General features: G+C 65.5%; 54 protein-coding genes, 3 tRNA genes and 1 riboswitch (1 of these 58 running past the window's edge). Of the genes, 39 read left to right on the plus strand and 18 right to left on the minus strand.

The genetic code is table 11. The annotated features are described in order from the left end of the window. Positions 1–113: 113 nt before the first annotated feature. The 6 genes from C2847_RS07570 to clpX all read left to right on the plus strand — a co-directional run bounded on the left by C2847_RS07570 (position 114) and on the right by clpX (position 3,729). The gene (locus C2847_RS07570; RefSeq protein WP_105317832.1) at positions 114–398 is read left to right on the plus strand and encodes a rhodanese-like domain-containing protein; all 285 of its coding nucleotides are present in this window, start codon (positions 114–116) and stop codon (positions 396–398) included. 28 nt (positions 399–426) lie between these two features. Next, positions 427–503, plus strand: a tRNA-His gene (locus tag C2847_RS07575). A 54-nt stretch (positions 504–557) separates the two neighbouring features. After that, a tRNA-Leu gene (locus C2847_RS07580) sits at positions 558–642 on the plus strand. A gap of 37 nt (positions 643–679) precedes the next feature. Further along, positions 680–1,894 (plus strand): trigger factor, encoded by a 1,215-nt coding sequence (gene tig / locus C2847_RS07585; protein ID WP_105317833.1) that lies wholly within the window; start codon positions 680–682, stop codon positions 1,892–1,894. A gap of 61 nt (positions 1,895–1,955) precedes the next feature. Continuing rightward, positions 1,956–2,540: an ATP-dependent Clp endopeptidase proteolytic subunit ClpP gene (clpP, locus tag C2847_RS07590; RefSeq protein ID WP_038031487.1), complete on the plus strand. Its 585-nt coding sequence runs from the start codon at positions 1,956–1,958 to the stop codon at positions 2,538–2,540. Beyond that, positions 2,527–3,729, plus strand: a complete 1,203-nt coding sequence (clpX, locus tag C2847_RS07595) for an ATP-dependent Clp protease ATP-binding subunit ClpX (protein ID WP_105317834.1) — start codon at positions 2,527–2,529, stop codon at positions 3,727–3,729. Before clpP ends, clpX begins: the two co-directional genes overlap by 14 nt. 4 nt (positions 3,730–3,733) lie before the next feature. On the opposite strand, the gene C2847_RS07600 is transcribed toward clpX, so the two are convergent. After that, entirely contained in the window at positions 3,734–5,257 is a 1,524-nt protein-coding gene (locus tag C2847_RS07600) for a nicotinate phosphoribosyltransferase (protein ID WP_105317835.1), read from the minus strand. A gap of 42 nt (positions 5,258–5,299) precedes the next feature. Here C2847_RS07600 and metH point away from each other — a divergent pair, with 42 nt between their 5' ends. Then, positions 5,300–8,851, plus strand: a complete 3,552-nt coding sequence (gene metH, locus C2847_RS07605; RefSeq protein WP_105317836.1) for a methionine synthase — start codon at positions 5,300–5,302, stop codon at positions 8,849–8,851. On the opposite strand, the gene C2847_RS07610 is transcribed toward metH, so the two are convergent. Next, positions 8,848–10,527 carry a sialidase family protein gene (locus C2847_RS07610; protein WP_105317837.1) on the minus strand — a complete coding sequence of 560 codons (1,680 nt, stop codon included), beginning with the start codon at positions 10,525–10,527 and terminating at the stop codon, positions 8,848–8,850. The genes metH and C2847_RS07610 overlap by 4 nt on opposite strands. Before the next feature lie 139 nt (positions 10,528–10,666). Here C2847_RS07610 and C2847_RS07615 point away from each other — a divergent pair, with 139 nt between their 5' ends. Genes C2847_RS07615 through greA form a run of 3 tightly spaced genes read left to right on the plus strand, consistent with a single transcriptional unit; the run spans position 10,667 to position 13,822 of the window. Next, entirely contained in the window at positions 10,667–12,481 is a 1,815-nt protein-coding gene (locus tag C2847_RS07615) for a chorismate-binding protein (protein WP_208619946.1), read from the plus strand. Next, a complete protein-coding gene (locus C2847_RS07620) occupies positions 12,478–13,296 on the plus strand; it encodes an aminotransferase class IV (protein WP_105317839.1) in 819 nt (272 codons plus the stop codon). The genes C2847_RS07615 and C2847_RS07620 overlap by 4 nt, the downstream gene beginning before the upstream one ends. Before the next feature lie 55 nt (positions 13,297–13,351). Then, the gene (greA, locus tag C2847_RS07625; RefSeq protein ID WP_015717289.1) at positions 13,352–13,822 is read left to right on the plus strand and encodes a transcription elongation factor GreA; all 471 of its coding nucleotides are present in this window, start codon (positions 13,352–13,354) and stop codon (positions 13,820–13,822) included. On the opposite strand, the gene recO is transcribed toward greA, so the two are convergent. After that, entirely contained in the window at positions 13,817–14,488 is a 672-nt protein-coding gene (gene recO, locus C2847_RS07630; protein WP_105317840.1) for a DNA repair protein RecO, read from the minus strand. The two genes, greA and recO, sit on opposite strands and share 6 nt — an antisense overlap. 22 nt (positions 14,489–14,510) lie before the next feature. Between recO and C2847_RS07635 the strand changes: the two genes are divergently transcribed. The 6 genes from C2847_RS07635 to queA all read left to right on the plus strand — a co-directional run bounded on the left by C2847_RS07635 (position 14,511) and on the right by queA (position 20,327). Then, positions 14,511–14,741, plus strand: a complete 231-nt coding sequence (locus C2847_RS07635; RefSeq protein ID WP_105317841.1) for a hypothetical protein — start codon at positions 14,511–14,513, stop codon at positions 14,739–14,741. 126 nt (positions 14,742–14,867) lie between these two features. Continuing rightward, positions 14,868–15,371 (plus strand): DsrE family protein, encoded by a 504-nt coding sequence (locus tag C2847_RS07640; protein WP_105317842.1) that lies wholly within the window; start codon positions 14,868–14,870, stop codon positions 15,369–15,371. Between the two features lie 36 nt (positions 15,372–15,407). Next, on the plus strand, positions 15,408–16,166 hold the full coding sequence (locus C2847_RS07645) for a TIGR00282 family metallophosphoesterase (protein ID WP_105317843.1): 759 nt from the start codon (positions 15,408–15,410) through the stop codon (positions 16,164–16,166). Further along, positions 16,163–18,748 carry a phosphoenolpyruvate carboxylase gene (locus tag C2847_RS07650; protein WP_105317891.1) on the plus strand — a complete coding sequence of 862 codons (2,586 nt, stop codon included), beginning with the start codon at positions 16,163–16,165 and terminating at the stop codon, positions 18,746–18,748. Before C2847_RS07645 ends, C2847_RS07650 begins: the two co-directional genes overlap by 4 nt. 11 nt (positions 18,749–18,759) lie before the next feature. Next, a complete protein-coding gene (locus C2847_RS07655) occupies positions 18,760–19,296 on the plus strand; it encodes a LabA-like NYN domain-containing protein (RefSeq protein ID WP_105317844.1) in 537 nt (178 codons plus the stop codon). Continuing rightward, entirely contained in the window at positions 19,293–20,327 is a 1,035-nt protein-coding gene (gene queA / locus C2847_RS07660) for a tRNA preQ1(34) S-adenosylmethionine ribosyltransferase-isomerase QueA (protein ID WP_105317845.1), read from the plus strand. Before C2847_RS07655 ends, queA begins: the two co-directional genes overlap by 4 nt. Here the strand turns inward: queA and C2847_RS07665 are convergent. Beyond that, positions 20,317–20,706 (minus strand): inorganic diphosphatase, encoded by a 390-nt coding sequence (locus C2847_RS07665; protein WP_244187380.1) that lies wholly within the window; start codon positions 20,704–20,706, stop codon positions 20,317–20,319. The two genes, queA and C2847_RS07665, sit on opposite strands and share 11 nt — an antisense overlap. Beyond that, complete coding sequence (gene mgtE / locus C2847_RS07670) at positions 20,706–22,055, minus strand: magnesium transporter (protein ID WP_105317847.1); 1,350 nt, start codon at positions 22,053–22,055, stop codon at positions 20,706–20,708. Before mgtE ends, C2847_RS07665 begins: the two co-directional genes overlap by 1 nt. 207 nt (positions 22,056–22,262) lie before the next feature. On the opposite strand from mgtE, the gene ffh reads away from it, so the two are divergent. The 6 genes from ffh to rplS all read left to right on the plus strand — a co-directional run bounded on the left by ffh (position 22,263) and on the right by rplS (position 25,866). Then, positions 22,263–23,567 (plus strand): signal recognition particle protein, encoded by a 1,305-nt coding sequence (gene ffh, locus C2847_RS07675; RefSeq protein ID WP_105317848.1) that lies wholly within the window; start codon positions 22,263–22,265, stop codon positions 23,565–23,567. A 6-nt stretch (positions 23,568–23,573) separates the two neighbouring features. Next, the gene (gene rpsP / locus C2847_RS07680) at positions 23,574–23,828 is read left to right on the plus strand and encodes a 30S ribosomal protein S16 (protein ID WP_015717279.1); all 255 of its coding nucleotides are present in this window, start codon (positions 23,574–23,576) and stop codon (positions 23,826–23,828) included. 65 nt (positions 23,829–23,893) lie between these two features. Further along, entirely contained in the window at positions 23,894–24,112 is a 219-nt protein-coding gene (locus tag C2847_RS07685) for a KH domain-containing protein (protein ID WP_038056973.1), read from the plus strand. Positions 24,113–24,140: 28 nt separating this feature from the next. Then, the gene (rimM, locus tag C2847_RS07690; RefSeq protein ID WP_105317849.1) at positions 24,141–24,629 is read left to right on the plus strand and encodes a ribosome maturation factor RimM; all 489 of its coding nucleotides are present in this window, start codon (positions 24,141–24,143) and stop codon (positions 24,627–24,629) included. Then, positions 24,630–25,349 (plus strand): tRNA (guanosine(37)-N1)-methyltransferase TrmD, encoded by a 720-nt coding sequence (trmD, locus tag C2847_RS07695; RefSeq protein ID WP_105317850.1) that lies wholly within the window; start codon positions 24,630–24,632, stop codon positions 25,347–25,349. It abuts the gene before it with no gap. A gap of 55 nt (positions 25,350–25,404) precedes the next feature. Next, a complete protein-coding gene (gene rplS / locus C2847_RS07700; RefSeq protein WP_105317851.1) occupies positions 25,405–25,866 on the plus strand; it encodes a 50S ribosomal protein L19 in 462 nt (153 codons plus the stop codon). Between the two features lie 39 nt (positions 25,867–25,905). On the opposite strand, the gene C2847_RS07705 is transcribed toward rplS, so the two are convergent. Further along, positions 25,906–26,526, minus strand: a complete 621-nt coding sequence (locus tag C2847_RS07705) for a response regulator transcription factor (RefSeq protein WP_105317852.1) — start codon at positions 26,524–26,526, stop codon at positions 25,906–25,908. Between the two features lie 43 nt (positions 26,527–26,569). On the opposite strand from C2847_RS07705, the gene sdaAA reads away from it, so the two are divergent. Further along, entirely contained in the window at positions 26,570–27,433 is an 864-nt protein-coding gene (sdaAA, locus tag C2847_RS07710) for an L-serine ammonia-lyase, iron-sulfur-dependent, subunit alpha (protein WP_105317853.1), read from the plus strand. Between the two features lies 1 nt (position 27,434). Here the strand turns inward: sdaAA and C2847_RS07715 are convergent, their stop codons facing one another. Beyond that, on the minus strand, positions 27,435–28,292 hold the full coding sequence (locus C2847_RS07715; protein ID WP_105317854.1) for a sulfurtransferase: 858 nt from the start codon (positions 28,290–28,292) through the stop codon (positions 27,435–27,437). Positions 28,293–28,551: 259 nt separating this feature from the next. On the opposite strand from C2847_RS07715, the gene C2847_RS07720 reads away from it, so the two are divergent. After that, positions 28,552–29,232 (plus strand): zinc metallopeptidase, encoded by a 681-nt coding sequence (locus C2847_RS07720; RefSeq protein ID WP_105317855.1) that lies wholly within the window; start codon positions 28,552–28,554, stop codon positions 29,230–29,232. Further along, entirely contained in the window at positions 29,233–29,481 is a 249-nt protein-coding gene (locus C2847_RS07725; protein ID WP_105317856.1) for a TFIIB-type zinc ribbon-containing protein, read from the plus strand. Positions 29,482–29,531: 50 nt separating this feature from the next. Here the strand turns inward: C2847_RS07725 and C2847_RS07730 are convergent, their stop codons facing one another. From C2847_RS07730 to C2847_RS07765, 8 genes are all read right to left on the minus strand, one after another. Next, a complete protein-coding gene (locus C2847_RS07730) occupies positions 29,532–30,182 on the minus strand; it encodes a peroxiredoxin (RefSeq protein WP_105317857.1) in 651 nt (216 codons plus the stop codon). A gap of 75 nt (positions 30,183–30,257) precedes the next feature. Next, positions 30,258–30,584, minus strand: a complete 327-nt coding sequence (locus C2847_RS07735; protein ID WP_105317858.1) for a nucleoside triphosphate pyrophosphohydrolase family protein — start codon at positions 30,582–30,584, stop codon at positions 30,258–30,260. After that, a complete protein-coding gene (locus tag C2847_RS07740; RefSeq protein WP_105317859.1) occupies positions 30,571–33,603 on the minus strand; it encodes an AAA family ATPase in 3,033 nt (1,010 codons plus the stop codon). Before C2847_RS07740 ends, C2847_RS07735 begins: the two co-directional genes overlap by 14 nt. Beyond that, positions 33,600–34,097: a GerMN domain-containing protein gene (locus C2847_RS07745; protein WP_105317860.1), complete on the minus strand. Its 498-nt coding sequence runs from the start codon at positions 34,095–34,097 to the stop codon at positions 33,600–33,602. The genes C2847_RS07740 and C2847_RS07745 overlap by 4 nt, the downstream gene beginning before the upstream one ends. A 2-nt stretch (positions 34,098–34,099) precedes the next feature. After that, complete coding sequence (locus tag C2847_RS07750; RefSeq protein ID WP_105317861.1) at positions 34,100–35,245, minus strand: N-acetylmuramoyl-L-alanine amidase family protein; 1,146 nt, start codon at positions 35,243–35,245, stop codon at positions 34,100–34,102. Beyond that, positions 35,242–35,676, minus strand: coding sequence for an SsrA-binding protein SmpB (gene smpB, locus C2847_RS07755; RefSeq protein ID WP_105317862.1), 435 nt, complete (start codon positions 35,674–35,676; stop codon positions 35,242–35,244). Before smpB ends, C2847_RS07750 begins: the two co-directional genes overlap by 4 nt. Position 35,677: 1 nt before the next feature. Further along, positions 35,678–36,388 (minus strand): carbon-nitrogen hydrolase family protein, encoded by a 711-nt coding sequence (locus C2847_RS07760; RefSeq protein ID WP_105317863.1) that lies wholly within the window; start codon positions 36,386–36,388, stop codon positions 35,678–35,680. Between the two features lies 1 nt (position 36,389). Continuing rightward, positions 36,390–36,995, minus strand: coding sequence for a biotin transporter BioY (locus tag C2847_RS07765; RefSeq protein ID WP_105317864.1), 606 nt, complete (start codon positions 36,993–36,995; stop codon positions 36,390–36,392). A gap of 186 nt (positions 36,996–37,181) precedes the next feature. Between C2847_RS07765 and gap the strand changes: the two genes are divergently transcribed. The 9 genes from gap to mnmE all read left to right on the plus strand — a co-directional run bounded on the left by gap (position 37,182) and on the right by mnmE (position 46,801). Then, positions 37,182–38,177: a type I glyceraldehyde-3-phosphate dehydrogenase gene (gene gap, locus C2847_RS07770; RefSeq protein WP_105317865.1), complete on the plus strand. Its 996-nt coding sequence runs from the start codon at positions 37,182–37,184 to the stop codon at positions 38,175–38,177. Then, positions 38,178–39,347, plus strand: a complete 1,170-nt coding sequence (locus C2847_RS07775; RefSeq protein ID WP_105317866.1) for a phosphoglycerate kinase — start codon at positions 38,178–38,180, stop codon at positions 39,345–39,347. 55 nt (positions 39,348–39,402) lie between these two features. Continuing rightward, positions 39,403–40,155, plus strand: coding sequence for a triose-phosphate isomerase (tpiA, locus tag C2847_RS07780; protein ID WP_105317867.1), 753 nt, complete (start codon positions 39,403–39,405; stop codon positions 40,153–40,155). Between the two features lie 31 nt (positions 40,156–40,186). Next, complete coding sequence (locus C2847_RS07785) at positions 40,187–41,308, plus strand: pyridoxal phosphate-dependent aminotransferase (RefSeq protein WP_105317868.1); 1,122 nt, start codon at positions 40,187–40,189, stop codon at positions 41,306–41,308. Further along, positions 41,305–42,345, plus strand: a complete 1,041-nt coding sequence (pdhA, locus tag C2847_RS07790; protein ID WP_105317869.1) for a pyruvate dehydrogenase (acetyl-transferring) E1 component subunit alpha — start codon at positions 41,305–41,307, stop codon at positions 42,343–42,345. Before C2847_RS07785 ends, pdhA begins: the two co-directional genes overlap by 4 nt. After that, on the plus strand, positions 42,339–43,334 hold the full coding sequence (locus tag C2847_RS07795; RefSeq protein ID WP_105317870.1) for an alpha-ketoacid dehydrogenase subunit beta: 996 nt from the start codon (positions 42,339–42,341) through the stop codon (positions 43,332–43,334). The genes pdhA and C2847_RS07795 overlap by 7 nt, the downstream gene beginning before the upstream one ends. A gap of 258 nt (positions 43,335–43,592) precedes the next feature. Next, positions 43,593–44,186, plus strand: coding sequence for a CBS domain-containing protein (locus tag C2847_RS07800; RefSeq protein ID WP_244187382.1), 594 nt, complete (start codon positions 43,593–43,595; stop codon positions 44,184–44,186). Between the two features lie 38 nt (positions 44,187–44,224). Beyond that, positions 44,225–45,499, plus strand: coding sequence for a glutamate-1-semialdehyde 2,1-aminomutase (hemL, locus tag C2847_RS07805; protein ID WP_105317872.1), 1,275 nt, complete (start codon positions 44,225–44,227; stop codon positions 45,497–45,499). 3 nt (positions 45,500–45,502) lie between these two features. Beyond that, positions 45,503–46,801, plus strand: coding sequence for a tRNA uridine-5-carboxymethylaminomethyl(34) synthesis GTPase MnmE (mnmE, locus tag C2847_RS07810; RefSeq protein WP_105317873.1), 1,299 nt, complete (start codon positions 45,503–45,505; stop codon positions 46,799–46,801). Positions 46,802–46,810: 9 nt separating this feature from the next. Here mnmE and metX read toward each other — a convergent pair whose 3' ends face one another. Both metX and C2847_RS07820 read right to left on the minus strand, forming a co-directional pair. Beyond that, entirely contained in the window at positions 46,811–47,953 is a 1,143-nt protein-coding gene (gene metX, locus C2847_RS07815; RefSeq protein WP_105317874.1) for a homoserine O-acetyltransferase MetX, read from the minus strand. Then, entirely contained in the window at positions 47,950–49,215 is a 1,266-nt protein-coding gene (locus C2847_RS07820; protein WP_105317875.1) for an O-acetylhomoserine aminocarboxypropyltransferase/cysteine synthase family protein, read from the minus strand. Before C2847_RS07820 ends, metX begins: the two co-directional genes overlap by 4 nt. Before the next feature lie 129 nt (positions 49,216–49,344). Continuing rightward, a riboswitch (SAM riboswitch) is annotated at positions 49,345–49,481 on the minus strand. 116 nt (positions 49,482–49,597) lie between these two features. Here C2847_RS07820 and C2847_RS07825 point away from each other — a divergent pair. The 5 genes from C2847_RS07825 (at position 49,598) to C2847_RS07845 (ending at position 53,829) form a co-directional block, all read left to right on the plus strand. Next, positions 49,598–49,674 (plus strand) — tRNA-Pro (locus tag C2847_RS07825). A gap of 40 nt (positions 49,675–49,714) precedes the next feature. Then, the gene (locus C2847_RS07830; protein WP_105317876.1) at positions 49,715–51,205 is read left to right on the plus strand and encodes a PhoU domain-containing protein; all 1,491 of its coding nucleotides are present in this window, start codon (positions 49,715–49,717) and stop codon (positions 51,203–51,205) included. A gap of 10 nt (positions 51,206–51,215) precedes the next feature. Beyond that, positions 51,216–51,731: an RsmD family RNA methyltransferase gene (locus C2847_RS07835; RefSeq protein ID WP_105317892.1), complete on the plus strand. Its 516-nt coding sequence runs from the start codon at positions 51,216–51,218 to the stop codon at positions 51,729–51,731. Further along, entirely contained in the window at positions 51,732–52,217 is a 486-nt protein-coding gene (gene coaD, locus C2847_RS07840) for a pantetheine-phosphate adenylyltransferase (protein ID WP_105317877.1), read from the plus strand. Between the two features lie 19 nt (positions 52,218–52,236). Further along, positions 52,237–53,829 (plus strand): aldehyde dehydrogenase family protein, encoded by a 1,593-nt coding sequence (locus tag C2847_RS07845; protein ID WP_105317878.1) that lies wholly within the window; start codon positions 52,237–52,239, stop codon positions 53,827–53,829. Positions 53,830–53,868: 39 nt separating this feature from the next. Here the strand turns inward: C2847_RS07845 and aroH are convergent, their stop codons facing one another. Then, on the minus strand, positions 53,869–54,185 hold the 3' portion of the coding sequence (gene aroH / locus C2847_RS07850) for a chorismate mutase (RefSeq protein WP_015717231.1). It continues 52 nt past the right edge of the window; 317 of the gene's 369 nt are visible here — the last part of the coding sequence; its start codon lies off the right edge, out of view; its stop codon occupies positions 53,869–53,871.

Here is a 54,185-nt window from a genome sequence, read left to right on the forward strand (position 1 = left end):
GCCCTTTTCAAGTGGTCCCCTGGCGCATGGGTATGCGGGGGGTGGATAAGTGCAAGTTTTGAGCTGCATAACTTTGCGCCAAGGCGTCGCTTTTGCCTGGTACAATCAGGGGTATGCGCAGGGTAAAACCCGAGGAACTCCCGACCCTCCTGAACCAGGGGGTGAAGGTGGTGGATGTCCGCCCGAAGGACAAGCGCCATACCCCCTTGCCCTTTCCCGCAGAGTGGGTGCCTTTGGAGAAGATCCAGGCGGGGGAGCACCACCTGCCCAAGGTTCCCCTGCTCTTGGTGTGCGAAAAGGGGCTGATTAGCCAGGTGGCGGCCCTGTACCTGGAGGCGGAAGGGTACGAGGCCATGAGCCTGGAGGGTGGGCTTCAGGCCTTGACGGAGGGTAGTTAGGCCCTTAGAATGGCGGATGCTGAGCGTGGTGAGCGTAGCTCAGCTGGTCAGAGCACCGGACTGTGGATCCGGGGGTCGTGGGTTCAAGTCCCATCGCTCACCCCAACCCCGCCACCCCGCAAGGGGTGGTATTTTAAAGGGGGGCCTCGCCCTCCTTTTGCGAGGATGGCGGAACCGGTAGACGCGCCGGACTTAGGATCCGGTGGGGTAACCCGTGCGGGTTCAAGTCCCGCTCCTCGCACCACCAGGGCGGGGCCCCTTTTTGAAGCGCGAGGTGAGGCGTGGCGGAAATCCTGGAACGTTCCGGCTATCTGGTAAAGGTCCGGGTGGAGGTACCTAGGGAGAAGGTGGAGGAAAGGTACCAGGCCCTCCTTAGGGACGTGGCCAAGCGGGTGAAGATCCCGGGGTTCCGCCCGGGGAAGGCTCCTTTGAAGGTGGTGGAGGCCCGCATCGGGCGGGAAGAGCTCCTATCCGACCTCAAGGAGCGCCTGGTGGAGGAAACCTATCCCCTTGCGGTGCAGGAGCTGGGCCTCCTGCCCGTGGCGGCGAGGGTGGTGGAGGAGGAGCTGAGGGAGGGGGAGGGTTTTCGCTACGTGGCCGAGGTGGAGAACTACCCCGAGGTGCGGCTTCCCGACTGGCGGAGCTTCGACCTCCAGGTGGCCCGGGAGGAGGTCACGGAAGAGATGGTGGACAAGGCCTTGGAGGAGCTCCGCCATCGCTACGCCGAGCTGGTGCCTGTGGACCGTGAGGCCCAGGAGAAGGACCACGTTTTCGTGCGCACCGAGGAGGGGGCGGAGTTCCCCATTGACCTCTCCAAGGCCCTTCCCCATGTGAGGGAGGCCCTTTTGGGCAAGCAGGCGGGGGAGGTGGTCATGGTCCCCGTCTTGAACGAGAAGGGGGAGAAGGTGCGGGAGGTGCGCACCGAGATCCTGGAGGTGAAGACCCTCGAGCTTCCCGAGCTGGATGAGGAGTTCGCCAAGACCCTCGAGGCGGAGAGCCTGGAGGAGCTGAGGGAGAAGGTGCGGGAAAGCCTAAAGCGCCAGGCGGAGGCCCGGTACCAGGAGGCGCGGGAGCGGGCCTTCCTGGAGAAGCTCGCCGAGGGGTTGGAGGCGGAAATACCCCCTTCCATGCTGGAGGCGGAGGAGCGCCACCTCCTGGAGCACCTGGCAGAGGACCTCGCCCGGCAGGGGATTCCCCTCGAGGCCTACCTCAAGGCCCTGGAGGAGAAGGGGGAGTTCGAGAAGTTCCGGGAGGAGCTGAGGCAGGAGGCCTTGAAGCGGGTGAAGCGCTCCTTGGCCAAGGAGCGCCTGGCGGAGGAGCTCAAGCCCGAGGTGGGCGAGGAGGAGTGGCAGGCCTACCTCCAGGCGGTGGCCCGCTCCTACGGTATCTCCTTACAGGAGCTCAGGCGGGAGTTTGGGGAGAGGGGCCTTGCCCGCTTGCGGGCGGCCTACATCCAGGACAAGGCCGTGAAGGAGGCCTTGGCCAAGCTCCTGTAGGAGCGTCATGGTGGCCCAGGGGGCTTTTCCCCCTGGGCTTGCCGCTACAATGGGGACTGGTATGGTCATACCCTACGTCATAGAGCAGACCGCCCGCGGCGAGCGGGTCTACGACATCTACTCCCGGCTTCTCAAGGATCGCATCATCTTCCTGGGCACCCCCATAGATTCCCAGGTGGCCAACATCATCGTGGCCCAGCTACTTTTCCTGGATGCCCAGAATCCCAATCAGGAGATCCGCCTCTACATCAACTCCCCCGGGGGCGAGGTGGATGCCGGGCTTGCCATCTACGACACCATGCAGTTCGTGCGTGCCCCGGTTTCCACCATCGTCATCGGCATGGCGGCCAGCATGGCCGCGGTGATCCTGGCCGCCGGGGAGAAGGGCCGGCGCTACGCCCTGCCCCACTCCAAGGTGATGATCCACCAGCCCTGGGGCGGGGTCCGGGGCACGGCCAGCGACATCGCCATCCAGGCCCAGGAGATCCTCAAGGCCAAGAAGCTTTTGAACGAGATCCTGGCCAAGCACACCGGCCAGCCCCTGGAGAAGGTGGAGAAGGACACCGACCGGGACTACTACCTCTCCGCCCAGGAGGCCCTGGAGTACGGCCTGATCGACCAGGTGGTGACCCGTGAGGAAGCCTAGACCCTACTGCAGCTTTTGCGGCCTGCGCCCCCCGGAAACGGGCCGCCTTCTGGAAAGCCCCATCGCCGAGGTCTACATCTGCGAGGACTGCGTGGAGCGGGCCCAGGAGCTCTTGCGTCAGGAGAAGCGGGGGCCCAAGGGGCCAACACGCCTTCCCAAGCCCCAGGAGATCAAGGCCCACCTGGACCAGTACGTGGTGGGGCAGGAGGCGGCCAAGAGGGCCTTGAGCGTGGCCGTCTACAACCACTACAAGCGCCTCCTCCATCCGGAGGCGGAGATCGGTAAGTCCAATATCCTCCTCATCGGCCCCACGGGTACGGGTAAGACCCTCCTGGCGGAGACCCTGGCCCGTTTCCTGGATGTGCCCTTTGCCATCGCCGACGCCACCACCTTGACCGAGGCGGGGTACGTGGGGGAGGACGTGGAAAACGTCATCCTCCGCCTTCTGCAGAACGCCGACTTTGATGTGGAGCGGGCGGAGATGGGCATCGTCTACATCGACGAGATCGACAAGATCGCCCGGAAATCGGAAAACCCCTCCTTGACCCGGGACGTTTCCGGGGAAGGGGTGCAGCAGGCTCTATTGAAGATCATTGAGGGTACCATCGCCAACGTGCCTCCTCAGGGAGGGCGTAAGCACCCGCACCAGGAGTTCATTCCCGTGAACACCAAGAACATCCTCTTCATCCTGGGCGGGGCCTTTGAGGGGCTGGAGAACATCGTGAAGGCCCGTACCGAGCGTACCGCCATCGGCTTTACCCGGCCCAAGGCTAGGGAAACCCTCGAGGAGCCCTTAGAGGTCATCCCCGAGGACTTGGTGAAGTTCGGCATGATCCCCGAGTTTGTGGGCCGGGCCCCCCTCATCGTCCAGCTTCATCCCCTTACGGAAGACGACCTGGTGCGCATTCTCACCGAGCCGAAGAACGCCTTGGTGAAGCAGTACCAGGAACTCATGCGCCTGGAGGGGATCGAGCTTCGCTTTACCCAGGCGGCCCTGAAGGAGATCGCCCGCCGAGCCCTTAAGCGGGGCACGGGGGCCCGGGGCCTCAGGGCCATCCTGGAGAAGACCATGGTGGACCTCATGTTTGAGGCCCCGGGAAGCGGGGTCCGCGAGCTGGTGATCGACCTTCCCCACCTGGACCAGCCCCTGAAGGCCCTCGAGGAGGCCAAGCTCCGCCAGGCCTCCTAGGGAGCTACCCCTGGCCCAGGCGGGCCACCAGCTCCTCCTTCAGGGCGAAGAGCCTTTCGCTGAGGGAGACATGGTAGACGTGGGGGTTTACCAGGCGGCGCACCCCGGGGTCCAGGCGTTCCACGTCCCTTTGCCGCCTTTCCTGTAGCAACTCCAGGGGTAGCGGCGGAAAGAGACGCTTGCCCCGGTAGACTTCCTCCAATAGGGGCTCGAGGGTGAACTCCCCCGGGCGGAGGGTGCGGCGCTTGGTGGGGTCCGTGGGGTGGCGCAGGCAAAGGGCCTGGTTCTCCCGCACCTCCTCATCGTGGGCCGTCAAAAGGTCAGCGGTGGCCAGGCCCCGGTGGTCGTATACCCGGTAGACCTTCTTGTGCCCGGGGTTCAGCACCTTCTCCAGGGAATCGGAGATCTTTATGGCCGGGGCCCAGGTGCCGTTTTCCCGGATGGCCACCAGCTTGTAGACCCCTCCCAGGGCCGGGTAGCCCCAGGAAACCACCATCCGGGTCCCCACCCCGTAGACCAGGCGCTTGAGGAGGCGGTCCGGGTCCACCCCGTAGCGGGGGGCCTCCTCCTGGATCTGGCTTTTGATCTGCCAGATGACCAGCTCGTCCAGGTCCCCGGAAAGGACGATGAGGGTTTCTGGGAAGCCCGCCTTGTCCAACTCCTTGGCCACCTGTATGGCCAGATAAGCGAGGTCCCCGGAGTCTATGCGCACCCCCACCGGTTTGTGCCCCTTGCGCCGCAACCGCTCAAAGACCCGGATGGCGTGGGGAAGACCCGAGTCCAAGGTGTCCACGGTATCCAAAAGGAGGATGGTGTCGTCGGGGAAGACGTCGGCGAAGGCCTGGAAGGCCTCCTCCTCGGAGTGGCCCAAAGCCAAAAAGGCCTGGACCATGCTGTGGGCATGGGTGCCGGAGGAGGGAAGCCCTAGGAGGTGGGAAAGGCTCACGACGCTACTGCGGTTGGCCCCCCCGATGAGGCTCGCCCGGGTGGCGGCCTCCCCTCCTTTGGCGGGGGCGCGGCGGAGTCCGAATTCCAGCACCAGGGCTTCCCCCGCGGCTTCCCGCACCCGGCTCGCCTTGGTGGCGATGAGGGTTTCGTAGTTGATGCGGTTTAAGAGGGCGGTTTCCAGGAGCTGGGCCTGGAGGAGGGGGCCCTCCACGCTGATGAGGGGTACCTGGGGGTGGGCTACCCGGCCCTCGGGAAGGGCCCTAAGGGTCAGGCCCTGGAAGCCCCCTATCCCCTTTAGGTAGCGCAGGTAGTCCTCGGCGAAAAGGGGTTTCCCGCTCCGGCTTTTCAAGGCGCTCAGGGCGGCGAGCTCCTCCTCGCCGAAGCGGGCTTCCTCCATCCAGGTCAGGAGGGGATCCAGCCCGGCGAAGACGGTGTAACCCGCCTGGTGGGCCCCGTAGTCGGGGTTCTTGCGGTAGAAGGCCTCAAAGAGGGCTTCCCTTTCGTGAAGGCCAAGCCTAAAGTAAACCTGGCCCATGGTGAGCTGGTAAAGGTCCGTGTAGAGGATGCCGAAGGGGTCCATGGGACTAGCATAGCCCCCCTTTTTTCGCTACACTAGCGGGATATGGTGAAGGTTCACACCTGTAGCCCTGGTTGCCGCCACCACCTTGGAGGGGCGGGGTTTGGGGATGCCCCCTTGGTGCGGCTGGGTTACAACAAGGAGGCCCGGGCAGAGAAGTTCCCTTACCTTAAGGCCCTCCTGCAGAGACCCCTGGTCTTTGACGGGGCCATGGGCACCGAGCTGCAAAAGCGCCACCTCACCCCGGAGGACTATGGGGGAGAGGCCTATTACGGCTGCCCCGAGGTGCTGAACCGTACCCGCCCCGAGGTGATCCAGGAGATCCACCGGGCGTACCTCGAGGCCGGGGCGGAGGTGATCGAAACCAACACCTTTGGCGCTTTGCGCCACGTGCTGGCGGAGTATGGCCTCGAGGAGGAAGCGGAGGACCTGGCCTACCTGGGAGCCCGGATCGCCAAGGAGGTGGCCGAGCCCTACGGGGCCTTCGTGGCGGGGGCCCTGGGCCCGGGGACCAAGCTTATCTCCCTGGGCCAGATCACCTGGGACGAGCTTTTTGCTGCCTATAAGGAGGCGGTGCGGGGGCTTCTTCGGGGCGGGGTGGACCTGATCCTTCTGGAAACCGCCCAGGACATCCTGCAGGTGCGCTGTGCGGTCCTGGCAGCCCGGGAGGCCATGGCCGAGGTGGGCAAGGAGGTGCCCTTGCAGGTCCAGGTGACCATGGAGGCCACGGGTACCATGCTGGTGGGCACGGACGAGCAGGCAGCCCTGGCAGCCCTGGAGAGCCTGCCCATTGACGTGGTAGGCATGAACTGCGCCACGGGCCCCGACCTCATGGACGCCAAGATCCGCTACTTTGCCGAGAACGCCACCCGCTTCGTGAGCTGCTTGCCCAATGCGGGCCTGCCCCGGAACGAAGGGGGAAGGGTGGTTTATGACCTCACCCCGGAGGAGTTGGCCCAGTGGCACCTCAAGTTCGTGACCGAGTACGGGGTGAACGCCGTGGGAGGGTGTTGCGGCACGGGGCCGGAGCACATCCGCAAGGTGGCGGAGGTGGTGAAGGGGAAACCTGCCCCCAAACGAAAGGAAACCTTTCCCCCTCAGGTGGCCTCCCTCTACCAGGCGGTTCCTCTACGCCAGGAGGCAAGCGTTTTCCTGGTGGGGGAGCGCCTGAACGCCACCGGGAGCAAGCGGTTTCGGGAGATGCTCTTCGCCCGGGACCTGGAGGGGATCCTCTCCCTGGCCCGGGAGCAGGTGGAGGAGGGGGCCCATGCCCTGGACCTCTCCGTGGCCTGGACGGGAAGGGATGAGCTAAGGGACCTCGCCTGGCTCCTGCCCCACCAGGCCACGGCGGTGACCGTGCCCTTCATGGTGGACTCCACCTCTCCTGAGGCCATGGAGCTGGCCCTTAAGCACCTCCCGGGCAGGCTCCTCCTGAACTCCGCCAACCTGGAAGATGGCTTGGAGAAGTTTGACCGGGTGGCCTCCCTGGCCAAGGCCCACGGGGCGGCCTTGGTGGTCCTCGCCATAGATGAACGGGGCATGGCCAAGACCCGGGAGGAGAAGGTCAGGGTGGCCCTGCGCATGTACGAGCGCCTCACCGAGCACCACGGCTTCCGCCCGGAGGACCTCCTCTTTGACCTCCTCACCTTCCCCATCACCCAAGGGGACGAAGAAAGCCGCCCCTTGGCCAAGGAAACCCTCCTGGCCATGGAGGAGCTAAGGGAAAGGCTTCCGGGGGTGGGCTTCATCCTGGGGGTGTCCAACGTTTCCTTTGGTCTGAAGCCCCGGGCCCGGCGGGTCCTGAACTCCATTTTCCTGGACGAGGCCCGGAAGAAGGGCCTGACCGCTGCCATCGTGGATGCAGGGAAGATCCTCCCCATCAGCCAGATCCCCGAGGAGGCCTACGCCTTGGCCCTGGACCTCATCTATGACAAGAGGAGGGAAGGGTACGACCCGCTTTTGGCCTTCATGGCCTATTTTGAAACCCACCGGGAGGACCCGGCTCTCAAGGAGGATGCCTTCCAGGCCCTGCCCGTTCTGGAGAGGCTCAAGCGCCGGGTGGTGGAGGGAAGGAAAGGGGGCCTCGAGGCGGATCTGGACGAGGCCTTGCGGGAAGGCCATAAACCCCTGGACCTCATCAACGGCCCTCTTCTTTCGGGCATGAAGGAGGTGGGGGAGCTTTTCGGGGCAGGAAAGATGCAGCTTCCCTTTGTCCTCCAGGCTGCCGAGGTGATGAAGCGAGCGGTGGTCCACCTCGAGCCCCATATGGAACGGCGGGGCGAGGGCCGGGGCAAGATGGTCCTGGCCACGGTGAAGGGGGATGTGCACGACATCGGCAAGAACCTGGTGGATATCATCCTCAGCAACAACGGCTACCAGGTGATCAACCTGGGCATCAAGGTGCCCATTGAGGAGATCCTGAAGGCGGTGGAGGAGCACAAGCCCCATGCGGTGGGCATGTCCGGCCTTCTGGTTAAGAGCACCGTGGTCATGAAGGAGAACCTGGAGTACATGCGGGATAGGGGCTACGACCTGCCCGTCATCTTGGGCGGGGCGGCCCTCACCCGCGCCTACGTGGAGGAGGACCTCCGGGCCATCTACCCCAACGTGTACTACGCGGAAGACGCTTTTGAGGGCTTAAGGCTTATGGAGCGCCTCACCGCTCAAGGGGAGCTTTCAGCCCCCGCCCCCGCGGCCAAGCGCACGTCCAAAGCCCCCCAGGTGGCCGTCCGCTCCAGGCCAGTAAAGGAGGCTCCTCGGGTGCCCCGACCGCCCTTCTTCGGGGTGCGGGTGGAGGAAAACCTGGACCTGGCCACCATTGCCCACTACGTGAACAAGCTGGCCCTGTACCGGGGCCAGTGGGGCTACAGCCGCAAGGGGCTTTCCCGGGAGGAATGGCAGGCCCTGGTGGAGCGGGAGGCTGAACCCGTGTTCCGGAGGCTTCTCAAGGAAGCCATGGAGGAGGGCTGGCTCAGGCCCAGGGTTCTGTATGGCTTTTTCCCCGTGGCCCGGGAAGGGGAGGAGCTTTGGGTGTTTTCCTCCGAAACCGGGGAGGTTTTGGAGCGCTTCGCCTTCCCTCGGCAAAAGGGCGGAGGCCTGAGCCTGGTGGACTACTTCCGCCCCCGCTTTGCCCCTCTTTTGGCGGACGAGGAGGGGTGGCTTCCCGCCTATGAAGCGGGGGCCAGGGATGTCCTGGGGGTGCAGCTGGTCACCATGGGGGAGGAGCCTTCCAGAAAGGCCAAGGCGCTTTTTGAGGCCGGGGCCTACCAGGAGTATCTTTTCGTGCACGGGTTCAGCGTGGAGATGACCGAGGCCCTGGCGGAGTACTGGCACAAGCGGATGCGGCAGATGTGGGGCATTGCGGAAAGGGATGCCACGGACATCCGCAAGCTTTTCCAGCAGGGCTACCAGGGGGCCCGCTACTCCTTCGGCTACCCCGCCTGCCCGGACCTGGCGGACCAGGCCAAGCTGGACCGGCTCATGGGCTTTGCCCGCATCGGGGTGCGCCTCACGGAGGGTTTCCAGCTGGAGCCAGAGCACGCCACCAGCGCCCTTGTGGTTCACCACCCGGAGGCCCGGTACTTCAGCGTGGACTAGGGCCAGGTGAGGATGGTCCCGCAGTTGCCCACGGTCACGAACCTCCCCTGGCCGTAGGCGATGCCCTCGGGCTCGTTGCCTAAGGGGTAGGCCTCGTCCCAGATAAGGCCGTCCTCGGAGACGGCCACAATCCCCTCCCCGGGCCTAGGGTGCCCTACCAGGGCGAAGCGCCCATCCCCGTGGGCCACGCTGGGGAGGTGTTTGGGCAGGTGTTGGATGTTGGCCTCCTCCCAGTCCCAGCCCTTTTGGGCCACCAATACCCTTCCGTGGCCGCTGGCTATGAAGCGCCCCTGGCCGAAGGCCAGACCCTTGAGCCATGGGCGTCCCAGGGAGAGCACCCGTTCCCAGCGGAGGCCATCCCTCGAGGCGTAGAGGCTTCCCCTCTCCCCTGCCGCCAAGAAGGTGCCTTGCCCGTAAGCCACTCCCAGGAGGGTCTCCTCGCTGGGTGGGGGAAAGGCCTGCCAGGCCTTCCCGTCCCGGGAAAGGAGCACGGCCTCCCCCACCGCCACGAAGCGGTCTTCGCCGTAGGCTACCCCGAATAGCCGCTTCCGCACCGGGGTTTCTGCCCGCCGCCAGTCCCTGCTGTTGGACGAATAGAGAAGGAGGCCCTGTTCCCCTACCGCCACGTACCGCTCCCCACCCCAGCCCACCCCGAGGAGCCAGGCGGGCACCCGGGCCTCGAGGGTCCATGTGGTGCCCTCGGGGGAGAAGAGCAGGATCCCCATGGGCCCCTCGTGTCCCACGGCCACGAAGCCCTGGGGTCCGAAGCCCACGCCCCAAAGCTGCTGTCCAGCGCCGGGGTGGACGGGCTCCCAAGCGAAGCCGTCCTCGGAGGTGTAGAGGGCCAGGCCCCAGCCCGCGGCCACGAAGCGGCTTCCGTTCCAGGCCACGCTGGTAAGAAAGGGGGCGCCTTCCAGAATCCCCTTGTGCCAGCGGGTGCCGTCAGGGGAAGCCAGGGCCGTGCCCCCCTCCCCCACCACCACCCAAAGTTGCTCGCTCCGTGCGACGCTGAAGAGGCCTTTCCATGTTCCTGAAGGTTGGCGGTGCCAGCTTTGCCCGTCTTGCGAGGTGAGGATGAGGCCGCCCCAGCCCGCGGCCACCCAAAGGTCCCGGGCGAAGGCCACGGCATTGAGGATGCCCGGGGCGGGGAAGGCCTCAAAGCGCTTCCCGTCTTGGGACACCAGGATGACGTGGTCCCCCACGGCCACGAAGCGGTCCTGGGCGAAGGTCACGCCCCAGAGGTTCCTGTCCATCCCCAAGGGTACGGGCTCCCAGATCCTGCCGTCCTCCGAGGTTAAGACCAGCCCTTCCATGCCCACGGCCACGTAGCGTCCCCTCCCATAAGCCACGCCCCAAAGGTCCCTGGACGCATAGTCCTTCCTCAGGGTTGCCGCTTTCAGGGGGCCCCCAGCGGGCCCCTCCAGAATGGTGGCTTTGCTCCCCACCACCACCCGCCGCCCATCCCCCAGGGCCGAAGCGGTGAGGGCCTCGAGGGTAGGGGTGGGCACCCCGCGCCAGGAGAGGCCGTCCGGGCTCTCCAGGAGAAGGCCGTGCCAGCCCGTGGCCACAAAGCGGTCACCCTGCCAGGAGGCGTGCAGCAAGGGGGTGGAGCGCACCGACCAGCCGGCGGCAGGTCCCCGCAAGGCGAAATCGGGGATCCGCGAGGCCTTGAACATGGCACCCCCTTGTCTAAGAGAAGTCTAAAGGAAGGGGCTTTTCGCAGCAAGTTCCTGCACCCCACCTGAGGAGGCGGCCGGGGTTGCCGGTATACTCGGGGCCGTGCTGGGCCTTTACCACGCGGCCAGGTCCCTGGGGATGCGTCCGGCGCTCCTGGAGTCCCTGGGGCCGAGAACCCCCTTTTCCCGGCTTTCCCTCCTGGGGGTGCGTCCCGCCCACCGCCTCGAGGTGTGGGAGGGCCGGCTCTACCTGGACGGGAAGGGGGTGGGGGAGGCCCTGGATATCTTTACCTACCTGGAAAGGCGCTTGGGGAGGGGGTATTTTCCTGCCTGGATAGGGTTTTTTGCCTACGAGTTTGCCCGGCACCTGGGCCTTTCCACCCACGAGCCCCTTCCTGCCCTTCCCGAAGCCGCTTTTTTCTACTACCCCGAGGGATTCGCCCTCCTCGAGGGGCGGCTGGTGGAAACCCCTTCCTTCCCCTTGAGGCCCCTTCCCTACACCCCCCCTCCTCTGCCCTCCCACCCCCTGGTGTCCGACTTCCCCAAGGAGGCCTTCTTGCAAGGGGTTCTTGCAGTCCAGGAGAGGATTCGGGCCGGAGTGGTCTACCAGGTGAACCTCTCCCACCGCTTCCGCCTCCTGGGCCCCGTAGACCCCCTCCTCCTCTACGCCCGGCTCCGGGCCCTGAACCCTTCCCCCTTCATGGGGCTTCTGGAGAGGGAGGGGTGGGCGGTGGTCTCGGGGAGCCCGGAGCGGCTTTTTCAGAAGGCGGGGGCCAGGGTTCTGGCCCGGCCCATCGCGGGTACCCGGCCAAGAGGCCAGACCCCGGAGGAGGACCTGGCCCTGGAGGCGGAGCTTTTGGCCTCGGCCAAGGAACGGGCGGAGCACGCCATGTTGGTGGACCTCCTCAGGAACGACCTGGCCCGCGTGGCCCTGCCGGGCACGGTGAGGGTGCAGGAGCTTTTCGCCGTGGAGCGCTACGCCCACGTGATGCACCTGGTCTCCCAGGTGGAAGGCTACACCCGGGCCTCCCTGGGTCAGGTCTTCGCCAGCCTATTCCCGGGGGGCACCATCACTGGAGCCCCCAAGGGAACGGTGATGGAGGCCATACGGGAGCTGGAGCCCGTCCCCCGGGGGGCTTACACCGGGAGTCTGGGGTATGTCTCGGGCCGAGGAACGGACTTCAACATCCTCATCCGCTCCTTCCAGAGGGTGGGGGAGGAGGTTCTCTTTTCCGCGGGGGCGGGGATCGTCATCGCCTCGGACCCAGAGGCGGAATACCGGGAAACCCTGCACAAGGCGGAAAGCCTCCTCCTGGCCCTGGAGCGGGGCCGCCCGGGGAGGAGGTCCGAGCCTCCTAAGGCCACCGCTGCCTGGGCCCCGCCGCCGCCTCCTAGGCGCGTGCAGGCCAGGGTGCTCTTCCTGGAGAACCGGGATTCCTTCAGCTACAACCTGGTGGACTACCTGCGCACCCTAGGGGCGGAGGTGGAGGTGGTGGACCAGGAGGAGGCCCCCCGCTTCCGGGGCTTCACCCACCTGGTGGTGGGGCCAGGGCCCAAGGACCCCTTTACGGCGGGAAGGGTCTTGGAGTGGACCCGAAGGGCCCTGGAGGAGGGTGTTCCCTTCCTCGGGGTTTGCCTGGGGCACCAGGCTTTGGGGGTGGTCCTGGGGGCGGAACTCTACCGGGAAAGGCCGGTTCACGGCGAGGCGCACCCGGTTTATCACAGCGGCGAGGCGCTTTTCGCCGGGTTTCCCAACCCTTTGCCTTTCGCCCGCTACCACTCCTTGGCCATAAGAAACCTTCCCAGAGAGGTGCGCCTCCTGGCCTGGACGGAAGATAGGGTGCCCATGGCCATCTGGGATGGGAAGCGGGCCTATGGCGTGCAGTTCCATCCGGAGAGTATCCTTTCCCCGTGGGGGATGAAGCTTCTGGGGCGGTTTTTGGAGGAAGCATGAGGCAGGTGCTCCTAAAGGGGGAGCCCTTCCGCGAGCCTCTTCCAGAGGGGTTTTTGTACCATGGCCTAAGTGTTTTCACCACCCTGCGGGTGGAGGGGGGGAAGCCCCTTTGGCTGGAGGAGCATCTTTTTCGCCTACGCCGGCATGCTTTGGCCTTGGGCCTTCCCTACCCAGGGGATGGAGTGTTTTTGAAGGACCTCGAGGCCCTGGCCAAGGAGTTCGCCCATGTTCCTTGTTTCCGCCTCCGCCTCACCGTGGGGGAGGGGGTGTGGCTTTCCGAAGCCCGTCCCTACTCCCCACCTCCCCTGGCCGCTTACGAGGAGGGGGTTCGGGTTTTCCTCACCCCTTACCGGGTGCATCCGGACCTGTACCGCTTCAAGACGGGCAACTACCTCCCGTACCGCCTGGCCTTGAAGGAGGCGGAGGGGCACGGGGCCTTTGAGGGGCTTTTGCAGGATGGCGAGGGCTACGTGGTGGATGGAAGCCGCACCAGCCCCCTCCTTTACCGGGATGGGGTGCTCTTACTCCTGGAGGGGGGCCTCGAGGGCATCACCCGGAGGAAGGTGGCCGAAGCCGCCCGGGAACTGGGCCTTCGGGTGCAGGGGGCGCGGCTTTACCCCTGGGAGCTTCCCCTGGCCGCGCCCCCTCCTCTTCCCCCCCACCAGGCCCTGCGCCGCCGGGGAGGGGAGCGGGAGGGAGCGAAGGGGGTGTTGCTCCTGGCGGGAAGCGGGGTGGGGCTTTTGCCCGTGGGGCCGGCCCCCAAGGAACTCCTTCCCCTGGTGGAGCGCTTCCTTCCCGCCTGCTATACTGAATAGCGGTACCTCCAGCCCATGGCCATGGGCTGGTGCCCTTTTTACACGGAGGGAAGGAATGAAGAAGCCGGTTTACCTCACCCCAGAAGGCTTTAGGCGCCTTCAGGAGGAGCTGCATCACCTGAAGACCACCAAGCGGCAGGAGATCTCCGCCGACTTTGAACAGGCCCTGGAGGAAGGGGATTTAAGGGAGAACGCTGGTTACGACGAGGCGCGCCGGGCCATGTGGCAGAATGAGGCCCGCATTGCTCAGCTGGAAGACCTTTTGGCCCGGGCAGTGGTGGTGGAGGGGAATGGCTCCTACGACCAGGTGGCCTTGGGCTGCCAGGTGGAGCTGGAAACCGAATCCGGGGAAAGGCTTTCGTTGGCCATCGTGGGTAGCCACGAGGCGGATATCTTCAGCGGCAAGATCTCGGACGAGTCCCCCCTAGGCCAAGCGCTTTTGGGCAAGAAGGTGGGGGACGTGGTGGAGATAAGGGGCAAGAAGGGAGCCCAGGTCTACACCATCCTGGAGATCAAGCCCCTATAGTTCTGCGGTGAGCGCAGGTGTGGCCTTAAGGGGGCCAAGGGCCTCTTCCGCATGGTGTTTCAGGGCGAGGAATAGCCCCCCCAGGGGAGCGTCTTCCAGATAGGGAAGGGCCTCGCTACCCGGGAGATGGAGGATGGCCCTGAGGGCTTTCACGCCCCTTTCCCCCAGGTAGATGCCCTCCTCCTCCAGGCGGCCCGCCTTCAGGTATAACCCCGGCCCCAAAAGGTTGGGACCCAGGCCTCCCGCCTTCACCACCCGCCAGCCTGCCCATACCAGGGGTAGAAGGGGCTTAGGGTGTTTGGCGATGCCCCTTAGGCCCGAGATGAAGACGGGGTAGATCCTGGGGGCGGCCTCCGGGGAGGCCAGGCGATAGGAGAGCTCCGCCAGAAAGGAGGCCAGGAGGAAGCGCCTGGGTTCCTCCAGGCCGTGTAGCCTCCCGAGAAGCTCCGCCTGGGTGAGGGTGGGAAGGCCCTCCCCCTTGGTGTAGAGCTGGAAGCGCACGTGGTGGAACAGGGAGAGCCTGCCCGAGCGCCCCGAGGGGCGCACCCCCTTGCGGGCCACGGCTTCCAGGCTGCCCTTGGGGGTGAGGAACCGTAAAAGGAGGTCCCCTTGAAGCAGGGCCTTCCGGCCCACCACAATGCCTTCCTCCAGGCGATACCGCTCCACCTTTCCAGTGTATGCTTAAAGCATGGAACGGAACCTGCGCGACATCCTGGAATGGGTGGTTTTGGGCCTCTTGGTGGTGGTGGGGGTGCTTTTGGCCCTCTGGGTGGGGGGATGGGTCTTCACCTTCTTGGGCCGGGTGCTTCTGGCCCTTTCCGGCCTTATCTGGGAGCTTTTGCGGTTCGCCATCCCCTTGCTGATCCTGGCGGCCATCGGCTACGGGGTGGTGTACCTCTTGCAGAAGCGAACCGCATAGGGTAGCCCCTCGAGGAGAACCTAGGCCCAGCCCCTGCCTAAGGGGCTGGGTTTGCCCTTAACGTACAAGATACCCTTGACGTTAAAGATATGGGGGGTGTAAGGTATTCCCCCAATAGGAGGGAGCATGGACCGCAGGTTTCTGCTGAGGCTGGGGACGTTTCTTGGGGCGGGTTCCCTGCTGGGGGCGCGGGCCAACGAGCGGGTGGCCTACGAGGACTTTAAGAAGGAAACCCCCATGGCCGTGGTTTACCACCTGGACTTCGGGGACCCCAACCGCTTTGGGCAGATGCTGACCAACATCAGTAACCACCTCTCCGTCTACGACAACGACCCCTTCAAGGTCAAGATCGTGGCGGTGGCCCATGGGGCGGGGGTCCAGTTTTTCCTCAAGGATCTTGAGGGTACCCCTTGGGCCTCGGCCCAGTACGACCGGGAGGCTCTTTTCAGCCGGGTGAAGCAGCTGGCCCAGCTTGGAGTGGAGTATTACCTCTGCGAGATCACCTTTAGCCGGAACAATATCCCCAAGGACAAACTTCGGCCAGATGAATTCCTTAAGTGGGTGCCTTCCGGGGTGGGGGCTTTAGGGGAACTTCAGGCCAAAGGATACGCGTACATCAAGGTGGGTTGAACCTGAGAGGGCCCCTAGGGTGCGTATAATGCCCCCATGCGGGTCCTCTTCATCGGCGACGTGATGGCCGAGCCCGGCCTGAGGGCGGTGAGCCTCCACCTGCCGGACATCCGGGACCAGTACGACCTGGTCATAGCCAACGGGGAGAACGCCGCCCGGGGCAAGGGTCTGGACCGGCGTTCCTACCGCCTCCTACGCGAGGCGGGGGTGGACCTGGTTTCCCTGGGAAACCACGCTTGGGATCACAAGGAGGTCTACGAGCTCTTGGAACGGGAGCCCGTGGTGCGGGCCCTAAACTACCCTCCTGACACCCCAGGGCGGGGGTGGTGGCGGCTTAGCGCAGGTGGGGAGAGCCTTCTCTTCGTGCAGGTGATGGGCCGGATCTTCATGGATCCCCTGGACGATCCCTTCCGCACCCTGGATGCCCTTTTAGCCCAGGAGAAGGCGGATTACATCCTGGTGGAGGTGCATGCCGAGGCCACCAGCGAGAAGATGGCCCTGGCCCATTACCTGGATGGGCGGGTCACAGCCGTGCTGGGCACCCACACCCACGTGCCCACCCTGGATGCCATGCGCCTGCCGAAGGGCACCCTGTACCAGACCGACGTGGGCATGACCGGCACGTATGCATCCATCATCGGCGGGGAGGTGGAGACCTTCCTAGCCCGCTTCCTTACGGGCAGGCCCCAGCCTTTTCGGGCTGCCCAGGGAAGGGCCCGTTTCCACGCCACCGAGCTGGTTTTGGAGGGCGGCAAAGGGGTTTCCATAGGCCCTTACGTGTGGGAGGAGCCGTGAAGCCTGCGAGGGAGGATACCTTTGACCTTTTGCGGGCAGAGGTGGACCTTCTGGGCCGCCTTCTGGGCGAGGCCATCCGGGTGGTTTCAGGGGAGCGTTTTTTCGCCTTAGTGGAGGAGGTGCGTCTCCTATCCAAGGCCCGACGACAGGGGGACGAAGGAGCGAGGGCCACCCTTTTGAAGCGGGTGGAGGGGCTTTCCCTAGAGGAGGCCGAGGCCCTGGTGCGGGCTTTTACCCATTACTTCCACCTGGTAAACCTGGCGGAGGAGAGGCACCGGGTGCGGGTGAACCGCCTTAGGGCCCAGGCGGAAACCCCGGAGAACCCGAGGCCCGAGGGCTTCTTGGCCCTGGCCAGGGCGTTGAAGGAAAGGGGGCTTTCCCTGGAAGAGGTAGAGGCCCACCTGAACCGCCTGGAGCTATGGCTCACCTTTACTGCCCATCCTACAGAGACCCGCAGGCGGACCCTAAGGCACCATCTGGAAAGGCTACAAGAGGAGCTGGAGGCCCAGGACCAGGCCCGTTTGGCGGCCAGGGTGGCCCTGCTCTACGCCACCGAGGAGGTGCGCAAGGCCAGACCCACGGTGGAGGACGAGATCAAGGGCGGGCTTTACTACCTGCCCACCACCCTCTGGCAGGCGGTACCCCGGGTGGTGGAGGGCCTCGAGGCCGCCCTGGAGAAGGTCTACGGCAAACGCCCCCGCCTGAAGAGCCCGGTGCGCTTTCGGAGCTGGATCGGAGGGGACCGGGATGGCAACCCCTTCGTCACCCCAGAGGTGACCGCCTTCGCCGGTCGGTACGCCCGCCAGGTGGCCCGGGAGCGGTTTTTACAGGAGTTGGAGAACCTGGTGCGGGACCTCTCCCTCTCCGAAACCAAGGTGCCGGCTCCCCGGGGGATCCGGGAGGGAGGAGAGGGAGTGGAACGCTTTCCCGGCGAACCCTACCGCCGCTTTTTTGCCCAGCTGTACACCCGGCTGGCGAGGGAAGAGGTGAGCACTGAGGAGCTTTTGAGGGTCCTCCGGATGGCGGAGGAGGGGCTGGCCGCGGTGGGCCTAGGGCAGGTGGCCCTTTCCTTTTTCCGCCCCCTCGAGGCCCGCCTTCTCGCCTTCGGCCTGGAGCTTGCCCCCCTGGACCTGAGGGAGGAGTCCGGGAAACTCCTGGAGGCAGCGGCGGAACTCCTCAGGGTTGGGGGGGTCCACCCCGATTTCCTTTCCTTGCCCCCTGAGGCCCAGGAGGCCCTCCTCACCGAGGAGCTGAGAAGCGCCCGTCCCCTTCTGCCCGTGGGCCATGAGCCCCAGGAGGAGGCCCTGCGGGTGGCGTTGGGGGCCTTTCGGGCCTGGCGGGACAAGGGGGCCCACGTGGTGTCCATGACCCACCACCCCGGGGATCTCCTTTCCGTGTTCCTTCTCGCCCGTGAGGTGGGGCTTTACCGGCCGGGAGCCCCTTTGCCCCTGGATGTGGTGCCCCTCTTTGAGACCCTCGAGGACCTAGACCGGGCCCCAGAGGTGCTCACCCGCCTTCTGCAAAACCCCGTCTTCCTGGCCCACGCCCGGGGCCGGGGCGGGGTGGAGATCATGATCGGCTACTCCGACTCCAATAAGGATGCTGGCTTCCTGGCTGCCAACCTGGCCCTTTACGAGGCCCAGGAGGCCTTGGCCAAGGTGGGGCAAAGCTTCGGCCTGCCGGTTTTCTTCTTCCACGGCCGGGGTACCTCCACCGCCCGGGGCGGGGGGCCTGCGGGCCGGGCCATCGCCAGCCTGCCCCCCAGGAGCGTGGGGCACCGCATCCGCCTCACGGAGCAGGGGGAGGCCCTGGCGGACCGGTACAGCCACCCTGAGCTGGCCGTGCGCCACCTGGAGCAACTTCTCTTTCACTTCGCCCAGGCGGCCTTGGGCGAGGGGGTGGAGCCCAGACCTGAGTGGCGGGAGGCTTTGGGACAGGCAGGGGAGGAGAGCATGCGCCGCTACCGGGCCCTTTTGGCCCAGGAGGATTTCTTCCCCTTTTTCGAGGCCTTTACCCCCATCCGAGAGATCGGGGAACTCCCCATCGCCAGCCGCCCTGTGTACCGCCACGGCCGGGTGCGGGAGATCCGCGACCTCAGGGCCATTCCCTGGGTGATGGCCTGGACCCAGGTGCGCCTGCTCCTGCCCGGCTGGTACGGGCTTACGGCCCTGGAGGCCTTACCCCTGGATCTTCTCAGGCGGATGTACCGGGAGTGGCCCTTCTTCGCCACCACCCTGGAGAATGCCGCCATGGCCTTGGCCAAGGCGGACCTGGGGGTGGCGGAGCTTTACCTGCGCTTGGTGCCGGAAAAGCTACACCCCCTCTTCCACAGCCTTGCCCAGGAGTACCAAAGGACGGTGGCGCTTCTGGAAAGCATCTTCCAGGCCCCCCTTCTTCACAACCAAAGGACCTTGGAAAGGCAGATCGCCTTGCGCAACCCCTACGTGGACCCCATCAACTTCGTGCAGGTGGAGCTTCTCCACCGCTACCGTGCTCCTGGGGGCCGGGAGGAGGAGGCCTTGAAGAAGGCCCTTCTCCTCTCCATCCTGGGGGTGGCGGCGGGCCTTAGAAATGCGGGTTAAGATGGAGGCCGATGGAACTTGGCCAGCATCCTGACCAGCGGGTGGGCGTTTTCGTGGACACCCAGAACCTGTACCACTCCGCTCGGGACTATTACGAGCGCAACGTGAACTTCGAAAGCCTCCTGCGCTTTGCCGTGGGAGGAAGGCGTCTGGTGCGGGCCACCGCCTACGTGGTGGAAAAGGAGGGGGACACCTCCGCCTGGCCCTTCATCTACAAGCTTTCCACCATCGGCTACCGGGTGCGGCGCATGTACCTCACGGTGAAGGAGCTAGGTGAGGGCGGCAAGCCCATCTACGAGGGGAACTGGGACATGGGCATCGCCGCGGACATGGTGCGGCTTATGCCTTACCTGGACGTGGTGGTCCTGGGAAGCGGGGATGGGGACTTTGTGGAGATCCTCGAGGTCCTCATGGAGCGGGGCATCCGGGTGGAGGTGATCGCCTTCCGGGAAACCACCGCCCAAAAGCTTATTGACGCCGTGGACCGCTTCGTGCACCTTCCCGACATCCCCAACGCCTTCATGGAGCCCAAGAACGCCGAGCGATGAGCCTCGAGGCCTACGACTACTTCCTGCCCGAAGAACTCATCGCCCAGGAGGGGGTGGAACCCCGGGATAGCGCCCGGATGCTGGTGGTCCATAGGGAAGGGCCTTTTCGTGCCGAGCACCGCCAGGTCAGGGACCTTCCCGAATACCTTCGCCCGGGGGATGTGCTGGTCTTTAACGAGAGCAAGGTGATCCCCGCCCGCCTCTTGGCCCGAAGGCCCACGGGGGGAAGGGTGGAGGTGCTTCTGGTGCGGGAGCGGGCTCCGGGGCTTTGGGAAGCCCTGGTGGGGCCTGGCCGCAAGGCCAAGCCCGGCACCAGGCTCCGCTTTCTATCTCCCCGGGACCTCCGCTTGGTTCCGGACCTCGAGGCGGAGGTGGTGGGGGTGGAGGAGGATGGGGTGCGGCTCCTCCGCTTCCAGGGGGATCTGATGGCCCACCTGGAGGAGGTGGGGGAGGTGCCCCTGCCCCCCTACATCAAGGCCAAAATCCCTCCGGAACGCTACCAGACCGTGTACGCCAGGCGCCCGGGCTCCGTGGCCGCCCCCACTGCCGGGCTCCACTTTACCCCGGAGCTTTTGGCCCGCCTGAGGGGCATGGGGGTGGAGCTCCGCTTCCTGACCCTGCATGTGGGCCCCGGCACCTTCCGCCCGGTGAAGGGGGATCCCGAGAAGCACGAGATGCACCCCGAGCCCTACGAAATCCCTGAGGAAACCGCAGAAGCCATCAACCGGGCCAAGAAGGAGGGCCGGAGGGTGGTGGCGGTGGGCACCACCGTGGTCCGGGCCCTGGAAAGCGCCTACCGGGAAGGCCTTGGGGTGGTGCCGGGGATGGGGGAAACCCGGCTTTTCATCCGCCCGCCCTATGCCTTCCGGGCCATAGACGCTCTTTTCACCAACTTCCACCTGCCCCGTTCCACCCTGCTCATGCTGGTGGCCGCCTTCCTGGGCTACGAAAAGACCATGGAGGCGTACCGGCTTGCGGTGGCGGGGCGGTACCGGTTTTACTCTTTGGGGGACGCTATGCTCATCCTCTGAGCAACTTCTCCAGCCACTCCCTGGCCTCCTGTGGGCCGAGGAGAAGGGGCTTGCGGCTTTGGTGGAACCAGGTGAGGAGTTCTTGGGCTTCCCTTGGGCTTGGCCCTTGCCCCTGGGCCTCGAGGAGGATCTTGTGGTCTCCGTCCGCCAGCCACACCATGCCTACCACTTCCCCCTCCACCTGGGTTCCCGGGGAAAGGGGAGGTCCCAGGAAAACCGCATCCACCTCCTCCCCGTCGGCGGGGTTGATGAGGCCAGGAATGAGGCCATAGTTCACCGGCGCCGGTTGGTCCACGGCCACCAGGGCCAGGTGCCCTTCCTTCCAGGCATAGCGGAAGGGGCTTCCTTTGCTCCATTCCACCACCATGGAAAGCCGCATCATCCCAGGTTAAGGAGTAGGCGGGCTACCGAAAGGTAAATGAGAAGGCCCGAGATGTCGGAAAGGGTGGCCACCAGGGGGTTGGAAACCAGGGCCGGGTCCACCCCCAGGCGCCTAAGCACCACCGGGAGCATGGCTCCCACCATGTTGGCAAAGAGCACCAGAAGGAAGAGGGCTAGGCCCACCACCGGGGCCAGGAAGGCGTTGCCATCGAGGAAAACCTTGCCCAGGAGCAAAAGGGCCAGGGTAAGACCCAGGAGGCTTCCCACCATGCTTTCCTTGAGGAGTACCTGCCGCCAGTCCCTCAGGTCCAGGTCCCGGGTGGCCAGGGCGCGGATGATGAGGGTAGCAGACTGGTTGCCGGTATTGCCCCCCGTGCCCAGAAGCACGGGCACATAGAAGGCCAAGGCGGTAGCGGCATGGAGGAGGTTTTCAAACCCCTGCAGGATGGAGCTGGTGATCATGCCGGTCAGGATAAGGATCACCAGCCAGCGCACCCGGGCCATCCAGAGGGCGATGGGGGAGGCTTGGCTGTACACCAGGTCCGGCACGTCCACCGCCGCTAAGCGGTGGATGTCCTCGGTGGCTTCCTCTTCTAAAACGTCCAGCACGTCGTCCACCGTAACGATGCCCACCAGCACCCCTTCCTCATCCACCACGGGCAAGACGGTGAAGTCGTAGTCGGCCATGAGGCGGGCCACCTCCTCCTGGTCGGTGTCTGTGCGGGCGAAGACCACCTTGGGGTTCATGATCTCCGCCACCTTGGTCTTCGGGTCGGCCACGATGAGGTCCCTCAAGGACAGGACCCCCTTGAGGCGGCCCGCCTCGTCCACCACGTAAATGTAGTAAATGGTTTCCGCATCGGGGGCAGCCCGGCGCAGGAAGCGGATGACCTCCTCCACGGTCATGCCCTCCCGCACCGCCACGTACTCGGGGGTCATGAGGCCGCCTGCCTCGTCCTCCTCGTACTGGGTGAGCTCCTCCACCTCGGCCCGGGTCTCGGGGTCCAGGGCCTCTTTGAGGCGGCGGGTCAGGTTAGGGTCCTCCTCCTCCACCGCCTGGAGAGCGTCGGCTAGGTCGTCCAGGGAAAGTTCCTCAAGGAGTTCCTGCACCCGCCAGGGGGGAAGGGTTTTGAGGTACTCTGCCTGCTCCTCCGCAGGGAGGTTGGCGAAGACCTCCGCCGCCCGGTCCTTGGGCAGGAGGGTGAGGACCACATAGCGGTGTTCCCCCTCGAGGTCATCCCACACGGCCAAAAGGTCCTGGGGATGGGTTTCCTCCAGGAGCCTCTGTAGCTTTAGGGTGTCGCCTTCTTGCAGGGCTTGGCGCAGAGGGAAAAGGGTCGTCTCCACAGGCGGCCTCCTTTCGCCCGAAGGCCGCCTGCTGGGCGGCCTTCAGGGCCTAGGACTCGAGGGCGAAGCCCCTAGCATACCTTCCTTAGCCTAGGGTTCCCGGTCGGGATCGTCAACCGCGCCCACTAGAAATGTGGGAAAAATTGAGGTTGACACACTCAAGGGGTGTGTCCTATCCTAAGGCCCGGCCTGGTGGCCGGGAGGCTCATGTTTGCGAAGCTGGCGGGAAGACTGCAGGAGGCCATAGACCGCTTAAGGGGACGGGGCCGTATCACCGAGGAGGACCTGAAGGCCACCCTCAGGGAGATCCGTCGGGCCCTTATGGACGCCGACGTGAACCTGGAGGTGGCGAGGGCCTTCGTGGAAAGCGTTCGGGAGAAGGCCCTGGGCCAGAAGGTCCTGGAAAGCCTTACCCCGGCGGAGGTGGTCTTGGCCACGGTCTACGAGGCCCTGAAGGAGGCCTTGGGCGGGGAACCCCGCTTCCCCACCTTGAAGAACCAGAACCTGTGGTTCCTGGTGGGCCTCCAGGGCTCCGGCAAGACCACCACCGCTGCTAAGCTGGCCCTCTTTTATAAGGGCAAGGGGCGCAGGCCCCTTCTGGTGGCTGCCGACACCCAGCGCCCTGCAGCCCGGGAGCAGCTTCGCATCCTGGGGGAAAAGATCGGGGTCCCGGTCCTGGAGGTGCAGGATGGGGAGAGCCCCGAGTCCATCCGCCGCCGGGTGGAGGAGAAGGCCAGGCAGGAGGTTCGCGACCTGATCCTGGTGGACACCGCCGGGCGCCTGCAGATCGACGAGCCTTTGATGGCGGAGCTTGCCCGCCTCAAGGAGGCCATGAACCCTGACGAGGTGCTCCTGGTCCTGGATGCCATGACGGGCCAGGAGGCCCTTTCGGTGGCTAAGGCCTTCGACGAGCGGGTGGGGGTCACGGGGCTCATCCTCACCAAGCTGGATGGGGATGCCCGGGGTGGGGCGGCCCTCTCCGCCCGGCACGTGACGGGGAAGCCCATCTACTTCGCCGGGGTTTCCGAGCGCCCCGAGGGCCTGGAACCCTTCTACCCCGACCGGCTGGCGAGCCGCATCCTGGGCATGGGGGATGTGGCCACCCTGGCGGAGAAGGTTCGGGCTGCGGGCCTCGAGGCGGAGACCCCCAAGTCCGCCAAGGAGCTCACCCTGGAGGATTTTCTCAAACAGATGCAAAACTTGAAGCGCCTCGGTTCCTTCTCGGAGGTCCTTTCCATGTTGCCTGGGGTGGGAAAGGCCTTGCCTGCGGGGGTCCGGGTGGACGATAAGGCCATCAAGCGCCTCGAGGCCATTGTCCTTTCCATGACCCCTGAGGAGCGGAAGGACCCCCGCATCCTAAACGCCTCCCGGCGCAGGCGCATCGCCAGGGGAAGCGGCACCAGCGTGCAGGAGATCAACCGGTTCATCAAGGCCTTCGAGGAAACCAAGGCCCTAATGAAGTCCCTGGAGAAGAACAAGGGCCGGGGACTCATGGGAATGTTCAGGAGGTAGGAAAGAATGGTAAAGATCCGGCTTTCTCGTTTTGGCTCCAAGCACAACCCTCACTACCGCATCGTGGTCACCGACAGCCGCAGGAAACGCGACGGCGCTTACATCGAAAAGATCGGGTACTACGATCCCCGCAAGACCACTCCCGAGTGGCTGAAGGTGGACGTGGAGCGGGCCAAGTACTGGCTTTCCGTAGGGGCCCAGCCCACGGACACCGCCCGGAGGCTTCTCCGGCAGGCGGGGGTTTTCCGGAAGGAAGGCTAGGGGTTAGGGCCCCTGAGGGCGCCGGTGCGCTTTCCCGCCCGGTGCCTTTGCCTTAACATGGAACCATGAAGGACCTGGTGGAATACCTGGCCAAGAGTGTGGTGGACCAGCCGGAGCGGGTCCGGGTGCAGGAAAGGCGCACCCGTGAGGGGCCGGTGTACGTGGTGGAGGTGGCCCCTGAGGATAAGGGCCGGCTCATCGGCAAGCAGGGCCGGGTCATTGAGTCCATCCGTACCCTGGTGCGAGCCTACGCCAAGCGCAAGGTGGGGGTGGAGGTGCGCTAGGGGCGGGGCTTTGGCATAATGGGAGGGGATGCGCCTGGTGGAGATCGGTCGGTTCGGTGCCTCCTATGCTCTGCGTGGGGGTCTGAAGTTCCGGGGTGAGCCCGTGGTGGCTCACCTGGAGCGGGTCTACGTGGAAGGGCATGGCTGGCGGGCGGTGGAGGATTTCTACCGGGTGGGGGATGACCTGGTGGTTCACCTGGCGGGGGTTTCCAGCCGGGAGCTGGCCGAGCCCTTGGTGGGCCTCCGGGTGTATGCCGAGGTGGAGGAACTTCCCCCCCTCGAGGAGGGCCAGTACTACTATTTTGCCCTTATTGGCCTACCCGTTTACGTGGGGGGCTTGAAGATGGGGGAGGTGGTGGACATCCTGGACGCGGGAGCCCAGGATGTCCTGGTGATCAAGGGTGTGGGGGAAAGGCTTCGCGACCAGACGGAGCGCCTGGTACCCTTGCAGGCGCCCTACGTGCGGGTGGAGGGGGAGGGCATCCACGTGGAGCCCATCCCCGGCCTCTTTGACTGAATGCGCTACACTATCCTCACCCTTTTCCCCGGCCTCATACGCCCCTGGCTTTCGGAATCGCTCCTAAAGAAAGCCCAGGAGCGGGGTCTCATCCAGGTGGAGGTGGTGGACCTCAGGGCCTTTGGCCTGGGGCGGCACCGTACCGTGGACGATACCCCCTATGGCGGCGGGGCGGGCATGGTGATCCGCCCCGATGTGGCGGTGGCGGCCTTGGAGGCGGTTTTGCCTGCGGATGAGGTGATCCTCCTTTCCCCGGCGGGGGAGCCCTTCACCCAACGGGTGGCGGAGGAGCTGGCCCAAAGGGATCACCTGGTCCTTCTTTCCGGGCGGTACGAGGGGTTTGACGCCCGGGTGGAGGCCTTTGTGACCCGTTCCCTTTCCATCGGGGATTACGTGCTCATGGGGGGGGAGGTGGCGGCCTTGGCGGTGCTGGAGGCCACCGCCCGGCTTATTCCCGGGGTGATCGGGGATCCGGAAAGCCACAGGAGGGATTCCTTTGTCCGCGGGCTCCTGGACCACCCCCACTACACCCGCCCCCCGGGGTTCCGCGGGCTTCGGGTGCCGGAGGTTCTCCTTTTGGGAAACCACCTTGAGGTAGATCGGTGGCGCAGGCGGGAAGCCTTGCGGAAGACCCTTACCGTGAGGCCGGAGCTTGTGCGGGAGGCAAGGCTTGGGCCCCTCGAGGTGGCCTGGCTTGCGGAAATGGACCGCGAGGGCTAGACTTAGGTCTGTTGCCCATGAACCCCTAGGGGTTCCTCTGGGGAGGGAGGAGAACATGAACCGAGGAGCGCTGCTTAAGGTAGTGGAGGCCAAGTATACCCGCACCGATCTCCCCGAGTTCCGGCCCGGCGACACCGTGCGGGTGGCCTACCGGGTAAAGGAAGGCAACCGCACCCGGGTGCAGAACTTTGAGGGCATCGTCATCAAGATCAAGCGGAACGGGTACAACACCAGCTTCACCGTGCGCAAGGTGAGCTATGGGGTAGGGGTGGAGCGCATCTTCCCCCTAAACTCCCCCCTCATTGAGCGGATTGAGATCGTCCAGCGGGGCCGGGCCCGGCGGGCCAAGCTTTACTTCATCCGTGAGCTTTCCGAAAGGGAGATTCGCCGCAAGCTCCGCGCCGACCGCAAGCGCATTGGCCAGGACCAGGAAAGGGCCCGGGTGGCCAAGGAGGAGGCGGAAGCTGCCCAGGACGCTACTCAGGGGGCTTCCGAAGGGAAACTCCCCGCCGAGTAGACCGGGGGTTAAGGGAAGGAAGGGCAAACGCGCCCTTCCTTATTTCTTCGCCAGGAATCCCAGGGACCTTGCCTTTTCCAGGGCTTCCACCCGGTTTCGGGCCAGGAGCTTGCCGTAGAGGCTTTCCAGATGGTCCTTCACCGTATCCGGGGAAAGGCCCAGGGCCTTGGCCATCTCTTTCACGGAAAGCCCGTGGGCCAGAAGGCCCAGTACCTCTTCCTCCCTGGGCGTCAGGGTGGGGAGGTCGGGGGGTGTGAGGCGTTCCTCCCCCTGGGCCACGCGCAGGAGGCGTCTTTTCAGCTCGGGGGCCGACAGCTCCTTGGAAAAGTAGGCGTTGGCCCCGGCCAGATAGGCTTCCCGCACCAAAGCGGGCTCCTGGTAGGTGGTGAGGAGGGCGATGAGGCCGGAATACCCCTTCTTCCGGAGCATACGGGTGCACTCTAGCCCATCCAATACGGGCATCCTCAGGTCCAAGAGAACCGCTTCCGGGTTCAGGGCCAGGGTCTTTTCCATGGCCTCCCTACCGTCCTGGGCCTCGGCCACCACCACGAGCCCTTCCCCCTCGAGGCCCGCCCTAAGCCCCAGGCGGAAGAGGGGGTGGTCGTCGGCGATCAGCACGCGGAGGCGGGATCCAGGGTTGCCCATCCTGGCCTTTAGCATAGGCCTGCGGTGTGAAGACGAGGCCAAAGCCTATACTTAGGCTATGCCGTTGACCCTGAACGACCTTGCTGCCCTTCCCGGCCGGGCGTCGGAGGCGTTGCTTCGCGAGGAGGTGGAGGAAACCGGGCTGGCTCCCGAGACCATCCTGGATAAGCTTCGGGAGCGCCTTGGCATCATGCGGGATTCCATCCGGAGGGGTCTCGCCTCGGATGCCCCCAGCGTGGCGGGAATGGTGGGGAAGAATGCCAAGACCTTGTGGGAAGCCCCGGATCCCTTGCGGGACCCTCTCTTGAAACGAGTCCAGGCCTACGCCATGGCGGTCAATGAGGAAAATGCCCGCATGGGTCGGATTGTGGCTGCTCCCACGGCGGGCAGCGCCGGGACGCTTCCCGGGGCCTTGCTGGGGGTGGCGGATCACCTGGGCATCCCCGATCAGGACCTCCTCATGCCCATGGTCCTGGCCGCCGGGGTGGCCAAGATCATCAACCGCCAGATCTACATCGCCGGGGCCAGCGGGGGGTGCCAGGCGGAAATCGGTTCCTCGGCGGCCATGGCGGCGGCCGCCGTTACCGAGCTTCTCGGGGGAAGCTCCGAGGCCTCTGCCCATGCGGCGGCCTTGGCCCTGCAGAATACCCTGGGTTTGGTTTGCGATCCCGTGGGGGGGTTTGTGGAGGTGCCCTGCGTGATGCGCAATGGCTTTTACGCCGTTCATGCGGTGAGCGCCGCCTCCATGGCCCTGGCGGGGATAAGGAGCGTGATCCCCCCCGACGAGGTGATCCTGGCCATGGCGGGCATCGGCCGCCTCCTACCCTTGGAGCTCAAGGAAACAGGCCTGGGGGGGTTGGCGGACACCCCCACGGGGCGTCGGCTGGCCGCCCAGGCCCTGGGGGAGGCTTCCGAGGATTGAGCTATTCCTCCCCTTTGGCTACCGGAACCCCCACCAGGTTGCCCCACTCCGTCCAGGAGCCATCGTAGTTCTTCACGTGCGGATAGCCCAAAAGGTATTTGAGGACAAACCAGGAGTGGCTGGAGCGCTCGGCGATGCGGCAGTAGACCACCACGTCCTTGTCCGGGGTGATCCCTAGGGACTGGTACAGGGCCTTGAGCTCCTCCGCCGTTTTAAAGGTTCCATCGGGATTTACCGCCTTGGCCCAGGGGATGTTTTTAGCCCCTGGGATGTGGCCAGCCCGTAGGGCTCCTTCCTGAGGGTAGTTGGGCATGTGGGTAAGCTCTCCCCGGTACTCCTCGGGGCTTCGCACGTCCAACAGGGCGCCCTTGCCCTCTTTGACCTTGAGGATGTGCTTGAGGACCTCGTCCCGGTAGGCGCGGATGGACTCGTCCCGGTAAGCTACCCGGTAGCTCCCCTTGGGGTAGGTGGGCACCTCGGTGGTCAGGGGACGGCCCTCCTCCACCCATTTCTGGCGTCCTCCGTTCATGAGGCGCACATCCTGGTGGCCGTTGTACTTGAAGAACCAGAAGGCATAGGCGGCCCACCAGTTGTTCTTGTCCCCGTAGAGGACCACGGTGGTGTCGTTGGAGATGCCGAGCCCTTCCATGAGGCTGGCAAATCCTTCCTCGTCCACGAAATCCCGCACCACGGGGTCCCAGAAGTCCCTCTGCCAGTCCACCTTTTGTGCCCCGGGAATATGGCCAGTCTCGTAGAGCAGGATGTCCTCGTCCACCTCGAGGATCCTCACCTTGGGATCCTCCAGGTGCTCCTGGGCCCAGTCTGTGCTCACCAGAACCTCGGGATGCGCGTAACCCATACCTCACCTCCCGCCCACAAGATACCCTTGAGCGGGTGAGAGTAAAGGGGGTCCGTGCACATTCCCGTCCCGATCCTTGCCAGAAAGGGCTGAGTCTGGTATAAAGGTACCTGCGGGGAGTAGCCGCCCCCAGTGGGGGCCAGCCGGTCGTCAGTACGGGAGCCTTCCCCGGTCGGCTGGGGCGCCTAAGGGCGCATGGCGAGACCACCTGTATGGGTGGCCTCGGTTTTTGCTACTCCTCGGAAGGAGGTGGACGGGAATGGACATACTGGCGCTCTTGCTCATGGGGTTGGTCTTCGTGGCCAGCCTGGTGATTCAAGGTGGTTTACAGGCTACCTTCGCCCGATTCAGCCGGGTGGCCAACAACCGGGGGCTTACGGGGGCTGAGGTGGCGCGGGCCATCCTGGATGCCCACGGCTTAAGTCACGTCCGGGTGGAACCGGTGCCCGGGGCCCTCACGGACCATTACGACCCCCACGCCAAGGCGGTGCGGCTTTCCGAGCCCAACTACGCCTCGCCCAGCCTGGCGGCCCTGGCGGTGGCCGCCCACGAGGTGGGGCATGCGGTCCAGGATGCCCATGGCTACACCTGGCTTCGGGTGCGGGCCAGCCTGTGGCCGGCGGCCAGCCTGGGCACCAACCTAGGTCCAATCCTGGTGGTGGTCGGGTTGATGCTGGGGGCCATCGGTTTGGCCAAGCTCGGGCTTTACCTCTACCTGGCGGTGGCCCTATTCCAGCTGGTGACCCTCCCCGTGGAGTTCGACGCCTCCAGGCGAGCCCTGGAGTTCCTGCGGCGCATGGGCTTCCTCTCCCAGCAGGAGATGGCCCCTGCCCGGCAGGTGCTCACCTGGGCAGCCCTTACCTACGTGGCCGCCTTGGCCAGCTCCTTGGCCACCATCCTTTACTACGCCAGCCTCCTCATGGGCCGGAGGGAGGAGTAGATGCCCCTTCTCCTTTGCCCAAGCTGCCAGGTGGGCATGAAGGAGGTGGAAAGGCGCGGGGTCCTCATCGACGTCTGCCCCCAGTGCGGGGGGGTGTGGCTGGATAGGGGGGAGTTGGAAAAACTCCTGGCGGAAGCCAAGGAGGTGGAGCGGGCCTACGAGGAGGAGCGGGAGGTGTACTACCGTAAGGAGGGGAAGCCTTACCGCAAGAAAAAGGGCTTCCTGGAGATCTTTGACCTTTTCGATTAGGCTTTAAGGTAATCCCCCCGGGGATCCCACCCCGGGGGGTTGGGGTTTTCCTACTCCGCCTTCTTAAGGCGCAGATACCAGCGCTTGTACTCCGTGTACTCGGCCTTCCTGGCCTCGTCGGCCTTGACCTCGTCCAGGGTGGCTGGGGGCTTCACGATGGCGGGCTCACCCGGCTGCCAGTCGGCGGGGGTGTTCAAGCCGGTGCGGTCGGTGAACTGTAGGGCCCGGATGAAGCGCAGGATCTCGTCGATGTTGCGGCCAGTGGTGAGGGGATAGTAGAGCATGCCCCGGAGGATGCCGTTGGGGTCGATGATGAACACCGCCCGCACCGCAGCGGTTTCGCTGGCGGCAGGGTGGATCATGCCGTAAAGCTTGGACACCCTCATGTCCAGGTCGGCGATGACCGGGAAGTTGATGGGGATCCCGGACATCTCCTCGAGGTCCTTAAGCCAGGCCAAGTGGGAGTAGATGGAGTCAATGGAGAGCCCTACCAGCTGGACTCCCAGTTCTTCAAACTCCTTTTGACGCCGGGCGAAGGCCAGGAACTCCGTGGAGCAGACCGGGGTGAAGTCGGCGGGGTGGCTGAAGAGCACCACCCATTTGCCCTTGAGGTCGGATAGCCGAAGCTCCCCAGCCGTGGTCTTGGCCACGAAGTCCGGCGCGGGTTCGTTTAAACGGGGTAGGGTAACGGTCTCTTCCATCCTAAACCTCCTCGGCTGGTACACCAGCCGAGGGACACTATACCCTAAAGGGGTATTAGATGCAAGTGATTTTCGTTAGCGGTTGTCCCCTGAGCCCCCGATTTTTCCCCGTTCCAGCCGGGAGCGTAGCTTAGCCAGGTTGCCTTGGGCCACCTCCTCCAAGCTCACCCCTAGGTCGGTGGCCAGCTGGGCCACATACCAGAGCACATCCCCGAGCTCAGCCACCAGATCCTCCCGGGTAGCCTGGCTGAGGTTTCCTCCATGGTCCCGGAGGATTTTTTTTACCTTGTTGGCCAGTTCCCCGGCTTCCCCCGCCAGGCCGAGGGTGGGGTAAAGAAGCCGGTAGGCTTCGGGGTAAAGGGCGGTTTTCTTGGCCTCCTGCTGGTATTCATTTAGGGTCATGGGCGGCCTCCTTGCGGATGGAGAACACCCGGCTCACGCCCCCTTGGGCGGTGACCCCATAGAGGGCGTGGCAGGCTTCCATGGTGCGCTTCTGATGGGTGACCAGGATGAACTGCTTGCCGGAGTTGAGGAAGCGGGTGAAGCGGACGAGGTTGGCCTCGTCAAGAGCGGCGTCCACCTCGTCCAGCACGGCCAAGGGTAAGCCGCCCTGGAGTTCGCCCAGGGAGAAGAGGAAGGCGAGGGCCCCCAGGGTCTTTTCCCCCAGGGAGAGGAGGCGGAGGTCCTGGGTGCGCTTTCCCGCCGGGATCACCACCAGCTTTAGCCCCTGCCCTTCCCGCCTGACCTCGGCCCGGGCTCCGAGGAGGGCTAGGGCGTATTTCTGAAAAGCGCTTTGGAAAACCTGGTAGCTCTCCTTCAGCCGCTCCCCGTAGGCTTTTTCCACGGCCTTGGCCTCGGCCTCGAGGCGAAGGAGGGCTTCCGTGGCCTCCTGCACCTCTTTGGCCTGGGCCTCGAGGCGGGCTTCCAACTCCATTAGCTCCCTTTCCGCCAGGGCGTTTACGGGTCCCAAGCTTGCCCGTTCCCGTTCCACCTGGGCCAGCCTGGCCTGGAGGGCCCTGGGGGTGCCGGGCAGGCGGTCCAGCGGGGGGAAGGAGGCCCTCTCCCGCCCCAGTTCCTCCAGGAGGGCTTCCCTGCGGGCCAGGAGCAGGCGGAGGTTTTCCCGCTCGCTCAAGAGGGCGTTGGCCCGGGTGAGGGCCCGGGTTTGCTGGTCCTCGAGGTTTGTCCTTTCCGCCCGCACGGCCTTAAGGCGTTCCTCTAGCTCCTGGGCCTTGGCCAGAAGGGGCTGGGTGGCGGCGAGTTTGGCCTTCAATTCCTCCATCCTGGCCTGGATGCGGCGCACTTCCTCCTGGGATGCCGCCCAAGCCTCCCGGGCTTGGGAGAGCAGGCGCCAGCGCTCGTGGGCCTCCGCTTGTGCCAGGATTCCTTCCAGCTCCTCTCTTTCCTTCTCCAGGGCGAGAAGCCGGGCCTCCTCCCAGGTTTCCTGAGGCGGTGTGGGGGGTTGGGGAGGCGGGGGTAGGGGGGAGCGAAGCCTAGCTTGCAGGGCTCCCACCTGGGCTCGGGCTTCCTCCAGGCGGCGGTAGGGGGGTAAGGAGGCCAGGGCTTCCTCTAGGGCTTTGATCTCCCCGGCAAGCTGGTCCTGCTCGGTTTCCAGGTCCTCCAGACGCCGCCTCAAGAGAAGGGTTTCCCCACCTCCTTTTAGGCGCCCACCGGATAGGGCTCCCAGGCGCTCCAGCACCTCGCCTTCCAGGGTGACCACCCTTTCCCGGCCCAAGGCCCTTCGGTACGCCAGGGCTGCATCCAGGTCGGCGAAGACCAGGGTATCCCCTAAGAGGGCCAGGAGGATTTTCTCCTCGGGCAAGCCCGGGTGCCGGAGCCGGGCCAGGCGGAAGGCGGGTCCCAGGAGGCCGGGCGCGGGAGGGGGAGAGGGGGGAGGTGGCGGGGATAGAAGGGTTAAGGGCAGGAAAGTGGCCCGGCCCCCTTCCCGTTTCAGGAGGGCGATGGCGGCCTTGGCGGCTTCCTCGTCCTGGGTGAGGACCCATTGGAGCCGGGGGCCCAGGGCCACCTCCAAGGCCAGCTCCAGCCCCGCTTCGGGTCGCACCAGGTCCGCAACCACCCCCAGCACCCCAGGAAGCTTCCGTACCCTTCGGGGTCCTTCGTGCAGGTCGCTGCCGGCCTCCAGAAGCCGCCTGAGCCGTTCGGTCTCCCTAAGGGCTCCCTGGGCCTGGGCGCGCAGGTCGGTGAGGTGGGTTTCCAACCGCTTCCGTTCGGCCATTTTCCCCTCGAGGTCCCGAAGTTCCTCAAGCCTTTGAGCAAGCTCCTCCTCCAAGTGGGCGCGTTCCGCCAAGGCTTCCTGGTAAGCCTTCAGGCGTTCCTCGTAGCGGGCGGTTTCCGTCAGGTACCGGCGGAAGGCTTCCTCGTGGCGCTTTTTGGCGGCCAGCAGGCGGGCTTCTTCCGCTTTCAAATGCCTCAGCTGGGTGCGGAGCTCCTCGAGGGGCCGGGGGGGAGGGGGTATTGGGGGGCCGGGGTCCTCGGGTGGGGGACGGTCCAGGGCCTTGTGCAGGCGGGCGAGCTCCTTAAGCTCCCGCTCGAAGCCTTCCCGCTCCTTTAGGAGCAGGCGCACCGCTTCCAGTTCCTGGCGCAGGGATTCCTCTTCGCGGGCCAGGGTCAGGCGCTTTTTCTCCAGGGCTTGGCGCTCCCTCTCTAGGGTTTCCTCCTCCCTGGCCAGGGCCTTAAGCCGCTCCTCGGCTCTCGCCATCTCGGCTTGGGCTTCCTCCATGCGGGCTTCCACGAGGCTTACCCTGAGGGCCAGGGCCTCCAGGTCCAGGGTCTGGGCGCGCTTGGCCCGGTGGGCTTCCCCTCTAAGCCGTTCTACCTGGGCCTTAAGCTCCTGAAGTTCCCGCTCGCGCTCTTCCAGAAGGCGGTGCGCCTCTTCCAGCTCCTTCTCAGCCACCCGGGCCGCTTCCACCACCGGTTTCAGTCCGGCGGCCTCCTCTAGGTGGGCGAGCAGAACCTCTCCGGGGGCCTCCAGAAGAGCCGCCACCTCCCCTTGGCCCACGATGGCGTATCCCCCCCGGCCGAGGCCTGTGCCCGCAAGGTGGAGGGCCAGGGCCTTGGCGCTTAGGGGGCGGCCGTTTACCCGGAAGAGGGAGCGGTCCCCTTCGATGCGCCGTTCCACGGTAAGCCTTTCCCTTCCCCGGGAAAGCTCCAGGCGGACCTCCGCCATGGCCTGGGGCGGGCGGCCCTCGCCCCCGTGGAAGAGGAGGGTGCCGAGTTCCTGCCCGCGTAGCTCGTGGGCCCGGGCTCCGGTCACGAAGCGCAAGGCCTCCACCAGGTTGCTCTTGCCGGAGCCATTGGGCCCGATGATCCCGGTGATGGGATCCGGGAAGTCCAGGGCGGTGCGCTCCGCAAAGGATTTGAACCCCTGGAGGATGAGGCGGTCTATGCGCCAGGTGTCCTTCATGGTAGGCGGAAAGGCTGGCTCAAATCGAGATGTGCCAGGCCTGGCTTGGGCTCTCCCTCCACCAGAAAGCGCACCTCCTGGGCCTGGGGGAAGGTGGAAAGGAGGGTATAGGCCAGGCTGTAGAGGCGCAGGGCTTCCTGGCTAGCATCCAGACCCAGGGCAAAGTCGCCGGGAAGATCCACCACGAAAAGCTTGCCCAGCCGGTAAAGGGCCCGGGGCTTGGGGGCTTGAAGGGTCTCGGCCCAGGTGGCCAGAATCTTGCTCTCCGGCGTGTCCCCCGGGGCCAGCTCCAGGGTGCGGGTTTCCTTCCGGAGGCCTTGAGGGGGATTGGGAAGGTAAAGGATGGTGGGCAGGCTGCTTGCGGCCAGGGTTTCCTCCGAGGGCAAGGGCAGGGCGGAGGAAACCGGGTACCCTGGGCTTTGCCAGTAGACCATTGCCCCCAGGGCGAAAACGGCAAGGCCAAGGAGGTTCCAGAAGGTCAAGAGTCGGCGCATGGCTACTCCAAGTAGGTGCGGATGGCCTGGGCGATGGCCTCCGCCACCTGGTTGCGGGCCTCAGGGGTCTTGAGCCGCTCTACCCCCACCTCCAGGAGTACCCCTGCCCCGGGGATATCCGTGAGGGCGTAGGGACCCTCAGCCCGGGCCAGCACGATGCCCAGGGCAGAGAAGGCCTTTTCCAGGGCCTCCGCCAGGCGTCTGGGGTCGCCGGCGTAGACCTTGAGCAAGGCGGCTTGCTCTGCCGGGGCCGTGGCCAAGAGGGCTTCGGCGTTCTGGGCGAGGGGAGAGGTGCGGGCCTTGGGCAGGTAGAGGTTAACGGTGCTGCCCCGGGTCACGTGCAGGGAAACCACCACCGAGGCGGTTTGCGCCTGGGCTAAGCGGGCCTCGAGGGGTACGGTTTGATCCCCTTGCCGGGTGAGCCTGGCGCCAGGCAGGCGGGAGGCTACCCTCTTGGCCAGATCCAAGGTGAGGTCTTTTTCCAAGAAGCCTTCTGCCGAGATACCAGGGTCCTGCCCCCCGTGCCCTGGGTCCAGGAGCACCGTGGGCCTGGGTCTAACCAGGGAACCCCACTCCAGGACCACCTGGCCCCCACCGGGGTAGTAGAGCCGGGCGGGTGGGCTTTCCAGGGCCAGGCGCAGGCCCTGGGCCTCTTGGCTCAGGCCCGCCCCCTCTCCCTGGGCCAGGAGAAAGAGGACGCTGTTGCCCTCCACCAGGGCGTTCACCTCCCGGGAGAAGCGCAGGACCACCCGGTCTGGTCCCCGCGTCATGCCGAGAAGACGGGCCCAAGGAAGACGGAGGAGGATGCCTTCCTGGGCCCGGTACTCCAGGCCCAAGGCCTCGCCTAAGGGCCGTAAAGGAACGAAGACCTCCTGACCCCGTTTCCAAGCGGCCCCCCGGGCGGCGGCCTGGGCCTCGTTTTCCACCAGGGGGAAGGCCTTGTAACGGCTTCCCAGGCCCAGGGCCACCTGGCCTTCCCCTTGCCACAGGGCGAGCCCCAGGCCCCGGGCTAGAAGCTCCACTTCTCCATAGGACACGCCCCGCCCCCCCGGGTAAAGGGCCTGGCCCACCTCTCCCCCCACCAGGAGGGGCCTTGGAGCCTGGGCCAAGGCGAGAAGGAGGAGCAAGGCCAGCGCCAGGAACCTCATAACTCCTCCAGAGCCCGCCGCACGGCCCGCTTCTTGTCGTCTTCTTTCCTTTGATAGGCCTTTTTTCCCCGGGCCAAACCCAGAAGCACCTTGGCATAGCCCCGTTCGTTGAAGTAAATCTTAAGGGGTACCAGGGTGAGACCCTTTTGCTCCACCTTTCCCCTTAACCGGTTGAGCTCGTGGCGGTGGAGAAGGAGCTTGCGCTTTCTCCTGGGGTCCACGTTGGTGTAGGATCCCTTTTCGTAGGGGGCGATGTAGAGGTTTTCCAAGTAAAGCTCGCCGTTTTCAAACTTGGCGAAGCTCCCCGTGAAGTCCACCTTCCCAGCCCGCAGGGATTTGACCTCGGTTCCCTTGAGGACGAGCCCCGCCTCGTAGGTTTCCAGGATCTCGTAGTCGTGCCGTGCCCGGCGGTTCTCCAGCACGAAGGCCATCTTACCAGAGCCGGTAAGCCTCAGGCCGGCGGTGGCGGAGGATGGGGTAGCGGGCGCGGTACTCCTCCAAGAAGACCAGGTCCAGGTCCACCAGAAGAAGGCCCTCCTCTTTCCTCGAGGCCAAAAGGCGCCCATCAGGGCCCACTGCAAGGGAGGGGCTTCCCGTATCCGCCCGGTTGGCGAGGAGCAGGTACGCCTGATTCTCCGCGGCCCGGGCCCTGGCCAGCACCGAGAGAAGCTCTTCGTACTCCCCGGGCCAGGCTGAGCCCACCAAAAAGACCTCGGCGCCCATCAAGGCATAGCTGCGAAACAGCTCGGGGAAGTCCAGGTCGTAGCAAAGGGCAAGCCCGAACCGCTTGTCGCGAAACTCCCAGATCACGGGGCCTTCCCCGGGCGCAATCCCCTCGTCCCCCTCCTCGCCCAACGCCAGGTAAGGGTGCACCTTATCGTAAAAGGGACCCTGGGGGAAGAGGCCAAGCCGGTTCCTGGGGCCAGGGGCGAGAAAGCCAGCTGCCACCGCTATACCGTTTTCCTCGGCCAAGGTCTTAAGGGCTTGGGGAAGGGTTTCTTCCCCTCGCCTTCCCAGGATCAGCTCGGGGAGGAGAAGGGCCAGGGCCCCCTCCCCTCGAGCCTGGTGAACCAGAGGGGTGAGGGCCCGAAGAAGCTCCGCGAGGCTTTCCCGTTTGGTGATATGCCCTAGGGCCAGCCGCACCCTAACGCCTTCCCAGCCCCTTCCAGGCGGAGGGCAGAAGCAAAGCCGCCACCACCGCCTTCACCAGGTCCCCGGGAATGAAGGGGAAAAGCCCCATGGCCAGAAGGGCACCCGTTCCGGTGAACTTTCCTGCCCCCATGAGCCAGGCGGCGAGCCAGGGAAGCCCCACCAGGTAAAGCAGGGCGTTTCCCGCCAGCATGGCCAAAAGGGTTCCCAGGAAGCTCCGGTCCAGGCCGAACCGCTCCACCAGTAGCCCCACCAAGCCTGCGGCCATGGGGAAGGCCAGGAGAAAGCCCCCGGTGGGGCCGAGAATCTTGGCTAAGCCCCCTGTACCCCCGGCGAAGACGGGTAGGCCCATGGCTCCTTCCGCCAGGTAGGCCAAGAGGGACAGGAACCCAAGGCGGCTTCCCAAAGCTGCTCCCACCAGGAGGATCGCCAGGGTCTGGCCGGTGATGGGTACAGGGGTGAAGGGCAGGGGGATGCTGACCCGGGCGGCCAAGGCCACCAAGAGGCTACCCCCTAGGATCAGGGCCAGGTCCCGGGCCAGGGTGCGGCGGGGCCAGAGGGTCTTAACCAGGGGTGTATAAGGAAGAACTTCGGTGTTCATCGTGCATACCTCCTGGACCACCGGGGTGGTCGTCAACCAATTGTATGGGCTTAGGGTTGACGGATCAAGGGGGAAGGTTTGCTTAAGCCAAGTGCCATCAGTCACTTATGAAAAAGCCGGTATACTGAAGCCATAGCTCTAAACCCCTACGGCAAGGGGGCGAGGAGCCATGCTGGGAGGTAAGCTATGAAGGTAGGCATCAATGGATTCGGCAGAATCGGCCGCCAGGTTTTCCGCATTCTCCATGGACGGGGCGTGGAGGTAGCCCTTATCAACGACCTGACCGACAACAAGACCCTAGCCCATCTGCTGAAGTACGATTCCATCTACCGCCGCTTCCCCGGCGAGGTGGGGTACGATGACGAGAACATTTACGTGGATGGCAAGGCCATCCGGGCCACCGCCATCAAGGATCCCAAGGAGCTGCCCTGGGGAAGCCTGGGCGTGGACGTGGTCATCGAGTCCACGGGGGTGTTCACCGATGCCGACAAGGCCAAGGCCCACCTCGAGGCGGGAGCCAAGAAGGTCATCATCACCGCCCCGGCCAAAGGGGAGGACATCACCATCGTCATGGGGGTGAACCACGAGCAGTACGACCCGGCCAGGCACCACATCATCTCCAACGCCTCCTGCACCACCAACTCCCTGGCCCCGGTGATGAAGGTTTTGGAGGAGGCCTTTGGCGTGGAGAAGGCCCTCATGACCACCGTTCACTCCTACACCAACGACCAGCGGGTCCTGGACCTACCCCATAAGGACCTGCGCCGGGCGCGGGCAGCGGCCATCAACATCATCCCCACCACTACCGGGGCCGCCAAGGCCACCGCCTTGGTGCTTCCCTCCTTGAAGGGTCGTTTTGACGGGAGCGCTTTGCGGGTGCCCACGGCCACGGGGAGCATCTCCGACATCACCGCGGTGCTCAAGCGGGAAGTGACCGCCGAGGAGGTGAACGCCGCCCTCAAGGCGGCCGCCGAGGGGTCCTTGAAGGGGATCCTGGCCTACACTGAGGACGAGATCGTGCTTCAGGACATCGTCATGGATCCCCACTCCTCCATTGTGGACGGCAAGCTCACCAAGGCCTTGGGCAACCTGGTGAAGGTCTTTGCCTGGTACGACAACGAGTGGGGCTACTCCAACCGGGTGGCGGACCTGGTGGAACTGGTGCTGAAGCGGGGGGCTTAGATGCGTACCCTTAAGGACCTCGACGCTCGAGGCAAGCGCATCCTGGTGCGGGTGGACTACAACGTCCCCATCAAGGAGGGCGTAGTGCAGGACGAGACCCGAATCCAGGAAAGCCTTCCCACCCTGCGCCACCTCCTCGAGGCCGGGGCCTCCCTGGTGCTTCTTTCCCACCTGGGCCGGCCCAAGGGGGTGGACCCCAGGTACTCCCTGGCCCCGGTGGCGGAGGCCTTGGGCCGGTATCTTTTCGGCGTCCGTTTCGTGCCGCACAGCCCCGGTTCCGACCAGGCGCACCAGGCGGTACAGGCCCTGGCCCCGGGGGAGGTGGCCCTCCTGGAAAACGTGCGCTTCGAGCCAGGGGAGGAGAAGAACGACCCCGATCTTGCCGCCCGCTACGCCCGGCTGGGGGAGGCCTTTGTCCTGGATGCCTTTGGGAGCGCCCACCGGGCCCACGCCAGCGTGGTGGGGGTGGCGAGGCTTCTCCCCTCCTTTGCCGGCCTCCTCATGGAAAAGGAGGTGAAGGCGCTTTCCCGGCTCCTCCGGGATCCGGAGAAGCCCTATGCGGTGGTCATCGGCGGGGCCAAGGTTTCCGACAAGATCGGGGTCATAGAGAACCTCCTGCCCCGCATAGACCGCCTTTTCATCGGCGGGGCCATGGCCTTTACCTTCATCAAGGCCCTGGGAGGCGAGGTGGGGAAGAGCTTGGTGGAGGAGGACCGGCTGGATCTGGCCAAAGACCTCCTGAAGCGGGCGGAGTCCTTGGGGGTGAGGGTGCACCTGCCCGTGGATGTGGTGGCGGCGGAGCGGATTGAGGCCGGAGTGGAAACCCGCACCTTCCCCGCGGATGCCATTCCCGTGCCCTATATGGGCTTGGACATCGGGCCTAAGACCCAGGAGGCCTTCGCCGAGGCCTTGAAGGGGGCCAGAACGGTCTTCTGGAATGGACCCATGGGGGTCTTTGAGGTGCCGCCCTTCGACGAGGGCACCTTGGCGGTGGGCCGTGCGGTGGCGGCCTTGGAGGGAGCCTTCACCGTGGTGGGAGGGGGCGACTCCGTGGCGGCGGTGAACCGCTTGGGCCTCAAGGACCGGTTTAGCCATGTTTCCACCGGGGGTGGGGCGAGCCTCGAGTACCTGGAGAAGGGCACCCTCCCGGGGATTGAGGTCCTGGAGTAGGAAAACCTAATCCGGCCCCGCCCCGTGGGGCGGGGTTTTCCTGTAGGATGGCGGCATGCGCAGGGTTTTGGTGGCGGGAAACTGGAAGATGCACAAGGTACCCTCGGAAGCCCGGGTCTGGCTTGCTGAGCTCAAGAGGCTTCTGCCTCCTTTAGAGTCCGAGGTGGTGGTGCTGCCTGCCTTTCCCATGCTTTCCGTGGCTAAGGAGGTGCTTTCCGGTACCCAGGTGGCCTACGGGGCCCAGGATGTCTCCCCCCACCGGGAAGGCGCCTATACGGGGGAGGTTTCCGCCCGGATGCTTTCCGATCTGGGGTGCCGCTACACCATCGTGGGGCACTCGGAGAGGCGGCGCTACCACCACGAGACGGATGCCCTGGTGGCGGAGAAGGCCAGGAGGCTTTTGGAGGAGGGGGTTACCCCCATCCTTTGCGTGGGGGAGCCCCTGGAGGTGCGGGAAAGGGGGGAGGCGGTGCCCTACACCCTGGCGCAGCTCAAGGGGAGCCTCGAGGGGGTGAACCCCCCGGGTCCTGAGGCCTTGGTCGTCGCCTACGAGCCCGTCTGGGCCATCGGCACCGGGCGGAACGCCACCCCCGAGGATGCCGAGGCCATGCACCGGGCCATCCGGCAGGCCCTGGCTGAGCTTTACGGAAGGGGGTTTGCGGATCGGGTCCGCATCCTTTACGGTGGGAGCGTGAACCCCAAGAACTTCACCGATCTCCTTTCCATGCCCAACGTGGACGGGGGACTGGTGGGCGGGGCCAGCCTGGAGCTGGAAAGCTTTTTAAGCCTCCTCAGGATCGCCGGTTGAGCCAAGGGAGGCTTTGGGCTACCCTTTACCTATGCGCCTACATCCCCGCACCCAGGCTGCCCGGGAGAGCATCTTTCCCAAGATGAGCCAGCTGGCGGCCAGGCTTCAGGCGGTGAACCTGGGCCAGGGTTTTCCCTCCAACCCACCGCCTGCCTTCCTCCTCGAGGCGGTGCAAAAAGCCCTGGGCCGTTTTGACCAATACGCCCCTCCTGCAGGCCTTCCCCAGCTTAGGGAGGCCTTGGCAGAGGAGTTTGCCGTGGAGCCTGAGGCGGTGGTGGTCACCTCCGGGGCCACGGAGGCGCTTTATGTGCTCCTCCAAAGCCTGGTGGGTCCGGGGGATGAGGTGGTGGTGCTGGAACCCTTTTTTGATGTCTACCTTCCCGATGCCTTTTTGGCGGGGGCCCAGGCCAGGCTGGTGCGCCTGCCCCTGGAGGAGGTGGGGTTTCGCCTGGACCTCAGGGCCCTGGAGGAGGCCATCACCCCCCGCACCCGGGTCCTCCTTCTGAACACACCCATGAACCCCACGGGCTTGGTCTTCCACCAGGAGAAGGAGCTCAGGGCCCTGGCGGCCCTGGCCCAGAGGCACGACCTTTTCCTGGTTTCCGATGAGGTCTATGACGAGCTCTACTTCGGGGAAAGGCCGCCCCGCTTAAGGGAGTTTGCCCCTGAGCGCACCTTCACCGTGGGAAGCGCGGGGAAGCGCCTCGAGGCCACCGGTTACCGGGTGGGCTGGATCGTGGGGCCCAAGGGGTTCATGCCCGCCCTGGCGGGGATGCGCCAATGGACCAGCTTCTCCGCCCCAAGCCCCCTGCAGGCGGGGGTGGCGGAGGCCCTGAGGTTGGGTCGCAGGGAAGGGTTCTACGAGGCCTTGCGGGAGAGCTACCGGAAAAGGCGGGATCTGCTCCTTTCTGGGCTCAGGTCCATGGGCCTCAAGGCCTATGAGCCCGAAGGCACCTACTTCCTCATGGCCGAGCTTCCGGGGTGGGACGCCTTCCGGTTGGTGGAGGCGGCCCGGGTGGCCCTGATCCCGGCTTCGGCCTTCTACCGGGAGGACCCGCCCCCCTACCTCTTCCGCTTTGCCTTCTGCAAGACCGAGGAAGAGTTATCCCTAGCCCTGGAGCGCTTGGCCCGTGTGGTAAACTCGCCAGCGTGAAGCTCAAAGTGGTCCAGTACCTGGACAAGGAGGAGTTCCCCCTAAGCGAAGGGGAGGCTCTCGCCCTTTACCGGGCCATGCGCCGGGCTCGGTTTTTTGACGAGAAGGCCCTCCTCCTCCAGCGGCAGGGGCGGCTTGGGGTCTACGCCCCCTTCATGGGACAGGAGGCGGCCCAGGTGGGGGTAGCCCTGGCCTTGGGGGATAGGGACTGGGTGGTGCCCAGCTACCGGGAGTCCGCCCTGCTCCTGGCCCGGGGGCTCCCCATCCACGTCCTGATCCTTTACTGGCGGGCCCACCCCGCGGGCTGGCGCTTCCCCGAGGGGGTGCGGGCGGTGAACCCCTACATCCCCATCGCCACCCAGATTCCCCAGGCGGTGGGCCTGGCCCTGGCGGGGCGGTACCGGGGGGAGGACTGGGTGGTGGCCACCTCCATCGGGGACGGAGGGACCAGCGAGGGGGACTTCCACGAGGGGCTGAACTTCGCCGCGGTCTTCCATGCCCCGGTGATCTTCTTGGTGCAGAACAACCAGTACGCCATCAGCGTGCCCCGGGCCAAGCAGATGCGGGTGGATTACATCGCTAGGCGGGCCGAGGGGTACGGGATGCCAGGGGTGGTAGTGGACGGGAACGACGCCTTCGCCGTCTACCTGGAGGCCAAAAAGGCAGTGGAAAGGGCAAGGAAGGGGGAGGGGCCCACCCTCCTCGAGGCCCTCACCTACCGCCTGGCTCCTCACACCACCTCCGACGACCCGAGCCGCTACCGCACCCGGGAGGAGGAGGAAGCCTGGCGCTCCAAGGATCCCATCCTGCGCCTCCGCAAGGCCCTGGAAGCGGCTGGGCTTTGGGATGGAGATTTGGAGGAGGCCCTTCTAAGGGAGCTGGAGGAGGAGTTTGCCCGGGAGCTGGCCCTGGCGGACCAGGCTCCCGAGCCCACGCCCGAGGTGATCGTGGAGCATGTGTACGCGCGGTTGGGCCTCGACCAGCGGCGGGCTTGGGAGGCCTTGAGGCGGGGGAAACACGTGGAGGAGCTATGGTAGCGGAAAAGGCCAGGGTGCTGAACCTGGTCCAGGCCATCAACGAGGCCCTGGACCTGGCCTTGGCTCGGGATGAGCGGGTTTTGGTCTTTGGGGAGGACGTGGGACGGCTTGGGGGGGTTTTTCGGGTCACGGAGGGCCTCCAGGCCAAATACGGCGAGGGCCGGGTGTTCGATACCCCCCTGGCGGAAAGCGGCATCCTGGGCCTGGCCATCGGCCTGGCTATGGGGGGGATGCGGTCCGTGGCCGAGATCCAGTTCGCGGGCTTCCTTTACCCCGCCCTGGACCAGATCCTCTCCCACCTGGGCCGCTGGCGCCACCGCTCCCGGGGGCGGGTGGGTTTGCCCGTGGTGGTGCGGGCCCCCTATGGAGGCGGGGTGCATACTCCCGAGCAGCATGCGGACTCCCCTGAAGCCCTTCTGGCCCATACCCCTGGGGTTAAGGTGGTGATTCCCTCGAGCCCCGAAAGGGCCAAAGGGCTCCTCCTTTCCGCCATCGAGGACGAGGACCCGGTCTTCTTCCTGGAGGCCATCAAGCTCTACCGGGGGGCACGGGCGGAGGTGCCGGAGGGCTACTATACCCTCCCCCTGGGCAGGGCCCGGGTGGTGCGGGAAGGGAAGCACGCCACCCTGATCGGTTACGGGGGCATGGTGGAGGTGATGCTGGAGGCGGCGGAGGTGGCGGCTCGGGAGGGTGTAGAGGTCTTGGTGGTGGACCTGGAGACCCTGGTGCCCCTGGACGAGGACACTCTTCTGGAAGCCGTTCGGGAAACCGGCCGTGCGGTGGTGGTTTACGAGGCCATGCGCACCGGGGGCTTCGGGGCCGAGATCGCCGCCCGCATCGCCGAAGGGGCCATCGATTACCTCCAGGCACCCGTGGTGCGGGTGGCGGGGTACGACGCCCCCTATCCCCCCTTCAGCGCCATTGAACACCACTACCGCCCGAGCGCCAAGAGGGTGCTCGCCGCTTTGCGTCGGGTGCTAACCCACTGAGCGGGGTACGCCTCATGGGCTCGAGGGAGCGGTTGCTCTTTGGGGATACTTCCCTTTCTCCGGAGGAGATGCCGGAACGGGTGGGTTGTGGGTGGGCAGGGTGTGGATTCAGGCAGAACGAGGTTTTGGCAACAATTCGGCTTTGCATTCATGTAGTAATGGCCTAGTGTAAGAGGAAACCTTGACAATTGGCCACTACTTACGCATCATAAACCCATGAGCTGGGGGCCGCCTGGTGGACTGACCCTTAAAGACCTGATGCGCACCCACCTGGTCGTGGCCTCGCCCCGCACCTCCCTGGGGGAGGCCCACCGCCTCTTGGTCCAGACGGGCGTCCGTTACCTGCCGGTGGTGGAGGGGGAGCGGTACTTGGGCCTTGTGGGCGAGCGGCAGCTTCGCCTGCCTCTGGCCCCTTGGGCTCCCGGGCACTTGCGGGCGGATCCCCAGGCCCCCGTGGTCCGCTTCCTGCAACCCTTTCCCCAGGCCCATCCCGAGGAGCCTTTGGAGGAAGCCGCCTTTCGCCTGGAGGCCGCCCGGTTAGGGGCCTTGCCTGTGGTGGAGGGGGAAACCCTCTTGGGCCTGGTGACCGCCTATGATCTCCTGCGCGGCCTTTTAGAACTTCTCCGCCCCAAGGCTCCTGCCACCCGCCTGGACCTTCTGGTGCCGGATTTGCCGCGCCTTGGAGAGGTGTTTCGGGCCCTGGAGGCAACGGGCACGCCCCTGGTGGGCCTGCACCTTTTCCGGGAGGTCGGGGGCTTGGGCTTCCGGGTCCTCCTCCACGTGGGTGCTCTGGACGTGAGGCCCTTTTTGGCCCGCCTCGAGGCCCTGGGCCTCCGACCCATGCGCCCTTGAGCCCGGGTCGGTGCCCTGCCCCCTGGTAAAGTGGGGGTATGGAACGTCCTCTTTCCGAGGGGCTTTTCGCCGAGGCACAAAAGCACATCCCGGGCGGGGTCAGTAGCCCGGTGCGGGCCTTCAAGGCCGTGGGGGGCACCCCTCCCTTCCTGGTGCGGGGGGAGGGGGCCTACGTGTGGGATGCCGACGGGAACCGCTACCTGGACTACGTCCTGAGCTGGGGCCCCCTCATCCTGGGCCACGCCCACCCGGAGGTGGTGCGGAGGATCCAGGAGGTGGCCGCCCAGGGCTTCACCTTTGGGGCCCCTCACCCTTTGGAGGTGGAGCTGGCCAAGGCGGTGAAGCGGGCCTACCCAGCGCTGGAGCTGGTGCGCTTCGTCAGCTCGGGAACCGAGGCCACCATGAGCGCCTTGCGCCTGGCCCGGGGGTACACGGGCAGGCCCTACATCGTGAAGTTCCGGGGCAACTACCACGGGCACGCGGACGGGCTTCTGGTGGAGGCGGGAAGTGGGGCCCTTACCCTGGGCGTACCCTCCAGCGCCGGGGTGCCCCGAGAGTACGCCCGGCTTACCCTGGTCCTAGAGTACAACGACCCCGAGGCCCTCCGCGCCCTTCTGAAGGAGCGGGGCGAGGAGATCGCCGCCATCATCTTTGAGCCGGTGGTGGGCAACGCTGGGGTCCTTATCCCCACGGAGGAGTTCCTCGAGGCCTTGCACCAGGCCCGGGAGTACGGAATCCTCCTCATCGCCGACGAGGTGATGACGGGCTTTCGCCTGGCCTTCGGTGGGGCCACGGAGCGGCTCGGCCTCAAGCCCGACCTGGTCACCCTGGGGAAGATCCTGGGCGGGGGGCTACCTGCGGCGGCCTACGGGGGGAGGCGGGAGGTCATGGAGAAGGTGGCCCCCCTGGGCCCGGTGTACCAGGCGGGGACGCTTTCGGGAAACCCCCTGGCCATGGCCGCGGGCCTGGCCACCCTGGAGATTTTGGAAAAGAACCCCGACTACTACGCCCGCCTGGAGGAGGTGGGGGCGAAGCTGGAGGCAGGGCTCAAGGCTATTCTCTCCCGCAAGGGCATCCCCCACGCGGTGAACCGGGTGGGCTCCATGCTCACCGTCTTCTTCACGGAAGGGCCAGTGCGCACCTTCGCCGAGGCCAAAAGGACCGACACCGAGCTTTTTAGGCGCTTCTTCCACGGCCTACTGGACCAGGGGGTGTACTGGCCCCCCTCCAACTTCGAGGCAGCCTTCCTCTCCATTCTCCACGGGGAAGAAGAGGTGGCCATGACCCTCGAGGCCCTGGCGAAAGCCCTCTAGCCCATGACCCTTAAGGAACCCATCTGTGCCATCGCCACTCCCTTGGGCAAGGGGGCCATCGGGGTGGTGCGGCTTTCCGGGGAGGGAGCCTTGGAGGTGGCAAGCCGGGTGTGGCGGGGGAAGGACCCCAGGAGGCTGAAAGGGGGGCGCTTTACCCTGGGGGAGGTGGTGGACCCGGAAACCGGGGAGGTGCTGGACCAGGCCCTCCTCCTGGTCTTCCGGGCCCCCCGCTCCTACACGGGGGAGGATGCCTGCGAGTTCCACACCCACGGCTCCCCGGCGGTGCTCCGGCGGGTCCTGGAGGCCCTGGTGAAGGCGGGGGCCCGGCTGGCCGGTCCTGGGGAGTTCACCTTCCGGGCCTACATGAACGGGAAGCTGGACCTGGCGCAGGCAGAAGCGGTTTTGGCCCTGGTGGAGGCGGAAGGGGACCTGGCCCGCCGTCAGGCCTTGAGGAGCCTCGAGGGGGGCTTCTCCCGTAAAATCGCCGCCTTGGAGGATAGGCTTCTTTCCCTTCTTGCCCACATCCAGGCCCTTCTGGACTATCCCGAGGAGGGGGTGGAGCCCCTCGAGGCCAGACGGGTGATCGACGGGGTGCTGGAGGAGGTGGAGGCCCTCCTGGCCCAGGCCCGCTCCTCCCGCCTGGCCCAAAGGGGAGCCCGGCTAGCCCTGATCGGGGCCCCCAACGCCGGGAAAAGCTCCCTGCTGAACGCCCTTCTGGGCTACGAGCGGGCCCTGGTTTCCCCCATCCCCGGCACCACCCGGGACTACCTGGAAGCGCCCTTGGAGCTTTTCGGTATTCCCCTGGTGGCGGTGGACACCGCGGGGATTCGGGACACCTTGGATCCCCTGGAGCGGGCGGGGGTGGAAAGGGCCTTAAGAATCGCCGAGGAAGCCGATCTCGTGCTCTACGTGGCCGACCGGTCGGCCCCCAAGCCTCCCCCTCCTCCCTTGCCCTCAAGGACCTTGAAGGTGGCCACCAAGGCGGACCTACCTCCCCTTTGGGAGGACGCGGAGTTCATCCCGGTGTCCAGCGTGATGGGGGAGGGATTAGGCCAGCTTAAGGAGGCCATCCGGGAGGCGCTTTTGGGAAAGGGGGGAGGGGAGTACCTCCTGAGCGAGCGTCAAATCGAGGCCCTTCATCAGGCCAGGGAGAGGCTTTTGGAGGCGCAAAACCTCCCGGAGGACCTCATGGGATTGGCCCTCGAGGAGGCCCTCAAGGCCTTGGCTTCCTTGAGGGGCAGGAAGGGGGTTTCCGAGGAGGTGGTGGCCCGGGTTTTCCAGAATTTCTGCGTGGGAAAGTAGCCGGGCCCTTCAGGGCAGGAAGGAATCCAGGATGGCCTCCACCTGGTCGGTTTCGATCAGGAAGGCGTCGTGGCCGTGGGGGCTATGGATCTCCCGGTACCTTCCCCCGCTTAAGCGGGCCACGTGACGCAACTCCTCGGCGGGGTAGAGGAGGTCGGTGTCTATGCCCACGAAGAGGGAGGGCAGGTTTTTGAGCCGCTTCAGGGCCTCCTCCACCCCACCCCTTCCCCGGCCCACATCGTGGGTATCCATGGCCCGGGAGAGCACCAGGTAGCTTTCCGCGTGGAAGCGCTTAAGGAACTTCTCCCCCTGGTAGTCCAGGTAGGTTTCCCCCCTTTCCGGCTCCTGGCCCCAGCGGGCTTCGAAGCCCTTGGGTGCGCGGTAGCTCATCATGGCGATGCCCCGGGCCAAGGCCATGCCCTTGGGGGCAGGATGACCGGCATGGTACCCAGGGTCTAGGAGGATAGCCTGGCGGCTCAGGTAGTTGAAGGCCCGGGCCCAGGGGCCATGCCTTGCGGGAGCGGCCAGGACTACCAGTTTCTTCACCCTTTCCGGATACATGAGGGCGAATTCCAGGGCCACCATGCCGCCTAAGCTTCCCCCGATCACGAGGGCTTTCTCTACCCCCAGGTGGTCCAAAAGCCTTGCCTGGGCCCGGGCCAGGTCGCGGATGGTCAGGGGAGGAAACTCCTTGGCGTAGGGCCTTCCCGTGCGGGGGTCTACGGAAAGAGGTCCGGTGGAGCCATAGCAGCTTCCCAGGTGATTGGCGGAGATCACGTAGTAGAGAGCGGGGTCCAGGATCCGCCCGGGGCCCACCAGGGAATCCCACCACCCTTGGGGGCCGAAGGCCTTCTCCAGGGGGGAGAGGCTTTGGAAGGTGGCCTCGTCGTAGGTGCCTGCCAGGTGGGCGCTTCCCGTGAGGGCGTGGAAGACCAAGACGGCGTTATCCCTGAGCCGGGAAAGCCGGCCGTAGGTTTCAAACCGCAGGCGCACCTCGGGCAGGAAGCCCCCAAGCTCGGTGTAAAACCCTTCCCGCCTGGGGAAGAGAACGGCGGTGCGGGGCCTAGGAGGGGGGATGGAAAGGGGGGAGCGGGGAGGCTTGAGGATGAGGGCCTCATGCTCCCCCCAGGTTTCCAGGGCGATCTCGCTCATGCCAGGGCCTCCTTAAGCTCCGCTTTCAAGTCGTTCACGTGCTCGAGGCCCACGCTCAAGCGCACCATCTCCGGCAAAACCCCCGCCAGGGCCTGCTCCTCCGGGGAGAGCTGGGAGTGGGTGGTGGAGGCGGGGTGGATGGCCAGGGTACGGGTATCCCCCACGTTGGCCAGGTGGGAGATGAGCTTGAGGCGGGAGATGAAGCGCTTGGCGGCCTCGTACCCTCCCTTCAGGCCAAAGGTGAGGACGGCTCCCGGTTTCCCCCGGAAGTACTTCTGGGCGCGGGCGTGGTGGGGGTGATGGGGGAGCCCTGGGTAGTTCACCCAGGCCACCTGGGGTTGCTCCGCAAGCCAGTGGGCCAGGTGCAGGGTGTTTTCCACGTGGCGCTCGGCCCGTAGGGAAAGGGTTTCCATCCCGAGAAGCACCACCCAGGCCTCAAAGGGGCCCAAGGCCTGGCCCTGGTCGCGAAGCCCATCCACCCGGGCCTTTACGATGAAGGCCAAGTTCCCAAAGGCCTCCACCAGCCTGAGGCCGTGGTACCCGGGCTGGGGCTCGGTGAGAAGGGGGTAGCGGCCGTTATCCCAGGGGAAGTGCCCCCCGTCCACGATGCCCCCGGCGATCACCGCCCCGTGCCCTCCCACCCACTTGGTGAGGGAATGGGTCACCACCGCCGCCCCCCATTCCAAGGGCCTGAGGAGGTAGCCTCCCATGCCGAAGGTGTTGTCCACAAGAAGGGCCACCCCCACTTCCCGGGCGGCTTGGGCCAGGGCCTCGAGGTCCGGGATGTTCAGGGCGGGGTTGCCGATGGACTCCACCCACCAGGCCCGGGTCCTTTCGTCGGTGAGGGCCAAAAACTCCTCCGGGCGTTCCTCCCGGGAGGTGAAGCGCACCTCAATCCCAAGCCGCTTCAGGGTTACCTTGAACTGGTTAAAGGTTCCTCCGTAAAGGTTCGGGGTGGAAACGATGTTGTCCCCCGCCTGGGCCAGGGTGGTGAGGGCCAGGAACTGAGCGGCGTGGCCCGAAGAGGTGGCCAGGGCCGCCTTACCCCCCTCGAGGGCCGCCAGACGCCGTTCCAGCACCTCCACCGTGGGGTTCATGATGCGGCTATAGATGTTCCCGAACTCCTTCAAGGCGAAGAGATTGGCGGCGTGCTCGGGACTCTGGAAAAGGTAGCTGGCGGTGGGGTAGATGGGCACCTGGCGGCTTAAGGTGGTGGGTTCGGGCTCGTAGCCGGCGTGGAGCTGCAAGGTTTCAAAGCGCATCCTTGGCCTCCTTTCCAAGAACCTGCCGGGGGCGCTTGGAAGGGGCCAATAAGAAGGCCCCTTCTGGCGGGAAGTGCAGGGGCACCGTTCTCTCGCCTAGAAGGGGTTGGGCGTGGCGCTTACCCCCCTCTCTTATCGTCCCCGGGCGTTTCCCCCACCCGGGCCGGCCTTGGCACCAGCCCCACCCGCATCCGGCCATGAAACGGAAGGGATGGGAGGTTGCCGCGGTTTCACAGGGCCGTACCCTCCACCGCTCTGGATAAGAGAACGGGCTGGTTTTCGCCGCGCCCCGGCGCGGTTAAGGGTCAGTGTAGGGGCTTGGGGCTTGGCCGTCAACACCCTTTGACCTTTTGGCCCTCCTCCCCTATACTGAACTCCGCTACGGGGAGTAGCGCAGCCCGGTAGCGCACCTCGTTCGGGACGAGGGGGTCGCTGGTTCAAATCCAGTCTCCCCGACCAGAAGGCCGGCCTTCGGGCCGGTTTTTCGTATACTCCTCCCGTGGGCTTTCTAGCGGGCCTTGCCCTTCTGCTTTTGGGGTTGCATCTGATCGGAGAAGGGCTTGCCTCGGTAAAGGGGAGGAGGTACTTGCTGGCCCGGGCCTTCTCCAGGCCAGGGAGCCTTCTGCTTTCCGGTCTTCTCCTGGGGCTTTTTTCGGGTAGCGGCACCGGCCTTTCCCTCCTGGCCCTGGGGCTGTTGGAAGGGGGAATCTTCTCCCTGGGGCAGGCCACCCTCCTTTCCCTGGCCGCCACCGCTGGGGCCAGCGCCTGGGTGGGGGTGGTGGCCCTGGCGCAAAGGGAGGTGGCTGAGGTCCTGCTGGCTCTGGGCCTCCCTCTTTTCCTCTTCCGGGGAAGCCGAAGCGGCGGGCTGGTCCTTTTGGGCTTGGGTCTTCTTTTCCTGGGCTTTTTGGAGATGGGCCAGGGGGCCAAGGCTTTTGCGCCCCTTTTGAGCCTTCTGAATCCGGGTCCATGGGCCCTGTACCTGGTGGGGATCGTCCTGGCCTTTTTCCTGGGAACCGCCAACGGGGTGGCGGCCTTGGCCCTTGCTCTTATGCCCTTTTGGGGACAGGAGGGCAGCATGGCCTTGACCCTGGGGGCGGGGGTGGGGGTTTCGGGAGCCCTTTTTCTGGCGGCCTTGGGGGGTAGGCGGGAGGGATGGCCTTTGGGGGTGGCCCTTTTGGGGCATCGCTTTCTCTTTTCCCTGCCCTTTTTGCTTCTGCTTGGGCCGCTTGGGGGGGTGGGGGTGGTGGGGCTCCACCTCCTAAGCCACCTGGCCTACGCCATAGCCTTTCTTCCCCTCCAGGGGCGTTACCTGCGCCTTACCGAAGGTCTCTTTCCCCGCCGTACCGTAAGCCCCAAGTACCTTTCCCCCGAGGCCTTGGAAACCCCTAGCCTGGCCTACGCCCTGGTGCAACGGGAGCTTGGCCGGGTGGCGGATGCTGTGCGGAACATGCTGGCGCGGGCGGTGCGGATCCTGGCCCAGGAGGAAGGGGGCGAGGCGGAGCTCGAGGCGCTGGAGGACAAGGTGGACCGGCTTACCCGGGAGGTGGTCCTCTATACCGCCGAGCTTTCCACCCGCACCCGGGACGAGCGGGCGGTGCGGTTCTTCGTGGCGGCCAGCGAGCTTGAGCACCTCGGGGATCTGGTGCGCCGGGTGGTGCGCCAGACGGCGAAGCTTTGGGCCCAGGGCCTCACCTTTAGCCCGGAAGGCAAGGAGGACCTTTTAGAGGCGGGGAGGCTGGTGCTAGGCCGCTTAGAGCGCATGGCGGCTGCCTTGGCCACGGGGGATAAGGCCTTGGCCCAGGGGGTTGTGTCTGAGGAAAGGGAGGTGGCGGCCTTTCTGGATCGCCTGCGCCGGGCGCACCTGAGCCGTTTGGAGAGCGGCCGGGCGGAAAGCCGGGCCACCACCTTGGCCCACCTGGACCTTCTCATCACCCTGGAAGAGGTTTCCGGTGGGGTGGACAGGCTTTGCCGCCTGGTCCAGGAGCTTTAAGCTAGGAAACGTGGTGAGGATCCTGGGCGGCAAGGCCAAGGGGGTGCCACTGAAGGTGCCGGCTTCGGCCAGGCCCTCCCCGGTGCGCCTGAGAAAGGCCCTTTTTGACTACCTTCGCCTCCGCTACCCCAAGCGGGGCCGGTTCCTGGACCTGTATGCGGGAAGCGGGGCGGTGGGCCTCGAGGCGGCCAGCGAGGGTTTTGAGGCCACCCTGGTGGAGAAGGACCAGGAAGCGGTGGCCCTTCTTAAGGAAAACCTCCGCCACACGGGGCTAAGGGCGCAGATCGTTCCCCTTCCCGTGGAGGTTTTTCTGCCGGAGGCCAAGGCTCGGGGCGAGCGCTACACCGTGGCCTTCATGGCCCCTCCCTACTCCCTGGATCTCGTTCAGGCCTTCCAGGCCCTCCTGGAAAGCGGCCTGGTGGAGAAGGGAGGGCTTTACATCCTGCAACACCCCAAGGACCTGCATCTTCCCTTCGGGGAACGGCGGGTTTACGGGGAAAATGCCCTCACCCTGGTGGAGGCTTAGATGCATGTGGTCTATCCGGGAAGCTTTGACCCCCTAACCAATGGGCATTTGGACGTGATCCAGCGGGCAAGCCGCCTCTTTGACCGGGTCACGGTGGCGGTGTTGGAGAATCCCAACAAGCGCGGGCAGTACCTCTTCACCGCCGAGGAGCGACTCAACATCGTGCGGGAGGCTACCGCCCACCTGCCGAATGTGGAGGCTCACACCTTTTCCGGCCTTTTGGTGGATTTCGTAAAGCGGGTGGGTGCCCAGGCCATCGTCAAGGGTCTAAGGGCGGTTTCCGACTACGAGTACGAGCTCCAGATGGCCCACCTGAACCGCCAGCTTTTGCCGGGCTTGGAAACCCTTTTCATCCTGGCCGCCACCCGGTACTCCTTTGTGTCCAGCACCATGGTGAAGGAGATTGCCCGCTACGGGGGGGATGTGTCCAAGCTGGTGCCCCCGGCCACCCTAAGGGCCCTCAAGGCCAAGTTCGGCCAGGGGTAAAATCCCCTTGGAGGTTGCCATGAAGGTCTTTCCCAGCAAGTACGGGAACACCCTGGAGTTTGGGCATCTCATCGGAGGGGAGGAGGTCTTTGAGGGGGAGGTTTTGGAGAGACGGAACCCCTCGGACCAGGAGGACCTGGTGGCCCGCTTTCCCGAGGGCGCCAAGGAAACCCTGAGGAAGGCCGCCCTAAAGGCGCGGGAGGCCTTTAGGGAGTGGAGCCAGACCCCGGCGCCCGTGCGGGGCCAGGTCCTCTTCAACCTGGCCAAGATCCTGGAACGGGAGAAGCCCACCCTGACCCGGCTCATGGTCAGGGAGGTGGGGAAGACCTTCAAGGAGGCGGGGGGGGATGTGCAGGAGGCCATCGACACCGCCATCTTCTTCGCCTCGGAGGGGCGGAGGCTCTATGGCCAGACCGTGCCCAGCGAGATGCGGAACAAGGAGCTCTTCACCTTCCGCAGGCCTTTGGGGGTGGTGGGGATGATCACCGCCGGCAACTTCCCCATCGCCGTGCCCAGCTGGAAACTGATCCCTGCGGTCCTTGCGGGCAACACCGTGGTCTGGAAGCCTTCCGATGACTCCCCGGTTCTTTCCTATATTTTCGTCAAGCTCTTTGAGGAGGCGGGCCTCCCTCCTGGGGTCATCAACGTGGTCTTTGGAGGGGGGAAGGACTCCACGGGCCAGTGGCTGGTGGAGCTTATGGACGAGGGTCTCCTCAACAAGTTCGCCTTCACCGGCAGCACCAAGGTGGGGCGCTGGATCGGGGAGGTGGCGGGGCGGAACCTGATCCGGCCCACCCTGGAACTTGGGGGAAAGAACCCCCTGGTGGTGATGCGGGATGCCGATCTGGATTTGGCGGTGGAAGGGGCCTGGTGGAGTGCCTTTGCCACCGGGGGGCAACGGTGCACCTCGGCGGGCAACATCATTGTGGACGCGCCCATTTATGACGAGTTCAGAAGGCGCTTCCTGGAAAGGACCGAGGCCACGGTGGTGGGCAACCCCCTTCTCCACCCCGAGGTCACCTACGGTCCCTTTATCAACGAGCGCCTGTTCCAGCGCTGGCTGGAGCACTACACCTGGGGGCAGGAGGATGGGGCTACCTTGCTCTTTGGCAAAGGGCGGATCACCCGGGAAAACCCCTACCCCCGCTTCCAGGGCGACCCCGAGGCGGGTCTTTACGGCTGGCCCACGGTGTGGGAGGCCAGGCCCGGCATGCGCCAGTTCGCCGAGGAGATCTTCGGCCCCACCATCAACCTGGTTAAGGTGGACGGCATCGAGGAGGCCATCGAGGTGGCCAACGCCACGCCCTACGGCCTATCCAGCGCCATTTACACCAACCACCGCCACTGGGCCTACCTCTTCAAGGTGGGCATCCGGGCGGGGATGACCAGCATCAACAACACCACCGTGGGCGCAGAGGCCCACCTGCCCTTCGGCGGGGTGAAGGCGAGCGGCAACGGGGCCCGGGAATCCGGGGTTTGGGTCATAGAGGAGTACACCTACTGGCATGCGGTGAACGAGGAGTACTCGGGCCGCCTCCAGCTGGCCCAGATGGATACCGGCTACGTGAGCCCCAAGCCCCCCACGCCCTGGGGAGAAATCCTGGGCTTTTGAAGGCGAACGCCTTCCTGGTGGTCTTGGGATTCGCTTTGGCTACTGGGCGCTTTCCAGGTCGGGCCTCAGGCGCACCGCATCCCTAAGGTACACGTGGCGCACCTGGTCCTGGGGGGTGTCCGTGTTCCAAAGGGCCAGGACCCGGATCACCCGGGGCAGGCTTCCCGGCACCGGCACCTCCCGGGCGGAGAGAAGGGGAACCCGGTGCATGCCGATCTGGCGGGCGGCCTCGGCAGGGAAGGCGGAGTGCAGGTCCTCCGTAACCGTGAAGATGATGGCTGCCAGCTCCTCGTGGCTTTGGATGCCGTTTGCCTCCAGCATCTTGAGGAGGAGCTCTCGGGTGGCCTGGTGGATGG

The sequence above is a fragment of the Thermus tenuipuniceus genome, from assembly GCF_002964845.1.
Classification (GTDB): domain Bacteria; phylum Deinococcota; class Deinococci; order Deinococcales; family Thermaceae; genus Thermus; species Thermus tenuipuniceus.

What these genes read in the sequence shown, in the direction of transcription:
- rpsP (WP_015717279.1), top strand. Translation starts at nt 23,574, where the DNA reads ATGGTAAAGATCCGGCTTTCTCGTTTTGGCTCCAAGCACAACCCTCAC.
- metH (WP_105317836.1), top strand. Translation starts at nt 5,300, where the DNA reads ATGGTGAAGGTTCACACCTGTAGCCCTGGTTGCCGCCACCACCTTGGA.
- C2847_RS07570 (WP_105317832.1), top strand. Translation starts at nt 114, where the DNA reads ATGCGCAGGGTAAAACCCGAGGAACTCCCGACCCTCCTGAACCAGGGG.
- greA (WP_015717289.1), top strand. Translation starts at nt 13,352, where the DNA reads ATGAAGAAGCCGGTTTACCTCACCCCAGAAGGCTTTAGGCGCCTTCAG.
- smpB (WP_105317862.1), bottom strand. Translation starts at nt 35,676, where the DNA reads ATGGCCTTCGTGCTGGAGAACCGCCGGGCACGGCACGACTACGAGATC.
- C2847_RS07775 (WP_105317866.1), top strand. Translation starts at nt 38,178, where the DNA reads ATGCGTACCCTTAAGGACCTCGACGCTCGAGGCAAGCGCATCCTGGTG.
- clpP (WP_038031487.1), top strand. Translation starts at nt 1,956, where the DNA reads ATGGTCATACCCTACGTCATAGAGCAGACCGCCCGCGGCGAGCGGGTC.
- C2847_RS07610 (WP_105317837.1), bottom strand. Translation starts at nt 10,527, where the DNA reads ATGTTCAAGGCCTCGCGGATCCCCGATTTCGCCTTGCGGGGACCTGCC.
- C2847_RS07645 (WP_105317843.1), top strand. Translation starts at nt 15,408, where the DNA reads ATGCGGGTCCTCTTCATCGGCGACGTGATGGCCGAGCCCGGCCTGAGG.
- C2847_RS07800 (WP_244187382.1), top strand. Translation starts at nt 43,593, where the DNA reads ATGCGCACCCACCTGGTCGTGGCCTCGCCCCGCACCTCCCTGGGGGAG.
- C2847_RS07720 (WP_105317855.1), top strand. Translation starts at nt 28,552, where the DNA reads ATGGACATACTGGCGCTCTTGCTCATGGGGTTGGTCTTCGTGGCCAGC.
- C2847_RS07715 (WP_105317854.1), bottom strand. Translation starts at nt 28,292, where the DNA reads ATGGGTTACGCGCATCCCGAGGTTCTGGTGAGCACAGACTGGGCCCAG.
- C2847_RS07635 (WP_105317841.1), top strand. Translation starts at nt 14,511, where the DNA reads ATGGAACGGAACCTGCGCGACATCCTGGAATGGGTGGTTTTGGGCCTC.
- C2847_RS07685 (WP_038056973.1), top strand. Translation starts at nt 23,894, where the DNA reads ATGAAGGACCTGGTGGAATACCTGGCCAAGAGTGTGGTGGACCAGCCG.
- mnmE (WP_105317873.1), top strand. Translation starts at nt 45,503, where the DNA reads ATGACCCTTAAGGAACCCATCTGTGCCATCGCCACTCCCTTGGGCAAG.
- C2847_RS07735 (WP_105317858.1), bottom strand. Translation starts at nt 30,584, where the DNA reads ATGACCCTAAATGAATACCAGCAGGAGGCCAAGAAAACCGCCCTTTAC.
- C2847_RS07705 (WP_105317852.1), bottom strand. Translation starts at nt 26,526, where the DNA reads ATGCTAAAGGCCAGGATGGGCAACCCTGGATCCCGCCTCCGCGTGCTG.
- rimM (WP_105317849.1), top strand. Translation starts at nt 24,141, where the DNA reads ATGCGCCTGGTGGAGATCGGTCGGTTCGGTGCCTCCTATGCTCTGCGT.
- C2847_RS07730 (WP_105317857.1), bottom strand. Translation starts at nt 30,182, where the DNA reads ATGGAAGAGACCGTTACCCTACCCCGTTTAAACGAACCCGCGCCGGAC.
- ffh (WP_105317848.1), top strand. Translation starts at nt 22,263, where the DNA reads ATGTTTGCGAAGCTGGCGGGAAGACTGCAGGAGGCCATAGACCGCTTA.
- C2847_RS07615 (WP_208619946.1), top strand. Translation starts at nt 10,667, where the DNA reads ATGCGTCCGGCGCTCCTGGAGTCCCTGGGGCCGAGAACCCCCTTTTCC.
- coaD (WP_105317877.1), top strand. Translation starts at nt 51,732, where the DNA reads ATGCATGTGGTCTATCCGGGAAGCTTTGACCCCCTAACCAATGGGCAT.
- C2847_RS07740 (WP_105317859.1), bottom strand. Translation starts at nt 33,603, where the DNA reads ATGAAGGACACCTGGCGCATAGACCGCCTCATCCTCCAGGGGTTCAAA.
- C2847_RS07750 (WP_105317861.1), bottom strand. Translation starts at nt 35,245, where the DNA reads ATGAGGTTCCTGGCGCTGGCCTTGCTCCTCCTTCTCGCCTTGGCCCAG.
- C2847_RS07785 (WP_105317868.1), top strand. Translation starts at nt 40,187, where the DNA reads ATGCGCCTACATCCCCGCACCCAGGCTGCCCGGGAGAGCATCTTTCCC.
- C2847_RS07640 (WP_105317842.1), top strand. Translation starts at nt 14,868, where the DNA reads ATGGACCGCAGGTTTCTGCTGAGGCTGGGGACGTTTCTTGGGGCGGGT.
- C2847_RS07765 (WP_105317864.1), bottom strand. Translation starts at nt 36,995, where the DNA reads ATGAACACCGAAGTTCTTCCTTATACACCCCTGGTTAAGACCCTCTGG.
- C2847_RS07845 (WP_105317878.1), top strand. Translation starts at nt 52,237, where the DNA reads ATGAAGGTCTTTCCCAGCAAGTACGGGAACACCCTGGAGTTTGGGCAT.
- C2847_RS07665 (WP_244187380.1), bottom strand. Translation starts at nt 20,706, where the DNA reads ATGCGGCTTTCCATGGTGGTGGAATGGAGCAAAGGAAGCCCCTTCCGC.
- trmD (WP_105317850.1), top strand. Translation starts at nt 24,630, where the DNA reads ATGCGCTACACTATCCTCACCCTTTTCCCCGGCCTCATACGCCCCTGG.
- C2847_RS07620 (WP_105317839.1), top strand. Translation starts at nt 12,478, where the DNA reads ATGAGGCAGGTGCTCCTAAAGGGGGAGCCCTTCCGCGAGCCTCTTCCA.
- rplS (WP_105317851.1), top strand. Translation starts at nt 25,405, where the DNA reads ATGAACCGAGGAGCGCTGCTTAAGGTAGTGGAGGCCAAGTATACCCGC.
- C2847_RS07795 (WP_105317870.1), top strand. Translation starts at nt 42,339, where the DNA reads ATGGTAGCGGAAAAGGCCAGGGTGCTGAACCTGGTCCAGGCCATCAAC.
- C2847_RS07820 (WP_105317875.1), bottom strand. Translation starts at nt 49,215, where the DNA reads ATGCGCTTTGAAACCTTGCAGCTCCACGCCGGCTACGAGCCCGAACCC.
- C2847_RS07655 (WP_105317844.1), top strand. Translation starts at nt 18,760, where the DNA reads ATGGAACTTGGCCAGCATCCTGACCAGCGGGTGGGCGTTTTCGTGGAC.
- sdaAA (WP_105317853.1), top strand. Translation starts at nt 26,570, where the DNA reads ATGCCGTTGACCCTGAACGACCTTGCTGCCCTTCCCGGCCGGGCGTCG.
- gap (WP_105317865.1), top strand. Translation starts at nt 37,182, where the DNA reads ATGAAGGTAGGCATCAATGGATTCGGCAGAATCGGCCGCCAGGTTTTC.
- queA (WP_105317845.1), top strand. Translation starts at nt 19,293, where the DNA reads ATGAGCCTCGAGGCCTACGACTACTTCCTGCCCGAAGAACTCATCGCC.
- C2847_RS07725 (WP_105317856.1), top strand. Translation starts at nt 29,233, where the DNA reads ATGCCCCTTCTCCTTTGCCCAAGCTGCCAGGTGGGCATGAAGGAGGTG.
- C2847_RS07600 (WP_105317835.1), bottom strand. Translation starts at nt 5,257, where the DNA reads ATGGACCCCTTCGGCATCCTCTACACGGACCTTTACCAGCTCACCATG.
- tpiA (WP_105317867.1), top strand. Translation starts at nt 39,403, where the DNA reads ATGCGCAGGGTTTTGGTGGCGGGAAACTGGAAGATGCACAAGGTACCC.
- hemL (WP_105317872.1), top strand. Translation starts at nt 44,225, where the DNA reads ATGGAACGTCCTCTTTCCGAGGGGCTTTTCGCCGAGGCACAAAAGCAC.
- metX (WP_105317874.1), bottom strand. Translation starts at nt 47,953, where the DNA reads ATGAGCGAGATCGCCCTGGAAACCTGGGGGGAGCATGAGGCCCTCATC.
- C2847_RS07745 (WP_105317860.1), bottom strand. Translation starts at nt 34,097, where the DNA reads ATGCGCCGACTCTTGACCTTCTGGAACCTCCTTGGCCTTGCCGTTTTC.